We start from the raw sequence: 56,972 nt of genomic DNA, 5'->3' as shown, positions 1-56,972 counted from the left end.
TTCGCCTCGGTGCCCGAGGTCGCGATCATCGTCGGACCCGAAGGCGGGCTCGACGACAGGGAGGTCACCGCTCTGACCGAGGCGGGTGCAACCCCGGTGGTTCTCGGTCCGACGGTGCTGCGGACCTCTACGGCGGGAGCCGTGGCCCTCGGCGCGCTGGGCGTCCTGACCTCGCGGTGGACGCAACTTCCGCCGGACTTCGAGAACGCATGAGCGCGCGAATCAAGATCGCCTACGGCGAGCACCCGGAGCAGTTCGGGCACCTCTACCTGCCGGCCGAGCCGATGGAGGACACGACGCCGGTGGTCGTGGTGGTGCACGGTGGGTTCTGGAGCGGTCAGTACGGATCCAATCTGGGCACCCAGTTCGCCCGGGCCGTCGCCGGAGCCGGCGCGGTGGCGTGGAACATCGAGTATCGACGCGTCGGCGCAGGCGGGCACTGGCCGGAAATGCAGTCCGATGTGACCGCGGCACTCGACGTGGTCGCCGGGGAACTGCAGCAGCACGCCCCGGTCGGTGTCGACGACGTGCGCGTCATCGGGCACTCCGCTGGAGGCCACCTGGCAGTGTGGCTCGGCGGTGAGACCGGCACGAAGGTCCGCCCGTCGCGCATCGTCTCGCAGGCCGGCGTTCTCGATCTCGAACCGCGCGGTGCGTCGGGACGCACCAACCCGGCGGTCGAGGCGCTGTTGCAGGCCCGGTACGAGGACGATCCCGACCTGTACCGATCGGCCTCGCCGGCCGCGCGTGTACCCATCGGCATCCGGACGATCGCCCTGCACGGATCCGAGGACATCCAGGTTCCGGCGGCGCAGAGCGAACGGTACGTCGCGCTGGCGCGCGCCGCCGGGGACGACGCGGAGCTGGCGATCGTTCCGGGCGAGGACCACTTCGCCTTCCTCGATCCCGATTCCCGGTGTTGGGCGCTCTCGCTCGATGCCGTGATCGGTGCCACCAGCAAGTAATGGGAATGCGCATCGTCCCTGCGGCGTTAAACTCGATCCGTAGCGAGTGCACGTCCGAGAAGCCGACACCAGAGAGCAGGCCATAGCCACCACGTGAGTGAACACAGCGAACTTCCCGCCGAGCGTGACGTTCGGTCCACTTTGGAACTCGCCCCCGAAGCAGTGATGCCACTGCTGGGACAGTCCGACGAGAACCTGCGGGCGCTCGAGCAGATGCTGACGGCAGATATCCACGTACGAGGAAACGCCGTGACGCTCACCGGAAAAGTGGCGGATGTGGCGCTGGCCGAACGGGTGATCTCCGAGTTGGCCGCGCTGGCCAAGCGCGCTCAGCCACTGACTCCCGATGCGGTGCGCCGATCGATAGCCATGCTCACCGAGGGCGTGGCCGATTCTCCGGCCGAGGTGCTGAGCCTGGACATCCTCTCGCGCCGCGGTAAGACGATTCGGCCGAAGACTCTGAATCAGAAGCGATACGTGGATGCGATCGACGCCAACACCATCGTGTTCGGTATCGGGCCCGCGGGTACCGGAAAGACGTACCTCGCGATGGCGAAGGCCGTCCAGGCATTGCAGACCAAACAGGTCAGTCGCATCATCCTGACGCGTCCGGCCGTGGAAGCGGGGGAGCGGCTCGGCTTCCTCCCCGGAACCCTGCACGAGAAGATCGACCCCTATCTGCGCCCACTGCACGATGCGCTGCACGACATGATGGACGACGAAGCGATCCCTAAGCTGATGCAGGCCGGGGTCATCGAGGTCGCGCCCCTTGCGTACATGCGTGGTCGCACACTCAACGACGCGTTCATCATCCTCGACGAAGCGCAGAACACCACCGCCGAGCAGATGAAGATGTTCCTGACTCGACTCGGATTCGGATCGAAGATCGTCGTCACGGGTGACGTGACCCAGGTCGACCTTCCGGGAGGTGCGCGATCCGGACTGCGTGCGGCGTCCGAGATCCTGACCGACGTCGACGACATCCACTTCGCGCAGCTCACCAGCAGCGACGTGGTGCGGCACCGCTTGGTCTCGGAGATCGTCGACGCGTACGAGCGGTTCGAGTCGACGTCGGAAGGCGTCATTCCCAACCGCGCGCAACGCCGCACCGGTGGACCGCGTTCGGCGAGAAGATGATTCAGGCAGACGGACCGACAGATGCAGGCAACGAGAGCGTGGGTAGTGGCTAGATGAGTATCGAAGTGTCCAACGAGTCGGGGATGGACATCTCCGAACCCGAGCTGGTCTCGGTCGCACGGTTCGCGATCGCCGGCATGGACGTGCATCCCGCCGCGGAGCTGTCGATGGTGCTGGTGGATTCCGCCACGATGGCCGATCTGCACATGCGGTGGATGGATCTGCCCGGCCCCACCGACGTGATGTCGTTCCCGATGGACGAGCTGGAGCCGGGCGGTCGTCCCGACGCCCCCGAGCCCGGACCGGCGATGCTCGGCGACATCGTGCTGTGCCCGTCGTTCGCCGCGGATCAGGCTGCTGCGGCAGGCCATTCGCTCGAGCACGAGCTGGCGTTGTTGACCGTGCACGGTGTACTGCACCTGCTGGGTTACGACCATGCCGAGCCGGACGAAGAGAAGGAGATGTTCGAGCTGCAGAACCGTCTGCTCGCCGAATGGTACGAGGATGCCAGGCGAGCGGAGCAGGCCGCCGAACAGGCCGCCCGCGATGCCCGGCTCCTCGGCAAGGCCGGTTTCGTCGACGGACACGATCGATGATCTGCGTCGTCGAACAGCTGGAAGTACGGGGTCGTAGCGCGTGAGCAGTGCTGTTGCGCTCATCGTCTTCGCCGTCCTTCTCGTCCCTCTCGGAGGCCTGTTCGCTGCGGTCGACTCTGCACTGAACACGGTCTCGCGGGCGCGCATCGACGACATGGTCAAAGACGAGCGGCCCGGTGCCACCGGCCTCGTCGTCGTGGTCGGCGACCGCCCGCGCTACGTCAATCTGATGGTGCTGCTGCGCATCCTGTGCGAGATCGGCGGCACCGTGTTGCTCGCGGGTGGTCTGACACAGCTGATCGACTCCACCACGGCCTTGCTGATCAGCGCGGTGGCCATGGTGCTGGTCAGTTACGTCGTGATCGGTGTCGGTCCGCGAACCCTCGGGCGGCAGAACGCGTACTCGATCGCGTTGGCGGCCGCGTTGCCGCTACGCGCGCTCGGGTGGCTCCTCGGCCCGATCAGCAGACTGCTCATCCTCATCGGTAACGCGATCACCCCAGGTAAGGGATTTCGCAACGGCCCCTTCGCCTCCGAGATAGAACTCCGAGAACTGGTGGACATGGCTCGCGAACGCGGCGTCGTGGCCGACGACGAACGGCGGATGATCCAGTCGGTGTTCGAGCTCGGTGACACCTCCGCCCGTGAGGTCATGGTCCCGCGCCCCGAGATGGTGTGGATCGAGTCGGACAAGTCGGCGGGCCAGGCCACGTCGTTGGCCGTGCGCAGCGGACACTCCCGCATCCCGGTGATCGGGGAGAACGTGGACGATGTCGTCGGCGTCGTGTACCTCAAAGACCTTGTGCAGCAGACGTACTACTCCACCGACGGTGGCCGCGGAGTGCAGGTGTCCGAGTTGATGCGTCCGGCCGTCTTCGTTCCCGATTCCAAGGCGCTGGACAGTCTGCTCGCCGAGATGCAGCGCGATCGCAACCACATGGCTCTGCTCGTCGACGAGTACGGAGGCATTGCGGGCCTGGTGACCATCGAGGACGTCATCGAGGAAATCGTCGGCGAGATCGCGGACGAATACGACTCCGACGAGGTTGCCCCCATCGAGGAACTCGACGACGGGCGCTATCGATTGTCCTCCCGGGTGCCACTCGAGGACCTCGGCGAGATCTTCGACATCGAGATCGAATCCGAGGAAGTCGACACCGTCGGCGGACTCCTCGGCTACGAACTCGGCCGAGTACCGTTGCCCGGATCGCAGGTGATCACCCACGGACTGCTGCTGCGCGGCGAAGGCGGAGCCGACCCCAAGGGGCGCGTCCGCATCACCACGGTGCTGGTCGAAAAGATCGAACCCGACGAAGAATCCACCGAGGACGACGACTCGTCCGACGCCACTCGCCAACACTGAAATCTGGAGGTGCTCTTGTCCGAGCAGAACAACGGTGAGTTCCGATCCGGATTCGTCTGTTTCGTAGGCCGACCCAACACCGGCAAGTCCACACTGACCAATGCACTGGTGGGATCGAAGATCGCCATCACGTCCTCGCGTCCCCAGACGACGCGGCACACCATTCGCGGCATCGTGCACCGCGAGCACGCCCAGCTGATCCTGGTCGACACCCCGGGCCTGCACCGACCGAGAACGCTGCTGGGGCAACGCCTCAACGATCTGGTGCAGGACACCTACTCCGAGGTCGACGTCATCGGACTCTGCATCCCCGCGGACGAGAAGATCGGGCCCGGTGACCGGTGGATCCTCGAACAGGTGCGGCACATCGCGCCCAAGACCACGCTCGTCGGGATCGTGACCAAGATCGACAAGGTCAAGAAGGAACGCGTCGTACAGCAGCTGATGTCGCTGTCGAAGCTGCTCGGCGAGAATTCGCACGTCATCCCGGTGTCGGCCGAATCGGGCGAGCAGATCGAGAAGCTCGTCGACCTGCTGGCCTCCGAACTCCCACCGGGACCGGCGTTTTACCCCGACGGCGAATTGACGGACGAGCCCGAAGAGATCCTCATGGCCGAGCTCATCCGTGAAGCCGCGCTCGAAGGCGTCCGGGACGAGCTGCCCCACTCGTTGGCCGTCGTCATCGAGGAGGTCGTGCCCCGCGAGGGCCACGACAACATGCTCGACGTGCACGCAATCCTCTACGTCGAGCGATCGAGCCAGAAGGCGATCATCATCGGCAAGGGCGGTTCACGACTCAAAGAGGTCGGCACGGCGTCGCGACTGCAGATCGAGAAGTTGCTCGGCACCAGGATCTACCTGGACCTGCACGTCAAGATCGCGAAGGACTGGCAGACCGACCCCAAGCAGATGGGCAAGCTCGGCTTCTGACCGGAGCGGCTTCGCCGCACGTGCACGACTGGCCCCACCGGTCGTTCCGCAGGCTCCACTCCTGCCTCGTAGTGCGCTACGAAGTTTCGCTCACATCGGCCCACCAGGGATCGGGGCGCTTGCGGTGCCACTGCAAGACGTTCTCGAGTTGGGCGGCGACCGAGACCAGCAGTGGCTCCGAGGATTCGTGGCCCATCAACTGCAGGCCGATGGGGAGGCCGCCGGCGGTGAATCCTGCGGGCACGTTGACGCTCGGCCACCCCAGCACGTTCCACGGCCAGGTGTACGGGCAGTGCTCGGTGATGACCCGATCGGTGTCTGCGTTGGAGATGCCGTCGATGGCCTCGATCCGCGGCGGTGGGGTAGCCGTCGTGGGCGCGAGCACGATGTCGTACTCGTCGAAGAACCGGCCGATTCGACGCCCGATGCGCGGTTCGGCGGCGCGTGCTGCGCGCAGCGGCGCTCCGGCGAGAGCCCGGCCGCTCCTGGCGTTGGCTCGGGTCCTCGGGTCGGCGAGAGATGGATCGGGGAGTCGATCGAGCCAGGTCGCCACGCCCGCCAGTGAGCGGGGTAGGAAATTGAGCCCCAACAGCATTCCGTAGGCGGGGTCGTCCACGACCACTCGGTGTCCCAGCAATCGCAGCACCGCGGCCATCTCGTACGCCGCCGCCGCGATCTCCGGATCCAGCGGTGCCGGCGTCGGGATGAAGGGCTTACGAAGGCTGAGCGCGATGCGCAGGGAGCCAGGGTTGCGTCCGACAGCATCGGAGACGGTCAGCGGTATCGGACGATGCAGATCTCCGTCGTGACTACCCGAGACCACATCGAGGAGCAGTGCCGCGTCGGCCACCGTGCGCGCGAGCGGGCCGATGACGGTGATGCCGTTGAACGCCTCGGGCTCCGGCCACGACGATATGCGCCCGCGTTGCGGCTTGATCCCCACGAGATTCGTCCACGATGCCGGGATGCGCACCGAACCGGCACCGTCGGAACCCAATGCAGCAGAGACCAATTCGGCAGCCACTGCTGCAGAACTACCACCGGAGGAGCCGCCCGGCGTCCGCTCGCGGTGCCACGGATTGCGGGTGTGCCCGAAGGTGCCGCCGGTGAACGGCCACTGACCGAGTTCGGGACTGTTCGTCTTTCCCACGATGACGGCTCCGGCAGCACGCAATCTGCGCACCACCTCCGAGTCCGCGGTGGCCGGCGGAAAGTCACCCGCGCAGCCGAAGGCGGTCGGCTCTCCGGTGATGTCGACGTCGTCCTTGACGGCGATCGGAACGCCGAGCAGGGGAGCGGTGTGGCCGGTGGAACGCAGCCGATCCGCCTCGGCTGCCTCGGCGAGGGCGGCGCTGCGGCGCACGATGCGGAACGCGTTGAGCGCGGGCTGGCTCTTCTCGATCCGATCGAGCGACGCGGTTACCGCCTGCACCGACGTGATGCGGCCCGACGCGAGAGCGGCGGCCTGAGCAACGAGGGTCGACCGATGGAAATCCACGCCTGCACAGTATCGAGTACTCGTCAGCGCGGGAACGGTCACCGCCGCTGCGCGCGTGGGACACTGGAGTACGTGAGGCCATACCGTGACAACGCAGTCGTCCTGCGCCAGCACAAGCTGGGTGAGGCCGATCGCATCGTCACGTTGTTGACCAGGGAAAACGGAATCGTGCGGGCCGTCGCCAAAGGGGTTCGTCGCACCAAATCCAAGTTCGGTGCGCGGCTGGAGCCGTTTGCGCACATCGACGTTCTGCTCTATCCGGGTCGCAACCTCGACATCGTCACCCAGGTGCACACAGTCGACGCGTTCGGCGGAGACATCGTCGCCGATTACGGTCGCTACACCACCGGTTGCGCGGTTCTCGAAACTGCCGAACGGCTGGCAGGCGAGGAACATGCACCCGCGCAGCGGCTGCATCAGTTGACCGTCGGTGCCCTGCGCGCCCTCGCACAGCACATCCGGCCTCCCGAACTGGTGCTCGACGCGTACCTGCTGCGCGCGATGGGTTTCGCCGGATGGGCTCCCGCACTGACCGACTGCGCGCGGTGCGCAGCGGTAGGGCCGCACCGTGCGTTTCACGTCGCGGCCGGTGGGGCCGTGTGTGTGCATTGCCGGCCGCCGGGATCGGCGACGCCGTCGACCGGGGTTCTCGATCTGATGGTTGCGCTCGAGCGGGGAGAGTGGGACTACACCGTCACCACCTCCGATGCCGTCCGCAAGCAGGCCAGTGGACTGGTGGCGGCGCATCTGCAATGGCATCTGGAACGACAGCTGCGCACGCTTCCGCTCATCGAACGGTCGCACCCGCATCAGGTGCCGCTGGCACAACCTGACTCCGTGTTCGCCGACACCGTCGGGCAGGATGGGGACCGTGATTCGACGACGAGAGCCGCAACCCCGGCCTGACGAACAGTCGGCAGTGCGCCCTCCCGATCCGCATCCGTCGGGCGCTCGGCCGCCGATCCTGCAGCCCGAATTGATTCCTCGCCACGTCGCGCTGGTGATGGACGGCAACGGTCGGTGGGCCCAGGATCGAGGATTGCCGCGGACCGCTGGGCACGAGCAGGGTGAAGCGGTGCTCATGGACACCGTGTGCGGATGCATCGAGATCGGGGTTCAGTGGTTGTCGGCATACGCCTTCTCGACGGAGAACTGGAAGCGCAGTCCCGACGAGGTCAAGTTTCTGATGGGCTTCAATCGCGACGTCATCCGTCGTCGACGCGACGAGATGAACGAGATGGGCGTCCGGGTTCGCTGGGCCGGCCGTCGACCGAGGTTGTGGGGCAGTGTCATCAAAGAACTGGAAGTGGCCGAGGAGCTGACGAAGCACAACACCGTGATGACGCTGACGATGTGCGTCAACTACGGTGGCCGTGCCGAGATTGCCGATGCTACAAGGGAAATCGCTCGCCAGGTGGCCGCGGGCAAGCTGAACCCCGAGAAGATCACCGAGGCGACCGTCGCCAAGTACCTCGACGAATCGGACATGCCCGACGTGGATCTGTTTCTGCGTCCGTCGGGGGAGCAGCGAACGTCGAACTTCCTGCTCTGGCAATCCGCCTACGCGGAGTTCGTGTTCCAGAAGAAGCTCTTCCCGGACTTCGACCGTCGGGATCTGTGGGAGGCGTGTATCGAATTCGCTTCGCGAGACCGACGGTTCGGCGGAGTCAAGTATGAGTGAGAACGCGAACGAGATGCCGGCCGAAGGACTCTCGCTGCAGACTCGTGCCCAGCTTGCGCTCTCACAGTTCGCGACCGTGACTCTCGGCGACGAGGGGTCGCTCGGTTTCGACTACGCCGGTGCACTCTGCTCGCTGCGTGCGGTTCGACTCTCACCCGAACTCGAGGTGCTCTCGCTCACTGCAGTTCTGGCCTGGGACCGGCCGCTCAAGGCAGCTCTGCACAAGAAGGTTGCCGACCGCAATGCCGATTCGCAGTTCGGCGCGATCTCGGTCAACACCCACGACAAGCTCGCGGATGTGTTGCTGCGCTACACCTTTCCAGCGAACGGTCTGGACGACGAGGCGATGTTGACGATGCTCATTCTGGTGCTGGCCGGAGTCGAGAAAGCGCGCGAAGGCCTACTGCCCTGATCGGTCAGATAAGGTTTGCCTGTACTTACTTCGAGTAGAGGCGGATGCGATGACTGTGCAGTGGACCCGGATGCTGACGGCAACAGTGGCGGTGATCGTCCTCGGTGTGTCTCTGACGGCCTGTTCGACAGAGAGCCCGGAGGACTCGGCGGCACCATCGTCCGACGGTGCATTCCCGGTCGTCATCGATCACATCTACGGCAGCACGACCATCGCGGAGAAGCCGACCCGAATCGTCACACTCGGGGTGTCCGACGCCGATGCCGTCATCGCGCTCGGCACCGTTCCCGTCGGCAACACCGGGTACACGTTCTACGAGACCGGACTGGGTCCGTGGACCGACGAGTTGGTCGGTGACGCGCCGTTGACGCTGCTGGGCTCGGAGTCCGAGCCGAACTTCGAGCTGATCGCCTCTCTGGCACCGGATCTCATCACCGGACTCAATGCGGGTTTCGACGAGGCGACGTACGCACAACTCAGTGACATCGCGCCGACGGTGGCCCGACCTGCAGGATCGGCCGCTTATGCCGTCGATCGTGAGGTGGCCACCGACACCATTGCTCGTGCCATGGGTGAACGCGACCGCGGCGAGGAGTTGAACACGCAGACCACCGCGGCGCTCGAGCAGGTTCGAAACGAACATCCCGAGTTCGCGGGTAAGACAGCAGCAGTGGTGCTTCCGTACGACGGCCAGTTCGGCGCTTATCTGCCCGGTGATGCGCGGGGGACGTTCGTCACCTCGCTGGGCTTCGAGGTCCCGGAATCGATCCGCGCCCAGGACGACGGCACCAACTTCTTCGTTCCGGTCTCGGCCGAGAACATTTCCATGCTCGACGCGGATCTGGTGCTCTATCTCGGTACCGGTGAGGACATCGACGTGGTGGCGGAGAACCCGATCTTCGGAACGCTCGATGCCGCACGGGGCGACGCGATCGTTCCGTTGTCCACCGATCAGCGTGGCGCGATCACGTACAACTCGGTGCTGTCGATTCCGTTCGCCATCGACGCGGTGGTACCTCGCGTGGCAGAGGCCGTCGCCTGAGCGGATTCACCGAACGGCAGCACTGCACTGACTGCAGGTGCCGAAGATCTCGATCGTGTGGCTCACGTCGCTGAAGCCGTTGGACTCTGCGACACTCTGCGACCACTTCTCGACGGTGGGGCCTTCGACCTCGACGGTGAAACCACACGAACGGCACACCAGGTGATGGTGATGACCGGAGGAGCAGCGTCGGTAGACGGACTCCCCGTTGTCGGTGCGGAGCACGTCGACAGTGCCGGCATCGGCGAGGGTCTGGAGAGTGCGATACACGGTGGTGAGGCCGATGCCCTCACCGCGCTTGCGCAATTCGTCGTGCAGATCCTGTGCGGACTTGAACTCCTCGATGGTGTCGAGCAGATCCGAGATGGCACTGCGCTGCTTGGTGGCCCGCACACCGACGACGACGGGTCGTCTGGGTGTGGCGGTATCGGTGGACTTGTCGGTCACGGGTGTCGGCCTTCCTCGGCGTGGGCCACGGCGTCGACGACGATGTGGGAGAGGTGATCGTCGACCAATCGGTACAGGACCTCGCGTCCGTTGCGTTCTCCGCGCACGACACCCGCTGCCTTGAGTACCCGCAGGTGCTGGCTGATCAACGGTTGCGTGACACCGAGGGCGACGACGAGTTCGTGAACGCACCGCTCGGACTCGCGCAACTGCAGCACGATGGCGATGCGTACCGGCGCCGCGAGTGCCCGCAGGATGTCTCCCGCCGCAGTCAGAGTCTCCTTCGGCGGGATGTGAGCCGGGGGTGCGACGGCGAACGGATCGCCCGAGTGCAACGGATGCTCGGGATCCTGCCTGTGGCTCGAACTTGCTTCCACTGTCGAGTCCGTGGACACGGTTGCGGCTCCTTCGGTAGCCGGTTCGTTGCCGGCGGACTCTCCCTGCACGATCGACGTCATGACTTCAGGTTAGTGCAGTTGTTGTTATTGCAAATCGTATTCATTGTGATATGCACAGGTGCGCATGTCAACTTCCGCACTCGACCGCTGTTCGGTTTCGCCCGCCGAGCCAGATAGTCTGATCAGGGCGAAAACCGCCCACGTCACCTCTTACACGATGTAACCGAAGATGGAGAGCTCCGCCAGTGGCACCCAAGTCCAAAGTCGAAACCGTCGCCAACCTCGCCAAGCGCAGAGGCCTCGTCTACCCGTGCGGCGAGATCTACGGCGGTACCAGGTCGGCCTGGGATTACGGTCCGTTGGGCGTCGAGCTCAAGGAGAACATCAAGAAGCAGTGGTGGCGCAACATGATCACCAGCCGCGACGACACCGTCGGGCTGGATTCCTCGGTGATTCTGCCTCGTGAGGTGTGGGAGGCGTCGGGCCACGTCGAGACGTTCTCCGACCCGCTGGTCGAGTCGCTGCACACGCACAAGCGCTACCGCGCCGATCACCTCATCGAAGCCTACGAGGAAAAGCACGGCCACCCGCCGGAGAACGGCCTGGCCGACATCCGCGATCCCGAGACCGGTGAGCCGGGTTCGTGGACCGAGCCGCGTGCGTTCTCGGGCCTGCTCAAGACCTTCCTCGGCCCGGTCGACAACGAAGAGGGCCTGCACTACCTGCGTCCCGAGACCGCGCAGGGCATCTTCGTCAACTTCGCCAACGTGCTGACCACCTCACGCAAAAAGCCGCCGTTCGGTATCGGCCAGATCGGCAAGAGCTTCCGCAACGAGATCACTCCCGGAAACTTCATCTTCCGTACCCGCGAGTTCGAGCAGATGGAGATGGAGTTCTTCGTCAAGCCGGGCGAGGACGACGAGTGGCATCAGTACTGGATCGATTACCGCATGAAGTGGTACACCGATCTCGGTATCGATCCGGAGAACCTTCGGCTCTACGAGCATGCCAAGGAGAAGCTGTCGCACTACTCCAAGCGCACCGTGGACATCGAGTACAAGTTCGGTTTCCAGGGCAGTGCGTGGGGTGAGCTCGAGGGCGTCGCGAACCGCACCGACTACGACCTCTCGGTGCACTCGAAGGCGTCGGGCCAGGACCTGAGCTACTACGAGCAGGCCACCGACACCCGGTACACCCCGTACGTCATCGAGCCGGCCGCAGGCCTGACGCGTTCGCTGATGGCGTTCCTCGTCGACGCGTACACCGAGGACGAAGCTCCCAACGCCAAGGGCGGCGTCGACAAGCGTGTCGTGCTCAAGCTGGACCGTCGTCTCGCCCCGGTGAAGGTTGCAGTGCTTCCGCTCTCGCGTAACGCCGACCTGACGCCCAAGGCGAAAGATCTTGCGCAGCAACTGCGTCAGTACTGGAACGTCGAATTCGACGACGCCGGAGCCATCGGTCGCCGCTACCGTCGTCAGGACGAGATCGGCACCCCGTTCTGCATCACCGTCGACTTCGACACCCTCGACGATCATGCCGTCACCATCCGTGAACGCGACACGATGGCACAGGAGCGCGTTGCTCTCGACCAGGTCGAGGGCTACATCGCCTCTCGACTGATCGGTGCGTAAGAGCCTCACATAACCGACAGGGCCCGATCTCTTCGTGAGATCGGGCCCTGTCGTGCGTATGTCGAGAAACTAGAAGCGGCCGCCGCCACCGCCGAATCCGCCGCCCCCACCACCTCCACCGAAGCCCCCGCCACCACCGAAGCCACCACCGAATCCACCGCCGCCACCGCCGCCGCGAAGGACGCTGTTGATCAGGATGCCGCCGAGCACTGCGCCGGCGATGTTGCCGCCGCTGCTGCCACCGCGCGGACCGTGACGGTTCTCCCAGTTCTGTACATCGGACTGGGCGATCTGCGATGCGCGCGAGGCCAATTGGCTGGCGGCATGCGCATGCTTGAGGGCTTCGTCGGGGTTCTCCGGTTCGAGCTGCCGGGCCGCGCCGAGGTGGCGTTCGGCCTCGGACAGGCGTGTTCTGGCGTCGGCCCCGACGCCGCCACGACGGGTCGAGATGTAGTCCGCGGCTGCGGTGATCTGTGCCTGAGCGGCCGCGATATCGCGCTCGAGGCGAGCCCGCAGCTGGTCTTCGGCAGCCTTCTCGGCCGATGCCTCGTCCACGATCTTCTCGAGTTCGGCATCGGCTTCGGCGAGGGCGGTATAGCTACCCAGAGGATCCGAGGATTGGGCCTTCTCCGCGTTCTGCAACGCCGTCTGCGCCGCAGTCACCGCCGAGTGCAACTCGGCACCACCGTGTTCGGTCAATGTGCCGGCCTGCTCGATGTCGCGGCGGACGTCCGCGATGGCGTCGGGCAGGGTGGCGATGGCGTGCCTGATGTCGTCACGTGCGTGGTCGACGCCGTCGAGCAGTGTCTTGGCCTGATCGACGGCTCGTTCGGCCGTCCGAATCGCAGTGACGGCCGGACCCTGCTTACCGGGCGGGAGCGCAGCCGCCTTGCGGCCGGCCTCGATGTTGTCCTCGGCCAGCGCGAGGCGGTCCTTGGCCATCGTGACGTTGTCCGCTATCGATTTCAGTGCGGTCTCGGAGAATTCCGAATGCAGTTGAGCGAGCAGGGTTTCGGATTGCGGAATCCGCACCGTCAACCCGATGATCGCCTGGGTGAGCTCGTCGAGATGCGACTCGGCATTCATCACCAGGTCGCGAAATCCGTCGAATTCCTCCACCCGCGAATCGAGTTCGCGATCGGCTTGCCCGCACGAGGAGATGATCTCGACGAGCATCGCGCGTCGTTGGTCGGGAGTTTCGGGAATGGCGTCGTCGAGGCGTTGACGTATTTCGAAGGCAGAGGCCAACGCTTTCTTGGCGTTGTCGTGGGCGGCGATGAACGGTGCCGCCGCGGAATCGCCGAATTCGCCTCGCGCGAGGTTCAATTCCTCTTCGCTGGCGCGCACGGCATTGTCGGTCTCGATCAGAATTTCCTTGGCGCGGGTATCGAGGACGTCGATCGGGAAGGCGGCCAGCGCGGCCGGGTCGCTCGGGTCGATGTTCGCCACGGCCTCGACCTCGGCGGCGACGCGGGCCTTCTTGCGACGCGAGGAGTAGACGACAGCTCCGCCGCCCGCCACCGCCAGCACGCCGACACCGATCAGCAACGGTGCCGACGATCCGCCGCTGCCGCTCGAGGCATACGCGTCGCCGAGTGCACCGGCTGCCGCAATAGCGGCACCGGACCAATCCTCCTCGCGCAGTGCGGGTTCCACGTCGTTGACACGGATGTCGTCCTGTTCTGACGAGGTGATCTGAGACAGTCCGGTATTCACGCCCAGGTAGTACGAACGGTCCACGGTCGCCACCGCGAGGAGGACGTCACGCTGCCCGAGATCGCTTCTCGACGCGGTCTGCTCGGCCCAGTCGGCGGCCGACAGGTTGTCGAAATCCGCAACGTAGGTGACCCACAACCGAAGCTGGCTGCTGCCGTAGAGGTCGTCGACCGAGGTCTGCACCTCGGCCAGCGAATCAGGGTCCAGAGCCTGGACGTTGTCGGTGATCTGGGTGGCCAGCCGCGAGGGAGCCTCGGCGGATGCAACCCCCGGCGCGAGCAGAACCGCCGCGAACAGGGTCAGAGCACCCGTAGCGGCGAGACGACGAAATCGATGGACCGACCTGGGGACTGTGGCGCTGCTGTGCCGCCGGTGCTGGACTGCCATGGCCTGAAATCTACCGGCTGGGCGGTGCAGAGATCGAGCAGGTCGATGTGGATGCATGACAGTTGTCACCTCGCAATCGTGACGCTCGAACGAGGTCGAAGCCGCCCGGCCGCAGCAGAGTGAGTCCCATGACCACAACAACGGCAGTCGAACTACGAGACGTCACCAAGACCTACGGCTCGGTCCGGGCGGTCGACGGGCTCAGCCTGTCCATCGAACCGGGCGAGGTCGTCGCATTTCTCGGACCCAACGGAGCGGGAAAGACGACCACCATCGACATGATGCTCGGGCTGGCAACACCCACCACCGGGTCGGTGTCGGTGTTCGGGGGCACGCCCGCCGACGCCATCGCCCAGGGCCGCATCTCGGCCGTCATGCAGACCGGCGGTCTGCTTCGCGACCTGACCGTCCGCGAAACCGTCGAGCTGACCTCGGTGCTGTTCGCCCGAACCCGGTCGGTGCAGGAGGTTCTCACCCGGGCCGGTATCGCCGAGATCGGCGATCGCCGAGTGGCCAAATGCTCCGGCGGGCAGCAGCAGCGATTGCGGTTCGCGCTCGCATTGCTGCCCGACCCGGATCTGCTGGTGCTGGACGAGCCGACCACCGGCATGGACGTGGAAGGGCGTCGCGACTTCTGGAACGCCATCCGCCAGGACGCCAGTACCGGCCGAACGGTGCTGTTCGCTACGCACTATCTCGACGAAGCCGACGCCTATGCGGACCGTATCGTGCTGGTGCGGCACGGCAAGATCGTCGCCGACGGCAGCGCCGCCGAGGTGAAGAACCTGGCTGCAGGACGCACCGTCACCGCCACGCTGCCCGGCGTCGACCAGTCGGTGTTGCTGGCTCTGCCGGGGGTGGACCGCGTCGAGACTCGCGGCGATCGGGTGATCGTGCACGGCCGCGACTCCGACGCGGTGGCTCGGTACCTACTCGACGAAGCGCACGCGACCGATCTGGAAATCGTCTCGCGCAACCTCGAAGACGCATTCCTCGCCCTGACCACCGACTCACAAAACGACCTCGCCGGGAGCATCCGATGACCACGACCACGCCGTCCACGACCACCCGTACCTCTGCCAGAGCTGTTGCCTGGGGCGGCTTCTCGCCGACCTTTCTCGGACTCGAGATTCGCAGGCTCTTCCGAAACAAGCGAACTCTGATCTTCACCTTGGTGATGCCGCCGGTGTTCTTCGTCATCTTCGGCACACAGTCCGACTACAGAACCGACTACCCTTTCGCGCACGGCAACGTCACCGGCTACATCGCCATCAGCATGGCCGTCTACGGAGCGATGCTCGCCACCACCAGTGGGGGAGCGATGGTCTCGGTCGAGCGGGCGCAAGGGTGGAGCCGACAGTTGCGGTTGACCCCGCTGAAGCCGGTCGCCTACATCGTCACCAAGGTCCTCGTGGCCATGACGATGGGTGCAGCCTCGATCGTCGTGGTGTTCGTCGTCGCGAAGTTCCTCGGGGCGGACATGCCGATCTGGGTGTGGATCGTCAGCGGTCTGATCGGCTGGATCGGCTCGGCGGTGTTCGCCGCGTTCGGACTGTTCATGGGCTACCTGCTGCCGTCGGAGAACGTGATGCAGATTCTCGGACCCGTGCTGGCGTTCCTGGCGTTGGCGGGCGGACTCTTCGTTCCCCTCGGTGACAGCGGCTGGTTCCCGATGCTGGCCCAGTTCACCCCGCTCTACGGGCTGGCCACCGTGTCCAGGGCCGCGTTCGCCGGGACCGAAACCGGAACGTTGCTGATCGCCGTGATCAATCTGGCGGTGTGGGCGACGGTGTTCGTCTCGGGAGCTGCGTTGCTGTTCCGAAGAGACACCACGCGTGCCTGAGACCGAAACCACTGATCATGTCGCCCACAGAGATACCGTGGGCGGCATGACCACGCTCACCGCCGACCTTCCCGAGGGACGGATCTGGCGGTTCGGCTGGATGTTCGGAGCCATCTGGCTGGTGTACCTGATCTACCCGTTGAACGACATCCTCGCTCTGGAACACACGCCGGCGAAGGTTGCCGGGGTCATGACGATCGTTGCCTTCGGAGTGGTGTTCACGTCCACCTTCTGGCGCTTCCGCACCGGACTCCGCCGAGGAAAGCCACTGCCTACTTCGCAGGCGTGGATCGCGCTCGGGGTCATGATCACCCTGACCGTGTTCATGAGCCTGTCGATCGACACCACTGCATTCGGTGCCACCGTCTATATCGCAGTGCTGGCCATGATGACCCTGCCGGTCAGGCAAGCGTGGGCGTTGGTGGTGGTGATGGTCGCACTCGTCGAGGCGGTGCCACGCTTCGTCTCGTCCTGGGAGCCCGACACCTTCTTCGCGTTTCAGCTGCTGATCAGCGCGGCCGCGGCCTGGGGCATCACCCAGGTGTTCCAACGCAATCACGAATTGGCCGTGGCCAGGCAGCAATTGGCAGACCTGGCCATCGTGGCCGAGCGCGAGCGCATGAGCCGAGACGTGCACGATATCCTCGGCCATTCCCTGACCGTCATCACCGTCAAGAGCGAACTGGCCGGCAGGCTCATCGAGATCGACCCCGCCCGAGCTGCCGTCGAGATCGCCGAACTGGAAACCCTTGCGCGGCAAGCGCTTGCGGACGTTCGCAGCACCGTCGGCGGAATGCGGCAGATCGATATAGGCACCGAACTGCCCAGTGCACGTACGGCTTTGAACGCTGCGGGAATCGAGGCCGACCTTCCCGGCGATGCCGACGTGGTGCCGCTGCGACACCGAGAACTGTTCGGTTGGGTACTTCGGGAAGCGGTGACCAACGTGGTTCGACACTCGAGCGCACGGCACTGCCGGGTGACGCTGACGGCGTCGAGCATCTCGATCGTCGACGACGGAGTCGGACCTGCCGAGGGCGGCAGCGACAACGGTGGCAACGGCCTTCGCGGTCTCGGTGAACGAGTGATGGCATCGGGTGGTTCACTGACGATCGCTCGGGTGTCGACCGGTGGTTTCGGAGTGGAGGTTTCGGCGGAATGAGCATCAGACTGCTGTTGGCCGACGATCAGGCGCTGGTGCGGGGCGCGCTCGCAGCACTGCTGGGTCTCGAGCACGATCTGGACGTTGTCGCCGAGGTGGGACGCGGGGACGAAGTGATCGCTGCCGTACTGGAACATCGACCCGACGTCGTGCTGCTCGACGTCGAGATGCCCGGCAAGAACGGTATCGACGTCGCCGCCGAACTGGCTTTGGTCGCTCCCGAGTCGAGGGTGCTGATTGTCACCACGTTCGGCAGACCGGGTTACCTGCGCCGCGCGATCGATGCGGGTGCGTCGGGTTTCGTGGTCAAGGACACTCCAGCCAAGCAGCTGGCCGACGCTGTTCGGCGGGTGCACATGGGGCTCCGGGTCGTCGATCCGACGCTGGCAACCGAGACTCTGACGGACGGCATTTCTCCGCTCACGGCTCGTGAGCAGGAAGTTCTCCGCGCCGCAGCGCAGGGAGGGACGGCCGGCTCCATCGCTGCCACGGTGCACCTGTCGGAGGGGACGGTGCGCAATCATCTGTCGTCGGCGATCGGAAAGACCGGTACCAGCACCCGGGCCGAGGCGGTCCGCGTGGCCGAGGATCGAGGGTGGCTGTAGCTCGTTCGAGGCGCGCCGTGACCGCCGAAGAAGCGCGGGCCTGGCAAACTCGAGGGGTGAACTCAACTCTCGACCGAGATTCGTACGGCGATCCGTACGACGATCGGTATGCCCCGGACCCCGGTCCCGAGCGCCTCGGCTTCTTCGGAACGCTCGGACGCTGGACCGGTCGGCTGGTCGCGGGAGTGGTGCTGATGGCGTTGGTACTGGTCGCAGGAACAGCGGTGCGGGTATGGCAGGTGGCGCGCATCGACGACTACTCCAAGGCGGACGCCATCGTGGTGCTCGGTGCGGCGCAGTACAGCGGCACACCCTCGACCGTGTTCGAGGCCCGTCTGTCCCAGGCCGCGTCACTGTACGAGCAGGGAATCGCCCCCGAGATCGTCACCGTCGGTGGCAAGCAGGAGGGCGACCTGTTCACCGAGGCGGCGTCGGGCCGAAACTATCTGATCGAGCAGGGAGTGCCCGCCGACGCCATCACCGCCGTCGAGACGGGCTCGGACACCCTCCGGAGTATCGAGGCCGTGAGCAACACACTGCAAGAACAGGGCAAGTCGTCGGTGGTGCTGGTCAGCGACCCGTGGCATTCATTGCGCACCAGAACCATGGCGCGTGACGCAGGCCTCGACGCCTGGACCTCGCCCACCCGCACCGGTCCGGCCGTCTACACCAGAGAATCGCAGGCACACGGAATCGCCAGGGAGACAGGCGCTCTGCTCTGGTATCAGTTGACCCACTTCACGGCAGACTTCTCCTACACGGCGGGCCAGTAGATGACCGGCACCTACTCGGCGCACGACGTCGAACGATTCGTCACCGAAGCCCCGAAGACCGCGGGCTTGCGGGCCGGGGCGGACAACGCCTCGCATCGAAGCGCCTTCGCTCGCGATCGTGCGCGCGTGTTGCACTGCGCGGCCTTGCGCAGGCTCGCGGACAAGACGCAGGTCACCGGACCTCGAGACGGAGACACCCCGCGTACGCGGCTGACGCACTCGCTCGAAGTGGCGCAGATCGGCCGCAGCATCGCCGAAGGCCTGGGTAGCGACCCCGATCTGGTCGACCTTGCCGGTCTGGCGCACGACATCGGCCACCCGCCGTACGGCCACAACGGTGAACGCGCCCTCGACGAAGTGGCCCAGGATTGCGGCGGCTTCGAGGGCAACGCGCAGAACCTGCGCATTCTGACCGGTCTGGAGCCGAAGATCCTCGACGCGGACGGCCGCAGTGTGGGGCTCAACCTGACCCGAGCCTCGCTGGATGCGGCGACCAAGTACCCATGGATCAGGCCCGCACCCGGAGCGAAATTCGGTGCCTACGACGACGACTCGGCCATTCTGGATTGGGTGCGCAACGGCGCGCCCGAGAAGCACAAGTGCCTCGAAGCGCAGAGCATGGACTGGTCCGACGACGTGGCGTACTCGGTGCACGACGTCGAGGACGGTGTGATCGACGCCCGAATCGACTTGCGTGCGCTGTCCGATCCGATCGAGCAACGCGCCCTGGCCGAACTCGGCGTCTCGGAATTTCGCGGACTCGACGTCGACGAACTGATCGAGGCCGCGAACCGACTGTCGAGGATGCCCGTCGTCATCGCCGTCGGACGCTACGACGGCACGCTCGCCGCATCCGTCGCGCTCAAGCACATGACCAGTGAGCTCGTCGGCCGCTTCGCCACCGCTGCCATCGAGGGCACCCACGAGAAATACGGCACCGCGCCACTGAGCCGATACGACGCCGATCTGGTGGTGCCGTCGATCGTCGGGTCGGAGGTGGCATTGCTCAAGACCATGGCACTGCGGTACGTGATGTCCGACGCCGGCCACAAGATTCGCCAGGAGCGTCAACGCGACCGTATCCACCGCGTCGCCGAGTGGCTGATGCGCTCGGCTCCGGGCGAACTGGACCCCATCCTGGTGCCGGCATGGCAACGGGCCGACAGCGACGCGGAACGGACCCGAGTGGTCGTCGACCAGATCGCGTCGTACACCGAGAGCAGGCTCGAACTGATCGACAAGCGGTCACTCGGAGCTCAGGCCAGCTGGGGTTGATCGATTCGAAACCCGTCTCGGATCGGGACTAGACTGCCCTTCGTGGCCGGCCGAATTCCTGAACGCGACATCGCCGCCATTCGCGAACGCACACGGATCGAAGACATCGTGGGCGACTACGTCTCGCTCAAGCGCGCGGGCGGCGACTCCATGAAGGGGTTGTGTCCCTTCCACGACGAGAAATCACCGTCGTTCCACGTTCGCCCCAACCACGGTCACTATCACTGCTTCGGCTGCGGCGAGGGCGGTGACGCCTACTCCTTCCTCCAGAAGATCGAGCACATCTCGTTCGTCGAGGCCGTCGAGCAACTCGCCGACCGGCTGAATTACTCGATCTCCTACGAGGGCGGCGGGCCATCGGTTCAACGTGATCGTGGCACCCGAGCGCGCTTGATCGCCGCCAACGCGGCAGCGCAGGAGTTCTACGCGGGCAGGCTCAGTGGTCCCGACGCCCAGGCTGCGCGGGACTACCTGACCGAACGCAATTTCGACGGCCATGCCGCGCTCGCCTACGGCTGCGGTTTCGCACCCGACGGCTGGGACACCCTCACCAAGCACCTGCTGGGCAAGGGCTTCGAGGCCAAAGAGATCGTCGACGCGGGGTTGGCGACGCCCGGAAAACGCGGTACGCCGATCGACCGTTTCCGGCGCCGATTGGTGTGGCCCATCCGCAGTCAGAGTGGAGACGTCATCGGCTTCGGCGCACGCAAGCTGTTCGACGACGACACGATGCCGGGCAAGTACATCAACACCCCGGAAACCATGCTGTACAAGAAGTCTCAGGTGTTGTTCGGGCTGGATCTCGCGCGCAAGGAGATCGCGAAGTCGCATCAGGCCGTCATCGTCGAGGGGTACACCGACGTGATGGCGATGCACCTGGCCGGCGTCAAGACAGCGGTCGCATCGTGCGGTACCGCATTCGGCGAGGACCACCTGGCGATGCTGCGCCGACTGATGATGGACGACAGCTACTTCCGCGGAGAGGTGATCTACACCTTCGACGGAGACGACGCAGGCCAGGCCGCAGCGATGAAGGCATTCGAGGGTGATCAGAAGATCGCCGGTCAGACGTTTGTGGCCGTCGCCCCCGACGGTATGGACCCGTGCGACCTGCGCCTGAAGTCCGGCGACAACGCCGTTCGCGATCTCGTCGCCAGACGTACTCCGATGTTTGCCTTCGTTGTCAAATCGCTTCTGCGAGAACATGATCTGGACACGCCCGAGGGGCGCGTCGAAGCGTTGAAGCGAACGGTCCCCGTCGTTGCTCGCATCAAGGATGCGTCGCTTCGGGACGAGTACGCCCGGCAGCTCGCCGGGTGGACCGGCTGGGACGACACGGCGATGGTGCTCGCCCGCGTGCGCGACGAGGCGAAGAAAGGTGCCCGGGGCGACACCAGCGGTAAGCGTGTCCCGTTCGAGAAGCGGCAGGCAGCTCCCGTGGAGGCTCCCACGGGACCCCCGCGTCCCAACCCCACCGATCCGTCGCTGTGGCCGCAGCGGGAGGCTCTCAAAGCTGTGCTGCAGATGCCTGCGATGGCCGGCACGGTATTCGATTCACTGCCGCCGGAGAGCTTCCACCACCCGGCGTACTCGGCTGTGCGCGACGCAGTGGCCGCTGCCGGCGGTACGGCTGCAGGCTTGGGCGGAGGGGAGTGGGTCGACGCCGTGGCCAAACAGGCCAAGGACGCCGTAGTCGTGTCGTTGGTGACGGAGTTGGCCGTCGACCCGATGCGTGTGGCCGACGACGCCCTCACCCGCTACATCTCGGGCGTACTCGCGCGGCTCCAGGAAGTGTGGGTCGGTCAGCAGGTGGCCGAACTCAAATCGAAACTGCAGCGCATGTCGCCGGTGGAGAAGCCCGACGACTACAACGCGTTGTTCGGCGACCTCATCGCCCTCGAGCAGTACCGCCGCAGCCTGCTCGAGCTCGCTGTCGGAAGTGTGGCCGAGGTCGGTTAACGCCGCAGCTGATCGCGCGGAACGAAGACCTGGGTCTCGTCGTCGATCGGCTGCATCGGTTCCAGTCGAGGCTGGGTGTTCAGGGAATCGGACAGCTTCTGACGGCCGACCTCGATCGCCTTCTTGGTGGCCGGGCTCGACGCGACGGCGTTCGCAGTCTTCCGAATCTGCTCGTACCGGCCACGTCCTGCCTTGGCACCGAGCACATACGCAGCTCCAGCCGCCAGTACCAAACGAATCATCAGTAGGTCCTTCCATAGAACGTGCGGCTGTTCTTCCATCTTGCCCGACGAACCTCGAGCAGGGCGATTTGGTACTCGGCAGAACCCGATTTGGTAGTAGCAAGGGGGTGTGCGCTATTGTTTCCAACGGCTCGCACGAGAGTGTGACGCCGCGAAGTAATCCCCCATAGCTCAATTGGCAGAGCATTCGACTGTTAATCGAAGGGTTCCTGGTTCGAGTCCAGGTGGGGGAGCGCAATCCCCGTCCGGTTCCATTGGGCGGGGATTTTTTGCGTCCGGCTGCACCGACCGGAGCCACCCTCCGATCCGACGAAGTACCGAATACGTGGTACTGCAAGTACGGATCGGTTATCAGATCGCGACCGCTATTGCCGTATATCGAATGAATGAATCCCTGCGACGGATGCCAGGGATGTCGGCGACCCGCGACATACTGAACGGGCGATCCGGACGGCTCGAGAGTGCTATAAAAAAACCGGGTCGGTCGGGTTAAGGGGCTTCATGAGTTTGAGTTACGCAGCAACCGTTCCACGTCACCTCGTGCATCGGCGGTCACCGGGCGACGTTCTGTTGACCGACTACGAGACCATCGACGGTACCCATCGGGCGGCGGTGCAGTTCCCTACGTCGCACCGCATGTTCGCGCCGGTACGTCGGACCCACGACTCCTTGATGGTGGCGGAGGCTCTGCGCCAGGCGATCAGCCTCTTCTGTCACGTCAATCATGGCGTGCCTCTCGATCACGTGGTGTTCATCGAGCACTCCCGCTTCGAGATCCTCGATCCGCTGTCGGTCGACGACATCGACGATTCGCTCGTCGCCGAGTCGATCGCGACCGACGTCAGGTTCGACGACGAGTCGATGGACAGCATGAAGCTGTCGGCGCGGCTCCTGAACGGCACCCACCTCGTGGCCTCGGGGACGGCGTCCGTCCGGACCATCGGGCCTGAGGTGTACTCACAGCATCGCAAGTCGACCATGGCCGACCCACATTTCCGTTACCTGCCGGCCGGAACCGAGGTGGTCTCGCCCTCCGCCGTGGGACGCCTCGACCCGTCCGACGTGGTGCTGGCACGCCACACATCCGACGGCAGCATCGTCGTCGCCCCTGATCCCCGCAACTTGGCCATGTTCGACCATTCGGTCGAGTACCTGCCGGGAGTCACGATGCTCGAAGCGGCCCGGCAGGCTCTGCGTATGGCAACCGGAATCCCGACGCTGGACTTCACCACGTGCGAGGTGAGGTTCATGGGATTTGCGGAGTGGAGCAACCCGTGTTCGGTGATCGTCGACACCGATCCCACGGACGGCGTCCATCGCATTCAGTTCGAGAACGACGGCGAGGTGCTCTCGGCGATATCGGTCACGGCTACATCCGAACCGTGGTTGGCCGCTATCGATCGCTCCAGTCGATAACGGGAGCCTCGGCCAGCGCAACCAGCCGAGGAAGGCGTCGACGCGGGACCATGCCGGGTAGCAGTATCTGCCACATTTCGGTCATCCGCTGCTGGAGATCGGCCCGTCCGGTGAGCATTTCCGAGACCGTGTGCACACCGGTGAACAACGAGACGATGTACCGTCCCGCGGCCATCGCGTCGACGCTGTCGACGACGTCGCCCTCCGTCTGGGCCCGCGCGACCAGATCACCGATCTTGGCAATCCACTCGCCGAACGCCCCCGCGTGGGGACCGTCGGCGATGGCCGACTCCAAGGTCAATCTCATGCCGCCTCGCGATATCGACTCGGTCTGCAGCTGACGGCCCAGCTCTTTGGTCACCAGAATCAACGCGTCGAGCGCTTTGGGCGTCCGATCGACGATGACGGCGGTGGCAGTCGCAGCCATCGTGAGCTGCGCGTCGATGACAGCCTGGGCCAGCTCCTCCTTGGAGGAGAAATGAAAGTACATCGCGCCTTTGCTGACCCCGGCATACGCGATGATGGTGCTCAAACTGGCTGTGCCGTAACCGAATTTCTCGAAACTGGTCGCGGCACCTTCGAGTACGGCCTGCCTGGTGGACGCTGCACGCTCTTGCATCGGTCGACAATAACTGCCAGCCGGGTTCGAGGCACGGCGGCGCGGAGGACGTTAGCGCTGCACATTGGTGGCACGCTGAGGCCATGGTCGAAACGAGCGCAGGAATTCTGTTGTATCGCGTCGGTGTCGTTGGCCCGGAGGTGTTGATCGCTCATCCCGGCGGACCTTTCTGGGCCCGCAAGGACGACGGAGCCTGGTCGATCGTCAAAGGGCTGATCACCGATGGTGAAGATTCCTGGACGGCAGCCCAACGGGAATTTCGGGAGGAAGTCGGGGTCGAGGTTCCGGCCGGCGAGCCCGTCGACCTCGGCACCGTCAGACAACGCGGCGGGAAGATCGTCACTGCATTCGGCGTCGAGGCCGATCTCGATGTCTCGAATGCGGTGAGCAACACATTCGAGATCGAATGGCCGCCGAAATCCGGCGTCATGAAGTCGTTTCCCGAGGTCGACCGCGTCGAATGGTTTCCGCTGGCGCAGGCGAGAGCAAAGCTGCTCGCCTCTCAACACCCCTTTCTCGACGCGCTGGAGGTGGTTGTTGCCGCGAACTAGTTTCGGCATGGGTTCCCGGGGTATCCACCGGCCGGAAATGACCAGGGTCGCGGATGCAGGGTGGGAAGTGGATCATGACGCCGACGAATACGGCAGGTGCGAAAGCGCCCTCGGAGACGGCTCTGGCGGAGACTTCTCTCGTGGAGACGCAGTGGGGTGGCCGAATCGTCGCCTCGGCGTTCGTGGTCCTGGCCTCAGGACTCTCGTGGGTGTTCGCCGCTACGGCAATGATCGGCTGACAACCCGACAGCGGCTGGTCGACACTGCTCAGCGACTACGACGAAGGGCAGCACAGTGACCGACGGCATTGCCTCTGCAACTCCACCAGCGACCGAGGTACCCACACGTGCCTGGAAAGCGCTCGTGGTTCTGCTGCTGGGCATGTTCATGGCCCTGCTGGACACCACCATCGTCAACGTGGCACTACCGACGATCAGCACCACGTTGGACGCGTCGGAATCGGTTCTGTCGTGGATCATCTCGGGGTACGCACTCGCCTTCGGATTGGCACTCATACCGGCGGGCAAGGTGGGCGATCGCATCGGCCACAAATGGGTGTTCTTCACCGGCCTCGCTCTCTTCACCGTCGCGAGCTTCGCCTGCGGGCTGGCGCAGGACGATCTGCAACTGGTCGTCGCGCGAGTCGTTCAGGGCCTGGCAGGCGGCATGTTCGTGCCCGCAGTCACCGCCTTCATCCAGCTGTTGTTCCCGGGGCCGGTGCGCGGTAAGGCATTTGCCATCATGGGGGCGGTCATCGGAGTGTCGACCGCACTCGGACCCATCGTCGGCGGCCTGATCATCCAGGCCTTCGGCGAGGAGAACGGCTGGCGGCTCGTCTTCTGGGTCAACCTGCCGATCGGAATCGTCGGTCTCGTTGCGGCTGCAGTGCTGCTCCCGAGCAAGACCGATGCCGAGCCGGCGGCCCGCCCCGGAATCGACTGGCTCGGACTGGTACTCATCTCAGCAGGTCTCATCGCACTGCTCGTTCCGCTGATCGAGGGCCAGGAATTGGGCTGGCCCATGTGGACCTACCTGACGATTGCCGCAGGACTCGGCCTCATCGCGCTGTTCGGCTGGTGGGAAGTGATTCGGACCGGCCGCGGACAGAATCCGTTGGTGCCACCTCGATTGTTCACCCGTCCGGCGTTCACCGGAGGTGTGATCCTCGCGCTGGTCTATTTCGCCGCCTTCACCAGCATTTTCTTCACCATCTCGCTGCTGTGGCAGACCGGGCTCGGTAACACGGCACTGGCGTCGGGACTGGTGTCGATACCGTTCGCGATCGGCAGCATCATCGCGGCCTCGCAGAGCAACAGGCTGACGATCCGACTCGGTCGCACTGTTCTGATACTCGGCGCGTCTCTCGTCTCGATCGGGCTGATCTGGCTGTGGATCATCCTCGCGACCAGCTCTGCCGACACGATCTCGCACTGGACGCTGTTGGTTCCACTGTTCATCGCGGGTCTGGGCAACGGTGCGTTCATAGCACCGAACGCCCAGTTCATCGTCGCGACCGTCGATCGCGACGACGCGGGAGCCGCCAGCGGAGTCATCTCCACCATGCAGCGCGTCGGCTCGGCGATCGGTATCGCCGTCATCGGCAGCGTGCTGTTCGGATCTCTGAACATCACCGGTCCCGACACTGTCGGTTCCGGCTTTCTGCACGGCGCGGCGATGGCCATGGCCGTCAGTGCTGCGTTCAGTGTGGTGGCGCTGGCACTGGTGTTCGCGCTACCGAAGAAGGTGTAGGCAGCGCACCGATCAGGTGGTCAAGCCCTTGCTGTGCCGATCGACGACAGTTGCTGCGAGGTCGGCGATCTTGACGTTCAGGTCCTGAGAGGACTTACGCAGCAGAGCGAAAGCCTCGTCGCCGGACACATCGTGCAGAGCCATGATCAGGCCGATCGCCTTGCCGATCTCCCGATTGCTCTCGAGTCCGTCACGCAGAGTCGACGCTTCCTGACCGTTCATGACCGCAGCAACGGTGACTGCGGTGAACGCCGTCAGAATGATCGCCTTGCTCGCGCTGTCGGTGTCGAACACACCCGGCTTGTCGGTGAACAGGTTGAGCGCGCCCACCTTCTGCTCGTCCACGTTGAGCCGGAATCCCATGGCTCCTCGCACCGGCGTGCGGTTCAACACACCGCGAGCCATGGCGGGCCACTGGGTGGGAGTTCGGAAGTCGGCCTCGAGCTGTGCTGCCTCGCTGGTGATCGCGTCCAGGCACGGGCCTTCGCCGGTGGCGCGCTCGATGTCGTCGACGACACGAGCGATGTCGTCCGACGCCGCGACCGTGACGGGCTTTCCGTGGCGCATCAGCATCAGGCTCGCGTGATCACAGTGCGGAACGATCAGCACAGCGGCATTGCAGATCGCGGTGTAGATCTCTTCGGCGCTGCTGCCTCGGTACACGATGTCGGCCAGAGCGGCGAACACTGTAGCCGGATCCGTCGACGGGCCGTCGTGCTGCGAGACGTCGTTCACTTGCTACTCCCGTCCAATAAGTATGTTCGAGCGACCAGCACTCGAAGTGAACCAACCGTACCGCCACGGTATGGGGTGTTCGAATCGGCGGGTACCGGCAGTAGCCTCAGGTCGTGAGCGATGCGCAGGAGTCCACCGGGTTCGAGTACGGCCACGACGGACCGAAATCGATCGTGGTCGGCGTCGACGGGTCCGATTCGTCCTGGCGGGCCGCCGCCTACGCCGCAGGACTTGCTCGCCGGCAGAGGTCACTGTTGGTACTGGTGTACGTGCAGCCCATTGCGACCGCTTCCTGGGGCCAGGCCGGCATCTCACTCGTCGAGACCGGTCAGCAGATCGCCGACGAACTCCTCGACTACGTCCGCACCTCTGCTGCTCGATTCGGGGACCGGGAGCACGTGCGGTGGGAGTTCCGCACCGCGCAGGGTGACCCGTACAACGGGCTGATCGCCGTGGCAGAACAACTGCGCACCGACGCCGTTGTGGTGGGCGCATCCGAGAATGCCGGCCATCGAATCGCCGGTTCGGTGGCGGTGCGGTTGGTCAAAGCCGGCCGCTGGCCGGTGACCGTGGTGCCCTGAACGATCCGAAATCGAGCCTGGCTGCCGTACACCCTGTAAAAATAGGCAGTCACCTCGTCGGATGCGAGGCGCACGTGGTGCCGTTCTCGATGATCCGGGGAGTTCCATGGCTGGGCTGTCGCGTCGACAATTCATCGCTCGAGTAGGGGCTCTCGCCGCGGCGTGGGGAATCGCGCCCCACGTGCTGGGTCAGGCTCTCGTTGCGCACGCCCAGCCTGTGGAAGCGGGCGGGACCGGAACGCTGGCGCAGACGATTCTGCGAACCGCGAACGGGCCGGGGCAGTACCGGGTGCTCGCTGCCGGGCCGGGGGAGCCGTACGTCGCGCGCCTCGACGTTCTCGGACGAGCGCCCGATGCGTCGCGGGTGCAGTCACGGCGCTCGTTGCTCTACCTCGGCCACCTGTCGGACATGCATGTCATCGACGCGCAATCGCCCGGCCGGATCGAGCCCATGATCGTCTCCGACCACGCCGCGTGGGGTTCGGCGTTCCATCCGCAGGATCCGCTCACGGTGCACGTCACCGCGGCGATGGTGAAGGCCTTCGCGGACGCGCGGATCAGCCCGGTCACCGGCGCTCCGATGGGGGCAGCCGTGGTCACCGGGGACAGTGCCGACATGCATTCGCACCTCGAATTACGCTGGTACATAGATGTTCTCGACGGTGTTCCGGTTCGGCCGACGAGCGGCTCCGCGGACGTCTTCGAGGGTGTTCAGGCCTGGCCGGAGGCGCAGTGGGCCTATCGGCCGGGCGATCCGTCGGGAGGGTCGTTCGGCGACTACGGATTCCCGACGCTTCCCGACCTCCTCGAGCAGGCGATGTCGGGCACCGTGGAATCGGTGGGGCTGCCGGTGCCGTGGTACTCGGTGTACGGCAATCACGACACCCTGTTGCTCGGCACGTTCGACCTGTCCTCGCAGCTGCATGCGCTGGCCGTCGGGGGTCGCAAGGCGTACACGCTCGAAGCGACAGCCACCTCGGCTCTGGCCGGCTATGCGTCGACGGCCAGTCCGCTACAGCGAATGGCCGACGCGTTGGGCGTAGGAGCCGGTGCGCGACCGGGGTTTCGGGCGGTGTCGGCCGATCCGTCGCGCTACCTGTTCGAACAACGCGAGTTCATGCAGGAGCACTTCGAGACCACTCCGACGCCGGGACCGATCGGTCACGGCTTCACCCAGCACAATCTCGACTCCGGCGAGACGTGGTGGGTGGCAGACCCCACCCCGAACATCCGCACGTTCGGTCTCGACACCTGCAACGCTGTCGCCGGGCCCGACGGTGCGGTGCCGGGAAATCAATTCGATTGGCTCACCGGGCAATTGGAGCGAGCGCAGGCCGAGAACAAGTTGGTGCTCATCTACACGCACCACAACAGCCTGACATTGGAGAACCGAGCACAGAGGCCAGGGCAGTCGGTGAAGCTCTACGGCGCGGACGAGTTCGTCGATCTTCTGTTGAAGTATCCGGTGGTGATCGGCTGGCTCAACGGCCACACCCACCAGAACCAGATTTTGGCGCACTCGCGAGACGGACGCGGATTCTGGGAGATCACGACTGCGTCGTGCATCGACTTTCCTCAACAGCAGCAGGTGGTCGAGATCGTCGACAACCGGGACGGGACCCTGTCGCTGTTCACGACTGTGCTCGATCACGCGTCTCCGGTCACGCCCGGAAACAGCGGAGGGTACCTGGATCTGGCGTCGCGCAGCCGTGAATTGGCGGCCAACGACTGGGCCGAGAATCCACTGATGCGTCGAGGGTCGCGCCTGGACCGCAACACCGAATTGCTCCTTCCGGCACCGTTCGATCTGAGCAGCATCACCGACGCCGCCCTCGAACAACAACACCTGGACGAGCATGCGCGACTGATCGCCTACGAGACGAGGCAGGGCCGATGAACGGATTGCGCAGAAAGATTCTCGCCGTATTCGCGGTGATGGTCTGCGCGGGATGCTCGCAGACTGCAGCGCTCGCCCCGGTCGGCGGTGCCGAGCTCGGAAATCTGCGCTATGCCGTCAACGACGTGCTGTTGGAGAAGGGAATCGAGATACTGGTCGCGCCGGTGTGCTCGGGTGCCGGAGCCGACATCGAATGTGCCGGGGAGACAACCGACAACGAGGCGATCACCGGTTCGGCGACGTCGGACGACGCGAGCACCGTCGAGGTGAAGGTCGGCACGGACGTTCTCTATTCGGGATCCGTACAGGACGTGCTCGACCGCAATTCGACGGTCGGTGCGCCGTGAAAGGGAGTGCGGTTCTGGCTCTCGTGGTGGTCGTGTCCGCTCTGATTCAGGCGCTGACTGTGGTGGGGGATCCCGTACCCACGTTCTCCCTGGGATTCGCGGGATTGGTTGCGGCCTCCGCCGCGGCACTGGTACTCGCCCTGTGGATCACCGCATCGACGGCACTCGACGTGGTGGACGGCACTGCGATCGACGCGCTGAGCCGGGCACGGCGACGTCCGCGCGTCTTGGTGTGGTGCGTAGTGCTGACCGGGGTGGCCGTTGCGTTGGCAGTAGTTTTCCCGCTGCTCCCGGCCATCGTGATTCTGGTTGCGCTGCTGATACTTCCGGCCGCGGCCGACAACCAACGACATCCGTTCCGCGCAGCGTGGGCTACGGTCCGGCAGTTCCCGGGGCGGTGCGCAGTGGCGGCTGTCGTCACGATTGTGGCCTATGTTCTCGCCTGGGTCGTGGCATTGGTACTGGGCTTCTTCGTCACCGGTGTCCTGGCGGCATTCGTGACGTGGCTGTGGTTCGGGACGAATGCTGCTGTGCTGCTGGTGTATTGGTCGCGGCTGTACCGAAGAGCAGCGCTGATCTGACCGCTGTAGCCGCCCTCAGCCGCGGGCTCGTCGACCGGCGGCGGCCTCGGCGACGACGTGTGCGATTCGAGTTGCGCGAGTGTCGTCTCGCACGGCGCTGACGACCCACCACAGCATCTGCTTGCGGGCACTGGGCGGAAAGCCGTCCCAGGTGCTCCGAGCGTTCGGATCTCTGTCCAGCGCCGTTGTCAGCTCAAGTGGTTCCTGGAGGTCCTCGACCTGATCGGCAATCGTCCACCAGCCGTTGGATTTCGCGGCAGCGATGGCACGGCGACCTGCGTCGGTCATGAGGCCGCGGTCCTCCATATCGGCGGCGCGTTTCCGGTTCAGACGGGTCCACTGGCTCTTGGGCCTGCGCGGCGTGAAGAGTTGCAGGCTGCGCTCGTTGTCGAAGACGGTGTTCGTGGAGTCGATCCAACCGAAGCAGATGGCTTCCTCGACGGCTTCGGGGTAGGGGCAGCGTGGTCGATCGGTGGTATTGCGCCACGAACACAGCCACACGCCTCGGGTCGAGGTGTGATTGTCCGCCAGCCAGGTTCGCCACTGTGCCCGAGTTTCGGCGTGAACGACCGGGTAGTCGAACTTCCACGTCGGTGGGTGGTCGGACGCCGACGAGGAAGACTTCTCAGCAGTCACTTGTGCGCTCCATCCACTCGTCGTGGTGTCGCACTCGAATATCGCATGCGGTCAGCCTGCCCGCAATCGAGGACATCCCACGTCCGCAATGGCGCTGAGGTATCGATGAATCGGCACGGACATCAGGGTTCGGCTCTCGGCACCGTGGTGGGGCGGGCGGGGCTCGAACCCGCGACCAATGGATTATGAGTCCACGGCTCTAACCGACTGAGCTACCGCCCCATGCCCGTACCAGGTACGAGCCTGCAGAATCGTACAGAATCCCGTCGCCTCGACGGTGCATCGGGGCGCTATTTCGCTCGGACCTGCACCGGAACCCCGTTGAGGATCGCGTTGGCCGAGACGGCGTCGACGCGGTTGGGGTCGGTGATGTCGTTGACACTGGGACCCGTCACCGTCGTGGCAACCGACAACTCCACGCCGGGGCGCTGATGCCCGAAGCCGTGCGGCATGCTCACCACACCCGGCATCATCTTCTCCGATGCCGCCACCTCGATGTCGACGGTTCCCGCGGCAGAAGTCACCGATACCATCGCCCCGTCCTCGATGCCGCGATGCGCAAGATCGTCCGGGTGGGCCAGAAGGTGGTGCCGTGCTTTGCCTTTGGTGAGCCGGGCGGTGTTGTGCATCCACGAGTTGTTGCTACGCAGGTGTCGTCGGCCGATCATCAACAACTCGTCGCCGCTCGGTACTGCACTGGAGCGCATCAGATCCACCAGCGCGGGAAGTTCGGTGACGACGATGTCCTGTATCAGCTGTACGCGCTTGTCCCGCGTCTTCAGCTTCTGCGGGAAGCCGGGGCGCAACGGTCCGAGATCGACACCGTGTGGGTTGGCTCGAAGCTTTCTGAGCGACAACCCTTTTCGTTGACTGCGGAGCAGGATGTCCAGGGTGCGAGCGGGGGACAGTCGCAGGCGCGCTTCGCTGATCACGCTCTTCGGAGTCAATCGTGACTTCAGTCGACCGACCGTCGAGCCGGCCATCCGGCTCTTGTAGCGGAGCGACAGATCTCGGAAGATCTCCCAATCATGCTTTGCTCCAGCCTGCTTGGGCAGGATCGCCGGCATGTACTTGGCGGTGTTGTGTACCGCGAAGGAGTTGAAGATCAGATCGTAGTGGTCACGTTCGAGAGACATCGTCGGCGGCAGAATCACGTGTGCGTGACGCGAGGTCTCGTTGATGTAGAAGTCGAACGACACCATGAAGTCGAGACCGGCGAACGCGTCGTTCAGGGTGGTGCCGCCGGGCATCGACAACACCGGGTTACCGGACAGGACAGCCATCGCGCGGATCTGGTCCTTGCCCTCGGTGGTGATCTCGTCGACCAGCGTCGAACAGGGGTATTCGCCCGCGAACTCGGGCAGGTCGCGAACGCGACTGCGCCACTTGTCGAAATGGCCGCGGCCGACGATGCCCTGCTTGATCAGATCGATCGCGGGATCGGTCACCATGGCACCGCCGGGGCGGTCGAGATTGCCCGTGATGATGTTCAGTACCTGAATCGCCCACTGGCACACGGTGCCGAACTGCTGAGTCGAGACCCCCATTCGGCCGTATGCCACCGCGGACTTCGCCGAGGCGAAATCACGTGCCAGGGCGTAGATCTCTTCCGCAGCAATCCCGACGACCGGAGCGACGGATTCCGGTGTGAATTCGGCGACGAGATCGGCGAGCCGATCGGCACCGTCGATGTAGTCGGCCACGCGCACGTTGCCGTCGGCGACGATGATGTGGATCATCGCGAGCAGCAGCAGTGCGTCGGTGCCGGGGCGGACGAAGAAGTGTGTGTCCGCGATATCCGCGGTCTCGGTCTTTCGTGGATCGACCACGACCAGCCGTCCGCCCCGTTTGCGCAATGCCCGCGCTCTCTTGGCGAAATCGGGGACGGTCATCATGCTGCCGTTCGACGCCATCGGATTGCCGCCGAGGACCAGGAAGAAGTCGGTTCGGTCGATGTCCGGGATCGGCAGCAGCAATTGATGCCCGTACAGCAGGTGATCGACGAGCTGATGCGGGAGTTGATCCAGCGAGGTGGCGGAGTATCGATTGCGCGTCCGGAGCAGCGAAGTGAAGGGAATGCCATGGGTCATCGCACCCATCGAATGCACGTTGGGGTTGCCCTGATAGATGCCGACGGCATTGCGGCCGTACTTCTCACGCGTCGAGATCAGACCGTCGATCACGAGGTCGTATGCCTCGTCCCAGCCGATCTTCTCCCACTTCTCACCCACACGTTTGACCGGCGTGGTGAGTCGATCGGTATCGGCGTGCAGATCGATCAGCGACAGAGCCTTCGGGCAGATGTGGCCGCGCGAGAGAGGATCCTTCTCGTCACCGCGGATGGACGTCACCGCGTCGTTCTCCACCGTGAACTCGAGACCACAGATCGCTTCGCACAAATTGCACGATCCATACACAACCGACATCGCATTCCTCCCACTCATGTGCTGCGAGCGTAGCCCGACGGGGGACCGGGGCACCGTCATCGACCGACAATTAGGCTCGTGAATCGTGACCACCCTCGATCTCACGTCCTCCTGGCCCGTCGACCATGTCAGTGCCGCAGTCGTCACCGACTCCGGGGTTCGTGAGGAGGTCGGCGACACCGATCGCGTATACGAGCTCGCCTCGGTCACCAAACTGCTCAGTGCATACGCGGTCCTCGTCGCCGTCGAGGAAGGTGCGATCGAACTGGATCAACCCGCAGGGCCGGAAGGGTCGACGGTTCGGCATCTGCTGGCGCACGCGTCGGGGTTGGCGTTCGGGGAACGCACAGTTCAGGCACCGGCCGGCACCAAGCGGATCTATTCGAGCGCCGGGTTCGAGGTGCTGGCCGAACTGATCGAAACCGAGGCGGGCATCGCCTTCCCCGATTACCTCGACGAGGCCGTGTGCCGACCATTGCAGATGACGAACACCGCGCTGCCGGGATCGGCAGGCCACGGTGCCAGCTCCACCTTGGCGGACCTGAAGACATTTGCGGCGGAGCTGTTGCAGCCCACGCTCCTGGCGTCGCAGACACTGTTGTCCGCGACAGACGTGCAGTTTCCCGGTCTGAACGGGATCGTGCCCGGGTACGGATCGCACAGACCCTGCGACTGGGGGCTCGGGTTCGAGCTACGTGGAGAGAAGACCCCGCATTGGACCGGAAGCGCCAACTCGTCGGCCACGTTCGGTCACTTCGGTCAGGCCGGGACGTTCCTGTGGGTGGATCCGGCCGTGCGGACCGCGTGCGTGGTGTTGACCGACCGGGCCTTCGGAGATTGGGCAAAACCCCTGTGGCCCGAACTGTCCGACGCCGTCCTGGCAGGCTGAATATCGACCGTTCACAGATTGCACTGGCGCAACAGGGGTAACTCGGGGCACACTAGTACACATACGTGTTGATTCACTGCAGCCAGCCGAAGCATGTCGAGGTCGTTGGGGAAGACGTCCCTCGTCGAAGCTGGAGGTAGTGCAATGCGTGGATCGAATCAATTCGCAGAAGCGACGTCGGGTGTCGTGTACATCCACTCGTCGCCCGCTGCGTTGTGCCCGCATGTCGAATGGGCGTTGTCCGACGCCCTCGATTGCCGTGCGAATTTGAAGTGGTCTGCGCAGCCGGCCTCCGACGGGCAGCTGCGCGCTACCACCGATTGGATCGGCCCGGTCGGCACCGGGGCGACCCTCGCCGGCATCTTGCGCTCGTGGCAGATGCTGCGTTTCGAGGTGACCGAGGATCCCAGCGAAGGCGTCGACGGCGAACGGTTCTCGCACGTTCCAGGTCTGGGACTGTGGCGCGGATCGACGAGCGCGAACGGTGACGTGGTCCTCGGCGAAATGCGACTGCGCGCCCTGATGGAGAACAATCAGGGCAACCTCACCGCGGCCGTGGAGCACGCTCTCGGCTCGGACTGGGACGCCGCTCTCGAGCCGTTCCGCACCGGTGGTGCCGGAGCCGAAGTGACGTGGTTGAGCCGCAACGTCGGCTAGATACGAGAGTTGCTGGGGATCCGCTGTCGCGGTAGTTTCGCGAACGTGCCTGGGGTAGGCATGTGGGAACGACCGTGGAGTGGTGAGTTCGATGTTGTCGACCGGAAAAGTTATTCGATTCGACGAGTTCAAGGGGTACGGATTCGTAGCGCCGGACGAGGGCGGCGAGGACGTGTTCATTCACGTCAACGATCTGGACTTCGACAAGCGACTGCTGGCACCGGGGGTTCGCGTCGAATACGTTGCCGTCGACGGCGATCGTGGCCTTAAGGCCACTCAGGTGCAGATCATCGACGGTCCGGCATCGACCGCCCTGGTCACCCGACGCAAGCCAGATGTGCCGTTCCACGACGTTCCGGCCGGCGAACACCAGCCACTCGAGGACGTCATCTGCGACGTGCTGTCCGAGGCGGACTTCACTGCCGAAGTGACCGAGGCACTCCTGACGGCCAACGGAACCGTGACGGCAGCGCAGATTCTCGACATCCGATCAGCGATGCTGCGACTGGCTCACGATCACAAGTGGATCGAGAACTGACGCTGTAGTTCGGCCGCCCGCCGTGGATCAATGTGGCTTTGTTGCAGTCTGAGCGACTGAAACCCGCATTGAGCCACCGTGAATGGACCACTACATGCGTCTGGGCGCTGCAAGGGTCCATTCACGCGGCCGGGGGAGGACGGGGCTGGGTGCTGGGTCAGGGCCGCAAGCGAAGCCGGTCGATCAGAGCGGAATGTTCTTGTGGTTGCCGCGCGCAGCGGGGGCAGCCGCGAGTGCCTTGGCGACCGTGCTGCGAGTCTTGCTCGGCTCGATGACCTCGTCGACGACGCCGATGGCCACGGCACGCTCGACGCCACCGGCGATGCTCTCGTGCTCGACAGTCAGGCGATCGTGCAGTGCCTCACGCTCCTCCTCGGGAGCTGCGGCGAGGGCCTTCTTGTGCAGGATGCCGACGGCGGCTTTGGCACCCATCACGGCGACCTCGGAGCCGGGCCAGGCGTAGACCGCGGTGGCACCGAGTGCGCGTGCGTTCATCGCGATGTATGCGCCGCCGTAGATCTTGCGCGTCACCAGCGTGACGCGGGGGACCGTGGCTTCGGCGAAGGCGTGCAACAGCTTTGCTCCGCGGCGGACGACACCTTCCCATTCCATGCTGACGCCGGGCAGGTATCCGGGAACGTCGACGACCACGATGAGAGGGATGCCGAATGCGTCGCACAGGCGCACGAAACGGGCTGCCTTCTCGGCGCTTTCGGAGTTGAGGCAACCGCCGAGGCGAATGGGGTTGTTGGCGATGACGCCGACGGTACGGCCGCTGATGCGTCCGAGGCCGATCACGATGCTGCGGGCCCAGCCGCCTTGGAACTCCTCGAAGGTCGATTCGCCTTCGACGTTGTCCAGCAGTTCGTGAATGATCGGGTGGACGTCGTATGCGCGACGGTTGGATTCGGGCATCAGGGCCCGGAGGTCGGTGTCTCCGTGCTCGGCGGCGGCGATGTCGAATTCGCCCTGCTCGCAGAACATGGACACCAGACGGCGGGCGCGGGTGAAGGCGTCCATCTCGCTGTCGGCGACGATGTGGCATACGCCGGACTTCTTGTGGTGTGTGTCGGGCCCGCCGAGCGAGGCCATGTCGACCTGCTCACCGGTGACGCTGCGGACGACGTCGGGTCCGGTGACGAACACGCGTCCCTCGGGAGCCATGATGACGACGTCGGTCAACGCAGGACCGTAGGCGGCGCCGCCGGCTGCGAAGCCGAGGACGACGGAAACTTGGGGGACGAGGCCGGACGCTCGGACCATGGCCTCGAAGACGAGCCCGACGGCGTGGAGAGCTTCGACGCCCTCGGCGAGGCGAGCGCCTCCGGAGTGCCAGACGCCGACGATCGGAGCGCGCTGCTCGATGGCCGTGTCGATGGCGGCGACGATGTGCTTGCACCCGTCGACACCCATGGCACCGCCCATGACGGTGGCGTCGGAGCAATAAGCGATGGTGTGGACGCCGTCGATCTCACCGGACGCTGCGAGGATGCCGGATTTGTCTCGATTATGCAGCGGCACAGTGGTTCCGGCGTCGAACAGATTCTCGAGGCGGGCGAGTGGATCGCGGGGATCGGTGGAGGTACCGGATCGTGTGACAGGGGCCAGAATAGTCATCGCTTGTCCTTCTTCAGGGCCCCTGAGGGGGCGAGGCCCGAACCGGAACCGTTCCCTGGGAACGGCCCCGGTCCGGATCATGCACTGCGAGAGCGAGATTCGCTGAGTCGAGGAGACGACTCAGTGCATCACGCCTTTCCGAAGGCGAGCGCTACGTTGTGCCCACCGAATCCGAACGAGTTGTTGATCGCGTAGTCGATCTGTCCGACGCGGGGCTCGCCCTTGACGACGTCGAGATCGATTTCGGGATCCTGATTCTCCAAATTCAGTGTGGGAGGGATGATTCCCTCACGCACTGCCAGCACCGTCAGAACCGACTCGAGGGCGCCGACGGCACCGATCGAGTGGCCGAGAGCGGATTTCGGTGCGTACACCGCTGCGTGATTTCCGACGGCCTTGTTGATCGCCAGCGCTTCGGCGGTGTCTCCGATGGGAGTTGCCGTTGCGTGTGCGTTCACGTGGGTGATGTCGGACTTCTGCAGGCCTGCGGTCTCGATGGCGCGCTGCATCGCACGCGCGGCACCCTTGCCCTCCGGGTCGGGGGCCACGAGGTGGAACCCGTCGGAGGTGATTCCGGCACCGAGCAGGCGGGCGTGGATCGTTGCACCGCGTGCCTTGGCGTGCTCCTCGGTCTCGATGACCATGAGCGCACCCGCTTCACCGAAGACGAAGCCGTCACGATCCTTGTCGAACGGCCGTGACGCACCCTTCGGATTGTCGTTGTTGGTGCTCATCGCCCGCATCATGGAGAAGCTGGCGATCGGAACCGCGTCGATGTATCCCTCGACGCCGCCGGTGACGACCATGTCCGCGTCACCCATCACGATCATCCGCCACGCGTGAGCGATGGCTTCCGATCCCGAGGAGCAGGCGGAGACGGGGGTGATGACACCGGCCTGTGCTGTGAGCTCGAGGCCGACGACCGCTGCGGGGCCGTTGGGCATGACCATCTGAACTGCGAGCGGAGACACCTTGCGGTAGCCGCCGGCCTTCATCTTGTCGTTGGCGTCGATCAGAGAATCGCCGCCACCGAGGCCGGTGCCGATCGACACGCCGAGGCGAAGGGGATCGACGTCGGGGGAGCCGGCGTTCTTCCAGACCTCACGACCGAGCACCGTGGACAACTGCTCCACGTAGCTCAGGCGACGGATCTCGACCCGCGAGAGCAGACTCTGCGGGTTCACCGCGAGGTGTCCGCCGATCCGCACGGGCAGGTCGTACTCGGCGACGAAATCGTCTTCCAGAGTGCCGATTCCGCTGTCGCCGTTCAGCAGACCCTTCCACGTGGCATCGACGTCACCCGCGAGTGACGTGGTCGCAGCGAGGCTGGTGACGACGACACTGGGGAAGCGTCCGTTGGCGGTGGATGGGTTGGTCATGGGCCGTGTCACTCGCTCGCGGAGTCGTCGAGCTTGGCCTTGATAGCTTCTGCGGCTTCGGGGTTCTCCGCTTCGAGCTTCTGGATGTAGTTGACGGCGTCGCCGACGGTACGCAGACCTGCGAGGTCCTCGTCGGGGATCTTCACGCCGTACTTGTCCTCGGTCTGCACTGCGATCTCGACCATGGAGAGCGAGTCGATGTCGAGGTCGTCCACGAAGGACTTCTCGATGGTCACCTCGGACGGTTCGATGCCCGTGACCTCCTCGATGATCTCTGCAAGTCCGGCGATGAGGTCTTCCTGGCTGGCCACTGTTGTGGCTCCCTTCTCTTCTGTGTAGAACGCCGAAGTCATGTGCTTCGAGACGCGATTGTGCATTTCTGCCACTCGGGGAGTGGAAGTGCGATCCGCAGTGTCGTGACTGCGGAGTGTGTGGGCCGAGCTAACCGAGCTCGGCCATTGCGGAAATGTCCGCCGGTGTCTTCAGGCCGAGATTGGCAACGCCGCGCAGTTCGCGTTTGGCGATGCCGACCAGTGCGCCTGCCGGGGGCAGTTCCACAAGTCCGGTGACCTGCGCGGTACGCAGGTAGGCGTTGCACAGATCCCATCGCACGGGGCGAGTGACCTGGGCAGCGAGCTTGTTCAGGGCGTCGGCACCCGAGGCAACCGGCTGACCGTCGGAGTTGGACAGCAGCGTCCGCGTGGGCTCCGACGGGGTAATGGCGGCAGCGGCTGCGGCAACGGTGTCGCCCGCGGACGCCATGTACTTGGTGTGAAATGCGCCCGCGACCGGCAGTGCACGAACCCGAGCCTTCTCGGGCGCGCTCTCCGCCAACTCGGCCAGCTTGGTCAGCAGTCCGGCTGCGACGATCTGACCTGCAGCATTGACGTTGGCCGGAGCGAGGTCCAGCTCGTCCAGGCGAGCCAGTACGGCAGCTTCGTCGCCGCCGAGCACGGCAAACATGCCGGTCGGTTCGAGTGCGCATGCCTTGGCCATTGCTGCGCCGCGGACCGCGGCGAGCGAGACTGCGTCGTCGGAGGAGATGACGCCTGCAATGGCGGCCGCAGCGAGTTCGCCCACCGAGTGTCCGGCGACGATGGTGTCTTCGGGGAACAGGCCGCGCGATGCGATCTCTTCGAATGCGAGCAAGGCGGACGCCACGACCAGGGGCTGAGTCACCGCGGTATCGGTGATCTCCTCGGCGGTGGCAGTGGTACCGAGACGGACGAGATCGAGACCGGAGGCCTTCGACCACAACGCGAGTCGGTCTGCTGCACCCGGCAATTCGAGCCAAGGCAACAGCATGCCGGGAGTCTGGGAGCCCTGACCGGGCGCAAGCAACGCAATCACAGGGTTAAGAGAACACCGTCGGGTGCCGAATGGGTGATGTCGCGCTCGATGAACTCTCGACAAGCAATTTGTGGGAACCCTACAAATTGCCTCGTGGGGAACCGCTATCGCCGGAGGGTGGTTCGGCGTTACGTGACTACTTCACCGAATGTGACCTGTGTGACATATGGGGCAGGATGTGCCGGTTCGTGATGCGTTCGAGCCAACCTACCTACCGTTGCCGCAACCCTGAGGACGTACGCATCCCGCGGGTGGGTGGGGTCGCGACCGGTGACCTCGGCGATGCGCTTGAGCCGATACCGGACGGTATTTGGATGAACAAACAGCTGCCGTGCGCAGGTTTCGACGGCTCCACCACAGTCGAGATACGCATCGAGGGTGTCGGCCAATCCCGAACCTGCCGCCGCCAACGGGACGACCACGTGATCGTTCAGCGCCGATATCGCTGCGCCGTCGTTGAGCAGTGCGCGTTCGGGCAACAACTCGCCGGCGTGCACCGGACGCGGCGCGCCCCGCCAGCCCGCCACGGCCTGCATCCCGGCGAATGCCTCCACCGCGCTCGAGTGCGCCGCGCCGAGGGTGCGAGTGGTCGGGCCGATGACGACCGGTCCGTCCGAGAAGTTCTGCAGCATGTCGTCGATGAACGTGCGGTGCGTGGCAGTGTCGTCGAGTTGACCGCTGACCACCATCACCAGCCGGGTCCCCTGCACGACGGCCAGTGCGGCGCGGCCGTGTTTCTGCGCCACGGCATGCACGGTTCCGACCACCGAGACGCCCCGATCGTCCGGGGGAGTGCCGACCAACACCGTCGCGGGCGCGGTGGCGTCCCAGTTCAACGTGGCGGCACGCGAGAGCATGTCCGAGCCGGTGTCTCCGCGAACCACGGCGTCGACCACGAGGGCTTCGAGGCGGGTGTCCCACGCTCCGCGTGATTCGGCGGCGCTGGCGTAGACCGACGCCGCTGCGAAACCGAGCTCGCGCCCGTATCGCAGCACGGCCTCGGTCAGGGCCACCAACTGCTGATCGTTGCGGGCCAGCGCCGGGAGCCACTGCTCGAAGAACTCCATCGCCACCCGCACCATGTCGACGGTCTGGCGCAGCGTGAGGCGTCGGGCAAGGTCCTGCGGAATGACCTGGAAGGCATCGAGCGAGAAGCGAATATCGCTGTTGGGGTTCTTCAGCCACTCGAGGAAGTTGTCGACAGCTGTCTGAATCAACAACTGCACGCTCGCTCGTTGGGCTGCGTCGAGATCACCGAAGAACGGCAGTTGGCCCTGCATCGTCGTCACGGCCTCGGTCGAGAGTCGGCCGGAGAACTGCTTGACGCGACGCAGCAGGGCATCGGGCAGGGGATCGCGCTTCTGGCGCGAGGGTGCCAATGAGGCGACCGGAAGGTGCACTTCGTTGTCCGAGGTCAACGATTCACGCAACGCCTCACGGTAGGCGTCGCGTCGGGATACATCGCGTGCGGACGCACCGTCCGGTGAACCGGGCTTCGCATCGGACATAAGGAGAACCTACGCCCGACCCCCGCCCCTATCGCGATGGACGTACTTCGCGACGTGGGACGGGGGTCGGGCGATCAAGGCTGGAACCTACGCGGAACCGGTATCGGCGAACGAGGTCGGAGCCGCGGTGACGTCGTCGATCTTGTACTTCTCCGCGGCCTCGACGGCCTTGGACTTGTCGATCTCACCGGATGCGGCGAGGGCGGACAACGTGGCGACGACGATCGACTCGGCGTCGACGTTGAACACCCGACGCGCGGCCGGACGGGTATCGGAGAACCCGAAGCCGTCGGTGCCGAGGGTGACGTAATCACCCGGAACCCACTGACGGATCTGGTCCGGAACTGCACGCATCCAATCCGAGGATGCGATGACGGGACCGTTGGCGTCGGCCAGGGCCGAGGTGACGAACGGAACGCGCTTGTCCGCACCGGGATTGCGCAGCGACTCCTTCTCGGCGTCGACGCCGTCACGGCGCAGTTCGCCCCACGAGGTGACGGACCACACGGCCGAACGCACGCCCCACTCCTCGAACAGCAGCTCACGAGCCTTGCGGGCCGAGACCATGCCGACGCCCGACGCCAACAGCTGCGCCTCGGGTCCGTCGCCCTCCTGCGGCTCTGCGAACCGGTAGATGCCCTTGAGCAGACCCTCGACGTCGAGGTTTTCCGGCTCGGCCGGCTGCACGTACGGCTCGTTGTAGAGGGTGATGTAGTAGAAGATGTTCTCGCCGCCGAAGCCCTCGACACCTTCGGTGCCGCCGTACATCCGTCGCAGACCGTCCTTGACGATGTGCGCGATCTCGTACGAGAACGCCGGGTCGTAGGCCACGGCCGCCGGGTTGGTGGACGCCAAGAGCAGCGAATGACCGTCTGCGTGCTGCAGACCCTCACCGGTGAGGGTGGTACGACCTGCGGTCGCTCCGAGGACGAATCCGCGAGCCATCTGATCGGCCGCTGCCCAGAGACCGTCGCCGGTGCGCTGGAATCCGAACATCGAGTAGAAGATGTACAGCGGAATCATGACCTCGCCGTGTGTGGCGTACGAGGTGCCGACTGCGGTGAACGACGACGTCGAACCGGCCTCGTTGATGCCCTCGTGCAGGATCTGGCCGACCGAGCTCTCCTTGTAGGCGAGCATCAGCTCCGAGTCCACCGAGGTGTACAGCTGGCCGTTGCGGTTGTAGATCTTCAGCGACGGGAACCACGAGTCCATACCGAACGTACGGGCCTCGTCGGGAATGATCGGCACGATTCGGTGGCCGATCTCCTTGTCTCGCAACAGCTCCTTCATGACGCGCACGAGCGCCATCGTGGTGGCGACTTCCTGCTTGCCGGAGCCCTTGCGCAGCGTCTTGTACGTGTCGTCGCCGGGCTGCGGCAGTGGCTTGACGTCGACGCGGCGCTCGGGAACGAATCCGCCGAGCTTGCTGCGACGATCGAGCATGTACTGGATCTCGGGAGCATCCGGGCCGGGGTGGTAGTACGGCGGCATGTACGGATCCTTCTCGAGTTCCTCGTCCGAGATCGGGATGTGCTGGAGATCGCGGAACGTCTTGAGATCGTCGAGCGTCAGCTTCTTCATCTGGTGCGTGGCGTTACGGCCCTCGAAGTGCTTGCCGAGGGTGTAGCCCTTGATGGTGTGCGCCAGGATGACCGTCGGCTGGCCCTTGTGCGACATCGCGGCGGCGTAGGCAGCGTGCACCTTGCGGTAGTCGTGGCCGCCGCGCTTGAGGTTCCAGATCTCGTCGTCGGACAGATCCTTCACGAGCTCCTTGGTGCGCGGATCGCGGCCGAAGAAGTGATCGCGGACGTAGCTGCCGTCGTTGGCCTTGTAGGTCTGGAAGTCGCCGTCGGGCGTGGTGTTCATGAGGTTCACCAGTGCGCCGTCGCGGTCCTTGTGCAGCAGCGAGTCCCACTCGCGGCCCCAGACGACCTTGATGACGTTCCAGCCGGCACCGCGGAAGAACGACTCCAGTTCCTGGATGATCTTGCCGTTGCCGCGGACCGGGCCGTCGAGGCGCTGCAGGTTGCAGTTCACGACGAACGTGAGGTTGTCGAGGCCCTCGGTGGCGGCCACGTGGGCGAGTCCACGCGATTCCGGCTCGTCCATCTCGCCGTCGCCGAGGTAGGCCCACACGTGCTGATCGGTGGTGTCCTTGATGCCGCGGTCGTTGAGGTAGTGGTTGAAGCGGGCCTGGTAGATGGCGTTCATCGGGCCGAGACCCATCGACACCGTCGGGAACTCCCAGAAATCCTGCATGAGGCGGGGGTGCGGGTACGACGGCAGTCCGCCGCCCTCGTTCACGTGGCTGGCCTCCTGACGGAAGCCGTCCATGCGCTCGGCCGGAATGCGGCCTTCGAGGAAGGCGCGGGCGTAGATGCCGGGGGAGGCGTGACCCTGGATGAAGATGTGGTCGCCGCCGCCCGGGTGGTCCTTGCCGCGGAAGAAGTGGTTGAAGCCCACCTCGTAGAGCGCTGCGGAGGACGCGTAGGTCGAGATGTGGCCGCCGACGCCGACGCCGGGACGCTGCGCGCGGTGCACCATGATCGCGGCATTCCAGCGGATCCAGGCGCGGTAGCGGCGTTCCATCGACTCGTCGCCTGGGAACCACGGCTCGTTCTCGGTGGGAATGGTGTTGACGTAATCCGTCGACGTCAGCGACGGCAGCGCTACGCGGCGCTCACCGGCGCGCTCGAGCAACCTGAGCATCAGGTAGCGAGCGCGGTTGGGGCCGGACCTCTCCAACAAGCCGTCGAACGATTCGATCCATTCGTTCGTCTCGTCGTTGTCGATATCGGGCAGGTACGACGCGACACCCTCGCGGATGACGCGGACCCGGCCGTCCGAGCCCTTTTTTCCTGCAGACGATGTGTTCTGCCGTTCGCCGCTGTTCACTTCGGACAACGTGTGCACTCCTCAATGTGGCGGACGCTCGGTGTGGCGCCCGGTCCCGGTAGACCCGCCCCTGTGACGGCGGTCTACTTTCCTCGTTCTCGTGATTCCTCCCCAATCCTGCCGCATCTTGCCGGTTCTGGTAGTACAGAGGTCCGATACCCACCAGTAGAAATTTATGTACGCAATTTCGGCGCGGTCAGCTTGCGCGAACGGCTTCAACACTGTTCGCTTTGACTACTGCACCCACAATTCAAGGAGGTCACCACCGTGGTCGCCGCGGCGGACGCTCAGAACTACGCTCAGAAACTTGGCATCACTCGCGACATGGTCGTACAGGAGCTGGGCTGGGACGAGGACACCGACGATGATCTACGCGCCGACGTAGAAGATGCGATCGGTGGCGAGACCCTCGACGAGGATTCCGACGAGGTGATCGACGTTGTACTGCTGTGGTGGCGCGACGGAGACGGTGACCTGGTCGACGCACTCATGGATGCGATCGGTCCGCTCTCGGACGATGGCATCGTGTGGGTCCTCAGTCCCAAGACCGGCATGTCCGGTCATGTCGAACCCAGTGAGATTGCCGAGTCCGCCCCGACCGCAGGATTGACGCAGACCTCTGCGGCAAACCTCGGTGACTGGATCGGAAGTCGATTGGTTCAGCCCAAGACCCCTGCCACCAAGCGGTAGGCCGATGCTCGACACAGGAAGACGGTTCTAGATGCCGATCGAGGTTGGCGCGGTTGCGCCCGACTTCACCCTCAAAGACCAGAACAACCAACTGGTCACGTTGTCGTCGTACAGGGACGTGAAAAACGTTCTGCTCGTGTTCTATCCACTGGCCTTCACAGGCACGTGCCAGGGCGAGCTGTGCAAAGTACGCGACGAGCTACCGACCTTCGAGAACGACGACACTGCGGTGTTGGCAATCTCGGTGGGACCGCCTCCTACCCACAAGATCTGGGCTGCAGAACAGGGTTACACCTTTCCGCTGCTGTCGGACTTCTGGCCACACGGTGAGGTTGCTCAGGCCTACGGAGTCTTCAACGACGCAGCAGGATTCGCCAATCGTGGAACCTTCGTGGTCGACAAATCCGGAATCATCAGGTTCGCCGAAATGAACGGACCCGGCGAGGCTCGCGACAGTTCTTCGTGGGCGGAGGCACTCGCTCAGGTGAGTTGACCTGCGGAATTGTAGTTAGAGATCAGACACGATAAATTTCTCCAAGCGTTCCGGTGGCCCGGGGTTGTCCCCAGGCCACCGGTACTCGGGCGTATAGCTCAGCGGTAGAGCTCTGGTTTTACACACCAGCGGTCGGGGGTTCGAACCCCTCTGCGCCCACCATGATTTTCGCAGCTCAGCAGCTTGGCGACCTACTTGCTTTGGTTCGATTGACCCCCGCTATGTGCCGCGACTGTGCCGAATGCGGACTCTCCCACTTTCATCGCAGTTAGAGAAGCCACGTGCGCTACGGTCCACGCGTGGGAACTGAAGATGAACTCTTCGCGGGTATGACGAGCGCTGAACGGAAACGTGCGCATGAGCGCATCATCTTGGAGTTCGTATATCGGCCCGACGACTTCGACGAAATCGATGAGCAGGAGCGTCCCGACTTTGCGCTGCGGTCCAACGCGGACACGGAACCGTTCGGTGTCGAGATCACGCAGATGTTCCCGGACGGATCCCACGCTCGGGTGCACATGATGCCCGGTTACTTGGAGTCGCTGTGGGAGGGTGCGCGCCACCGTCACCGAGATGATGTTGACCGCCTGCAGGCCACCACCGCGAAGGTGACCGACAAGGACGGAAACGTCAAGCACGAGAACCTGCCGGTCGTGCTTGTCGAGCATCCCCCTACGCGGTCTGATTTCCACGCTGTCCTGGCTGAAACCATCGAGGGAAAATCGGGACTGAACTACGACTACACAGAGTTTCAGCACATCAACCTCATCGTCCTCGACTGGTTCCGACTCGATTTCAATGCGCAAAGATATTCGGCATCTTTGCTGTTGAACGAGCGCGTGCGCGATGCACTTCGCGCCACACCGTTCCGTGAGGTTCACCTGCTCACCTACGACACCGGCGCGGACATTTCGAGTAAGGCCCCAACCACGAACGACGATCGATTCGTGCGAACTCTTCGACGAGTGCCGCTAAAAGAGTTGATGCTCCTAGATCGCTTCTACAGCGCGTGCCACGGAATCAACGAGATCCTTGATGGCACTGACCGTGACGACGACGCGGTGTACTTGAACCGCTTGGCTTGTGAGTTCGTGACTCGTCGTCTCAAGATCGGCAAGATCGTTAACGAGCGCGGAGGCCCGCACGTCCAGTTCGGCAGTGCTGCTGTGGCGCTTACTGAGGACGACAAGTTCGAAATCCTTGAGTTCCTGGAAGTGCCAGATATTCACGATGAGGCAGTACAAATCGCAGAACGTCTCACAGCAGAACAGGAGGAGCGCCTTCTAGAGCACCTCAGTAAGGGTGCTTTGGAGCAGGGGCTCTCTTACGAGACGTACGATCCCCCTTCGCGACCTCGTAGGTCTCGCGCCGATCTTGATGGCGAAAACTAGAACAGCGCAACCCAAGACGCCAACCATCACGTCGAGGTGAAACCGGATTACCGAAACCGCGGCAGCATCGCAGTGCCTACGAAACATCTTCGAGTAGGTCTCGGGTCGGATGGGCGTGCCGTCCTCTGACACCGCTACGAATCCTGAATCGACGTAGCCCGACCCGAGAGCCAGTCGCTCCCGCGCCTGATTCGTTCGTGCAGTGCGGAGTGCGGTCATAATGTCGGCCGGTAGCGGAAGGGTACGACGCGAGCGAGCAGACTTGGGATCGCCTATGACGGTGGCTCGTCCTCTCACGACGACGCGACCGGCCGCTACCGTTACCGTCCCATCGTCGAAGTTAACCCGATCCCATGTCAGCCCCAGCACCTCAGATCGCCGCCATCCGGCGAGGGTCAGCAGCCAGCACGCATAGAGCCGGTCACCTGACACTTGTCGCCGGAACTGCTCGGACTCGGCGGGCTGCCAGAACTTCATTTCCGTGTGAGCGACCGAGGGGCGGTCGATCAGCTGGGCGACATTGCGAGCGATCAGACCGCGTTTGACGGCGGTCGTCAACGCCGACGACAGTACCGTCAGCATCGTGCACACGGTGCGTGGCGAGACACCTCCGGGCACTGCCGGGATTGCTGGTTCGCTCGAACATGCAGCGGCGTAACGGCCGCGTTCAGGACGGACGACATCACCAGCCGCCAGTAGGCGATCCACGTAGACGGCAGTGTGGGGCACGAGGCCGTGCTCGCCTCGCTCGGGATGGACGGCGACGAGCGCCACGATCGGATGATCCGCGCCGCGATTCGATGCGGTGATGCGCCGGAATCGTTTACCGTGCACCTGCCCTACGACTGACTAGCTCAGCCTCACCGCCGATACTTGCCCACAGGCGGTAGTGGCGTCCAGTCGGATTCACCCAGCGCGACCGTTCCACTGGGTTCGACTGAATTCGTTCTCCACCCATCGGTTCCGTTCGCGAATCGCGCTGCGTGTGCTCGCGCCCTGTTGCGACGGATCGAACCAGGCACTGGCATACCGTCATCGCCCCAATCCGGCGTTGCCATTTCCTCGGCTAACCAGAGGGCGAACTCGTTGCTCTTGGCGTGGTACTCATCAACCTCGGTGCGAACCGCGTCCTTCACCTGATCCCAGAACCACCCGTAGAAGGTTCTCGCTCGTGACTGATACTTCTCGATCAGGGGAAGGAACTCGACGTCACCCTTCTGGGTGTTCAGGAATCGTTTCGCGGCACCACTCCACTTGGAGTATTTGTTCAGCTCTGCACGCAGAAGGTCGACCCGATTGATTTGCCGCATCGGGGCTGGCGGGCGGTGGCTGAATGTAGTTCCGATCGACATCACGGGCACCGCATAGTGAACGGTGAAGTTGCGCAAGTCGAACAGGAATTTGATGTCGTCGTCCCCGAACAGCTTCGTGACTGTCGGTTCATAGGTTTCGGCTTCCCACACCGTCCTGGAGTCGGAGGAGCTGCTGCGCTGTTCGGCGGGAATCCGTGTCGGCCAGAGCTTGCGATGGGTCGCGCGCTGGACGTCCCGCAGTGTTGCTACAGATGCCAGGTAATTGTGAAAGAGGCGCACAGTCTCGTGCTCGAACTCGTCGGAAAGGTCGTTCACATGCTGGCGTCTACCCACGAATGTCGAGATGTGGTGCACGAGCTCTTCACCGTTCGTCCCGAACAGCCGCGATGTCCGGTTCAGACCCTCGAACCGTTCGTGGTGGTACTTGCCCGGAAGTAGTTCGAGCTGAGCCAGCCGCTGCTCACGCTCGATGCCCCATGCAGCCTTGTGGGACCGCTCAGCATTCACGCGCCACCTGCCCATCGTTCGACGGAGTTTCCGGAGTATCTACGCAGCTTGCATGGGTACGATGCCAGCAACACTTCTGGCTGCGCCATTTCGTTTCTCAAAGCGGTCGCCGAGCTTTCTACAAGTTCCCATCCTCACGAGGCCGCGCAATCCTGCCCCTTCAGCGAGCCGACTAGCCTCCCGGACACTGTCGTTGCCATCACGAAACAACGGGATTACGGGTTGGCCCAATCTCGCATGTCAGCGGAGTAATCGAATGTCAGACCCATCCGACTCCACCACTCAACCGCTAGCGCAGATGCCGTGTCGCAAGCCCACGACGCACACCCGGCACCGAGGCACTTGTTTGGAAACCACGGATCACCCGGCAATCGACTGTCCGCGAACCTGTTCTTCAATTGCCTTTCGAAGCGGTGTTCGTCCGCGTGGTCGTGCCACTCCGGCTTGAAGTGCACTAGTTCGTTACGAAGCCGGACGAGGAGGGCCGCACTCTGGACGGGATCGCGACCCGTTTCGAGCCGGGGCTTTCCGACGCAAAGAAGAGCCAGCTGATATTTGTCGATGACCGTGAGTTTGGTGTCCAGCCTGGCGTCCGTCCACAGCGTCCGCATTAGGGATTGTGCTGCCTCGGTGATGCCCTCGGTGCGGGAGTTTGGCTGGCCCTGCTCGGTGTCTGCCACGTCCTGAAAGACCTGGTTCACGAGGCATTCGAGATATGCCACCGATGACAACACCGCTGTGACGGCGTGTGAACGGTGCTCGACGACGTTTCCGACTTGCGTCTTCCGCAACGCCGTCTCGACCTCGCCGCATAGACGAGCCGCGTGCTGGGCAGTCCACAAGTGCTGTGTCGCGAGATAGTGACGGGAAGCAACGCCCACTGAGACCTCGATTCCGAACACATCGACTCCCCACTTCGAGGGGGCTAATCTTGCACGTCAACTGGACGGTACGCCACGCACGATCAGCGACGTCTGATCTTCGAATCCGAGTGGTGACTGTCCCAGCGCCATGAGGCTTAAGAGGTATAGGAGGCCGAACGGGATCGCGGCAGACCGCGCCTGGTTCCTCGCTACCATCTGGGTCTAACTTCGTGCATTATCTCGGGTATGCCCTCGATCGCGGCTCCCGTCGAAGTCTCCGTGCTTCGGTGGGCTCGGGAATCGTGCGGTCTGTCCCAGCTGGCTGCATCCAGGAAGCTGGGTCTCGCGGACGATCGCGTATCCGCATGGGAGGACGGCACGGCGACGCCATCGATTGCGCAGCTTCGCAAGGCAGCGGAGGTCTACCGCCGTTCGCTCGCAGTCTTTTTCCTGTCGGAACCCCCCGTGGAGTTCGACACACTGCGTGACTTCCGAAGGATCGCTGGTTCAGTCGAGGGGGAGTGGTCACCAGCGCTGCACGACGAATTCCGTCGCGGACACACACAGCGAGACTTTGCTATCGAATTGGCGGAAACTGAAGACAGAGAACTCCCATTCACCTGGCGTATACCCATCTCGGGGCCGGACAGCGATAACGATATTGCCGCTCGCAGTCGTCGAACGCTTCTCGACCTAGGTCCTCTATCGCTTCCCGGAGCCTCCGGCACGCCGTACGACTTCCTCAACACGTGGGTCGCCGCTGTCGAGGCGGCGGGGGTTCTCGTCCTGAACACCAAAGGCGGCAAGGTCTCGCGCGAGGAGATGCGCGCCTTCTCGCTGTACTTCGACGTGCTGCCGGTGATCGTACTTAACGGAGCCGACGCCCCGCGGGGTCGGTTGTTCTCGCTGCTGCACGAGTTCGCGCACCTGGCGCTGCACACAGAGGGCCTGTGCGATACGACATCCGATGCGAAGGCGGTGACGCCGAACCGGAGCCTGGAGGCGCGGTGCAACGCCATCGCCGCCATGGTTCTCATGCCGGGGGACCAGGTGCGCGGTAGACCGGAAGTGATCGCACGGGTCTCTACGCCCGAGGCGTGGGACTACGTGGCGCTCAGGCAGGCGGCTGCACCGTTCGGTGTGAGCGCCGAAGCGTTCTTGCGACGGCTCAGTACGTTGGAGATCGTTCCTGTGTCGTACTACGAACGTCGGCGCGACGAGTACGTGGCCGCGTACGAGAAGGACGATGCGGCGCGGCCACTAGGCGGAAACTGGTACCGGAACACTGTTCGTGACCTGGGTAAGGGGTACGTCCGCGCGGTCACGGATGCGCACAGGAGACGTGTGATCGACAGCAATACCGCTGCTATTTACTTGAACGCGAAGGTCGGCCAGATCGCGAAGCTGGCCGAGAACGCCGCGTTACGTGAGGCCGGTTAGTGGCACCCTATTCTTTCGACACCAGCTCGATACTGAACGGCCGTCGCGACCTGTTTCGTCCCACGGTGTTCGTTCGGCTGTGGGAGCAGATCGAGGCGAGCATCGCGAGCGGTGACATCCGAGCAATAGACGAAGTGAACAACGAGCTGTCTAAGCGAGACGACGACGCCAAGAAATGGGCGGACAAACAGAGCGGCCTTTTCGTGCCGATCGAGGACGACGTTCAGAGCGCCACCACGGCCATCCTGAAGGCTCACCCCGATCTCGTGAGGGCAGGAGGCAAGCGCAGCGGTGGTGACCCATTCGTCATTGCGCTCGCGATGGCTCGCAACGGGGTGGTCGTCTCCGAGGAAACGCGATCCGGCAACCTCTCCAAGCCGAGGATCCCCGATGTGTGTGACTCGCTGGGTGTCCCGGTTCTGAACCTCATGGGCTTCATCGAGTCGCAGCGCTGGACGTTCTGACCGAACCCCCGCCAGTGTGCCGCCAGTGTGCCAAGACGCAACAATTCGGCACGGCACGCACTGGACCTACTGGACACTCGACGGTCTTGACCTGGAGTTATTGGACGGGGCTCGACACACTAGACGGCTCGAATGCCATTTACACACCAGCGGTCGGGGGTCGAACCCCTCTGCGCCCACCATTTTCACGACTCTCGGCTTACCCTCTGATGACGGTGCCTCGCCCGACAGTCCGTCTCGGCCTTGGTGTTACCTTCGATCCGCACCCGACAGCACAGACACGAGGCGGACGACGTGACCCGGTACGAAGCACTGACCGAACTCCTCGACGAGAGGTACTCGTGCCGACAGTTTCTGTCGAAGCAGGTCTCGCGTGAGGTACTCGAACAGCTACTGTCTGCCGCCCGGCGCACACCTTCGTGGTCCAACACCCAGTCGTGGCAGATCATCGTGACCGAGGGCGACGCCACCCGCAAGTTCTCCGAGGCATTGGTGGAGCACGTGACATCCGGGGTGCCGCAGCCGGACTTCCCGTTTCCGGCCAACTACAACGCCCTGCACCGAGCGCGCAGACGCGAATGCGGTGGCGCTCTGTACGAGAGCATCGGTGTGGTGAAGTCCGACACCGAGGCGACGACTCGTCAGTTCATTCGCAATTTCGAGCTGTTCGACGCCCCGCACGCAGCCATCATCACCACCGATGCCGATCTCGGTGTGTATGGCGCCGTCGATTGTGGGTTGTATCTGCAGACTTTCCTGCTGGCCGCCCAGAGCCTCGGTCTTGCAGCCATCGCGCAAGCAGCCTTGGCCGCGTACTCACCGTTTCTGCACGAGTGGTTCGACATCCCCGAGACTCGAAAAGTGGTGGCCGGCATCTCCTTCGGTTATCCCGACGAGACTCACCCGATCAACGGATTCCGCACCAACCGAGCGCCTCTGGACGAGACGGTGAGATTCGTCAGCAATTAGGGAGCGAGCTGCGGCCCGAACTTGGCCTCGATCTCGGCGAAGTACGCGTCGGCCAATGCGACGAACTGCTTCTCGTCGAGTGCGATGGTGTCGCCGACGGCGTACCCGAGAATGCTCTTCTTCGGGTCGAGGTTGATCGTCGGATCGCTGGTCATCACGTCGTCTGCTGCTGTCATCGACGCGGCCAGTACCCGGACCTCGTTGAGCGGATTGCCGTTCTTCTTCTCCTGCCCACGCATCCGGTGCAAGAAGTACACCTCCAGCGTCAGCACGAGATTGTTGAAGAAAGCGACGTCGAATGCCTCGTCCACGTCGGTGGTCGTCGTTCGATTCGACGCGACCGCACGGTAGGTGGCCAGCTGAGAATCGAGGCGCGCACGGCAGGCGTCGATGTATTCGCGTGGGTACGACTTCACGGACAGCACGGGGGAGATGCTAATCGGCGTCGTAGGTGGACGCAGGGCAAACGTCAGCCCCGAAGACGACCAACCAACTCGGTACCGACATCCGTGCCCGAACGCCATGCGCTTTCCACTCTGGGCGCTCCGGATGCACACCATTGATCGCCGGCGAACCCGACGAGTCGTCCGTCGCGCTGCTCGAGCGCACACGTGGAATCGTGCTGCGACGCAGGCTTTGCGAACGTCCATCGATGGGCGTGCGTCCAACTGGGTGCTGCAGAGACGACCGATAGTTCGCGCAATGCGTCGAGAACCGGGGCGATCGCACCGTCGGGATTCTCGAGATGCTGCTGCGCTCGCTCCGACGTGGTGTGCACCACCAGAACCGGAGCGCCGTCGCCGCGGCGAGCACCGTCGTCGACGACAAAATCGATATCGGGATGATCGTTGACGAACGCTGCGCCACGGAAGGGGATGTCGAGCCCGTCGAACCCGCACGCCACCGCGATCACCGGTTCGTAGTCGACGGCATCTGGAACTGCGGTCAGTCGCGTTGCCTGCGGATCTGGCATGGCGACCACTACGTGGCCGTCGGGCAATTCGGTCAACTCGGTGGAATGTTGGATGTCGAAGCCGTCGAGCATGTTTCGTACCAACGATCGCAGCCCGCCCGGGGTGGCCCAGCGAACCGGTCCGGTCGTGGTGCACGGTGCCGTCTCGGGCTTGAGGATGCCGAACGTGTTGGCCCACTGCCGCGCCAATCCGCCTGACTCCCAGTCCGCGACCACCGTCGAAAATTCCTGATCACGAACGGTGAAGTATCCCGCCCCCAGATCGACGCGACGGCCGTGCAACTCCGGCGACGACATCCGCCCACCCGGAGCTCGGCCTCGGTCGATGATGCGGAACGGCACGTTTGCGTCGCGAAGAACCCGCGCACAGGCCGCGCCGGCTATGCCCGCACCGACGATGGTGACCGGATCGGTGATGGTGCCCGCTTCGGAGTTCATCGGTCCAGTATGCCGGGATCAGTCGGTCGCGTCGGTGAGCCTGAGGAATGCGGTGCCGTGGGACGAGATCGGGCCGCCGGTCCGGCCTGTTCGCAAGGTCCGCGACGGTGAACATCACGAGCCCGCTTTGACGAATCGAGAGGTATCGATTGTGCTGCGATGTGCGTGGAAATGGCTGCCCCACAGACATTCTGGACATATCGGTCACTCTCTGCGTCGGCGTTCATTTTATGTTCAACTTCAGGGATGTCCATCACGGAGAAGCCGGACACCGGCGAGCAAGGACTCGGTACCAGCCTGAAACCACGGCACGTGACGATGATTTCGATTGCCGGGGTCATCGGCGCGGGATTGTTCGTGGGTTCGGCCAACGCCATCGCGACGGCAGGCCCGGCGGTGCTGCTGGCGTACCTGTTCGCGGGAACACTCGTGATCCTGGTGATGCGCATGCTGGGGGAGATGGCGACGGCCAATCCCGACACCGGCTCGTTCTCCACGTATGCCACTCGCGCGCTCGGTCACTGGGCCGGCTTCTCGGTCGGTTGGCTCTACTGGTGGTTCTGGGTGTTGGTGATCCCGGTCGAAGCCACCGCGGCTGCATCCATTCTCACCAACTGGCTCGGCGGAGCCCAATGGATGTGGGCACTGCTCATCGTCATTGCCCTCACCGCGACAAACCTGATCAGCGTCGGCAACTACGGCGAATTCGAGTTCTGGTTCGCGCTGGTCAAGGTCGTGGCGATCATCGCGTTCATCGGCCTCGGGATCGCGGCCATTCTGGGATGGCTACCCGATTCGGAAGTCAGTGGTGTGGACCAACTCTGGGCCTCCGGTGGATTCATGCCTCTCGGGTTCGGCGCGGTGATCGCGGCCATGCTGACGACGATGTTCTCGTTCATGGGCTCGGAAATCGTCACCATCGCCGCTGCCGAATCCAAGGACCCGGCAAAGGGCATCACCCGCGCCACCAACTCGGTCATCTGGCGAATTTCGATCTTCTACTTCGGTTCCATCTTCGTCATCGTCGCGCTGGTGCCCTGGAACGAACTGGACCCGAACACGGGCTCGTACCAGTACGTGCTGTCCAAGATGGGAATCCCGCATGCCGACACCATCATGGACATCGTCATTCTGACCGCTGTTGCGTCGTGCCTGAATTCGGCGCTCTACACCGCGTCGCGCATGCTGTATTCGCTCGGCGATCGAGGCGACGCACCGAGGGCGGTCAAGAAGATCACCACGAACGGGGTGCCGTGGATTGCGGTGATCGCCTCGATGGTGCTCGGGTTCCTCGCCGTGGTCGGAAACTACATCCTGCCCGAGAAACTCTTCACCTACCTGCTGGCGACCACGGGTGCTGTCGCGCTCTTCGTCTACCTCGCCATCGCCAGCAGCCAGCTGGTGCTACGGCGTCACCTCGACCGCGACGGCGAACGTCCTGCCGTTCGGATGTGGCTGTATCCGTGGCTGACCTACCTGGCCATCGGATTCATCGTGTTCGTCCTGGTGATGATGGTGGTGCGGCCGGAGCAGCGGTCGTCGATCCTGCTCTCGGCCGTCCTCGCCGCAGTGACCGTGATCGGCGGAATTGTGGTGCAACGCCGAAATGCGCGGCGCGACAGTGTCGCCGCCCGCGCATCGGAGTGAGTGCGATTAGATTCCCGCGTACACCTGGCGGTACAGATCGACGATCTGCTCCGCCGTCGGAACGACCGGATTGTTGCCCGGACTACCCGAGGCGAGAGCCTGCTCGGCCATGAGCGGCAATAGCTCGTCCCACTTCGCCCTGTCGATACCGAAGGTCTGCGGCGTCGGAACCTCCACCTCACGGCACAATGTGACGATCGCATCCTGCAACTTGCCACCGGCGACCTGATCGGAGTCGCCTTCCGATGCCGCACCGAGCGCACGAGCGCAGTCGGCGTAACGCGCCTGCGCCCCGTCGATGGAGAATGCGGTGACAGCAGGCAACAGCATCGCGTTGGACAGCCCGTGTGCCACATGGAAATGCGCGCCGATCGGTCGACTCATCCCGTGCACTAAACAGACACTCGCATTGGAGAACGCCATGCCCGCCTGCGTCGAGGCATGCATCATCGCCTCGCGCGCCTGCCGATCTTCGCCGTCCCGATACGCCCGCAGCAACGACGTCCCGATCGTGCGAATCGCGCTGAGCGCCAAACCGTCGGAGATGGGGTTGGCCTTCTTGCTGACGTACGCCTCGATGGCGTGGGTCAGGGCATCGACCCCGGTGTCTGCGGTGAGGCGAGCCGGCATCGACATGGTCAACTCGAAGTCGATGATCGAGGCGATCGGGAGGAACGACAGGCCGGGGCACAGCATCTTCTCGTCCGAGGCCACGTCGGTGATGATGGTGAACTGAGTTGCCTCCGAACCACTTCCGGCCGTGGTGGGAATGGCGATGATCGGCAGGGCCGGTCCGGTCGACAGCACCGGAGCCTTGAAGTCCCGCATCCTGCCGCCCTGCACCGCGAGAATGGCCAGCGCCTTGGCAGTGTCCATCGGACTGCCACCGCCGAACCCGATGATCGAATCGGCCGAATGCTGCTGCACCGCTTCGAGTCCCGCGACCAACGAATCGGTCGTCGGATCCGGAACGGTGCCCGAGAACAGTGCCGGCGTCTTCCCGGCCTCGGTCATGATCGTCATCAGACGATCCGCCGAGCCGTTGCCGGCCATGAACGCATCGGTGACGAGCAACGGCCGTGACACGCCGAGGTCGGTGAGAACCGTCCCCAGCTCGTCGACGGCACCGCCACCCAGCTTGAGGAACCGAGGAAACGAAATATTGGCAACCATGGTGTGCTCCTTCGAGGTGTGACTATGTGCGCGGAACTTCGTAGTGGACTACGGGCGGATTCGAGCGGTGGTTGCAACGTGCCTGATCATTAGGGATGTTTGCGATGGTTCACCCGGGTTTCTCTCATCAGGTTCGGATGGCGTTCTGGTCACTGCGTAGCAGTGGCGTGACGGT

58 protein-coding genes and 3 tRNA genes (1 of these 61 running past the window's edge) are annotated in these 56,972 nt (G+C 64.2%); 39 read left to right on the top strand and 22 right to left on the bottom strand.

The genetic code is table 11. The features are described 5' to 3' along the window. The 6 genes from MTX34_RS12845 to era form a co-directional block, all read left to right on the top strand. A protein-coding gene (locus MTX34_RS12845; RefSeq protein ID WP_243594018.1) for a 16S rRNA (uracil(1498)-N(3))-methyltransferase crosses the window boundary here: on the top strand, positions 1-213 show its final stretch. Its footprint begins 561 nt before the window's first position; only the last 213 of its 774 coding nucleotides appear in the window; its start codon lies beyond the left edge, outside the window; it ends in the stop codon at positions 211-213. Continuing rightward, complete coding sequence (locus MTX34_RS12840) at positions 210-965, top strand: S9 family peptidase (RefSeq protein WP_243594017.1); 756 nt, start codon at positions 210-212, stop codon at positions 963-965. The genes MTX34_RS12845 and MTX34_RS12840 overlap by 4 nt, the downstream gene beginning before the upstream one ends. 93 nt (positions 966-1,058) lie before the next feature. Then, the gene (locus MTX34_RS12835) at positions 1,059-2,102 is read left to right on the top strand and encodes a PhoH family protein (protein WP_243609679.1); all 1,044 of its coding nucleotides are present in this window, start codon (positions 1,059-1,061) and stop codon (positions 2,100-2,102) included. Positions 2,103-2,155: 53 nt separating this feature from the next. Then, positions 2,156-2,698 carry an rRNA maturation RNase YbeY gene (ybeY, locus tag MTX34_RS12830; protein ID WP_243594016.1) on the top strand — a complete coding sequence of 181 codons (543 nt, stop codon included), beginning with the start codon at positions 2,156-2,158 and terminating at the stop codon, positions 2,696-2,698. A 40-nt stretch (positions 2,699-2,738) separates the two neighbouring features. Then, complete coding sequence (locus tag MTX34_RS12825; protein ID WP_243594015.1) at positions 2,739-4,061, top strand: hemolysin family protein; 1,323 nt, start codon at positions 2,739-2,741, stop codon at positions 4,059-4,061. Between the two features lie 15 nt (positions 4,062-4,076). Next, positions 4,077-4,991 (top strand): GTPase Era, encoded by a 915-nt coding sequence (era, locus tag MTX34_RS12820; RefSeq protein WP_243594014.1) that lies wholly within the window; start codon positions 4,077-4,079, stop codon positions 4,989-4,991. A gap of 76 nt (positions 4,992-5,067) precedes the next feature. Here the strand turns inward: era and MTX34_RS12815 are convergent, their stop codons facing one another. Continuing rightward, on the bottom strand, positions 5,068-6,489 hold the full coding sequence (locus MTX34_RS12815; protein ID WP_243594013.1) for an amidase: 1,422 nt from the start codon (positions 6,487-6,489) through the stop codon (positions 5,068-5,070). Positions 6,490-6,561: 72 nt separating this feature from the next. Here MTX34_RS12815 and recO point away from each other — a divergent pair, with 72 nt between their 5' ends. Genes recO through MTX34_RS12795 form a run of 4 tightly spaced genes read left to right on the top strand, consistent with a single transcriptional unit; the run spans position 6,562 to position 9,624 of the window. Next, positions 6,562-7,395: a DNA repair protein RecO gene (gene recO / locus MTX34_RS12810; protein ID WP_243594012.1), complete on the top strand. Its 834-nt coding sequence runs from the start codon at positions 6,562-6,564 to the stop codon at positions 7,393-7,395. Then, positions 7,352-8,170 (top strand): isoprenyl transferase, encoded by an 819-nt coding sequence (locus tag MTX34_RS12805; RefSeq protein WP_243594011.1) that lies wholly within the window; start codon positions 7,352-7,354, stop codon positions 8,168-8,170. The genes recO and MTX34_RS12805 overlap by 44 nt, the downstream gene beginning before the upstream one ends. After that, complete coding sequence (locus MTX34_RS12800) at positions 8,163-8,582, top strand: hypothetical protein (protein WP_374230241.1); 420 nt, start codon at positions 8,163-8,165, stop codon at positions 8,580-8,582. The genes MTX34_RS12805 and MTX34_RS12800 overlap by 8 nt, the downstream gene beginning before the upstream one ends. A gap of 49 nt (positions 8,583-8,631) precedes the next feature. Then, entirely contained in the window at positions 8,632-9,624 is a 993-nt protein-coding gene (locus MTX34_RS12795) for an iron-siderophore ABC transporter substrate-binding protein (protein WP_243594010.1), read from the top strand. A 6-nt stretch (positions 9,625-9,630) separates the two neighbouring features. On the opposite strand, the gene MTX34_RS12790 is transcribed toward MTX34_RS12795, so the two are convergent. Both MTX34_RS12790 and MTX34_RS12785 read right to left on the bottom strand, forming a co-directional pair. After that, a complete protein-coding gene (locus MTX34_RS12790) occupies positions 9,631-10,071 on the bottom strand; it encodes a Fur family transcriptional regulator (RefSeq protein ID WP_243594009.1) in 441 nt (146 codons plus the stop codon). Further along, positions 10,068-10,529: a metalloregulator ArsR/SmtB family transcription factor gene (locus tag MTX34_RS12785; protein ID WP_243594008.1), complete on the bottom strand. Its 462-nt coding sequence runs from the start codon at positions 10,527-10,529 to the stop codon at positions 10,068-10,070. The genes MTX34_RS12790 and MTX34_RS12785 overlap by 4 nt, the downstream gene beginning before the upstream one ends. A 185-nt stretch (positions 10,530-10,714) precedes the next feature. On the opposite strand from MTX34_RS12785, the gene MTX34_RS12780 reads away from it, so the two are divergent. Beyond that, positions 10,715-12,100 (top strand): glycine--tRNA ligase, encoded by a 1,386-nt coding sequence (locus MTX34_RS12780; RefSeq protein ID WP_121869514.1) that lies wholly within the window; start codon positions 10,715-10,717, stop codon positions 12,098-12,100. Positions 12,101-12,169: 69 nt separating this feature from the next. Here the strand turns inward: MTX34_RS12780 and MTX34_RS25750 are convergent, their stop codons facing one another. Beyond that, a complete protein-coding gene (locus tag MTX34_RS25750; protein ID WP_279393217.1) occupies positions 12,170-14,203 on the bottom strand; it encodes a TPM domain-containing protein in 2,034 nt (677 codons plus the stop codon). Between the two features lie 128 nt (positions 14,204-14,331). On the opposite strand from MTX34_RS25750, the gene MTX34_RS12770 reads away from it, so the two are divergent. From MTX34_RS12770 to dnaG, 7 genes are read left to right on the top strand one after another with little or no spacing between them, the layout of a single operon-like run. Continuing rightward, on the top strand, positions 14,332-15,246 hold the full coding sequence (locus tag MTX34_RS12770) for an ABC transporter ATP-binding protein (RefSeq protein ID WP_243594007.1): 915 nt from the start codon (positions 14,332-14,334) through the stop codon (positions 15,244-15,246). Next, positions 15,243-16,046: an ABC transporter permease gene (locus MTX34_RS12765; protein WP_243594006.1), complete on the top strand. Its 804-nt coding sequence runs from the start codon at positions 15,243-15,245 to the stop codon at positions 16,044-16,046. Before MTX34_RS12770 ends, MTX34_RS12765 begins: the two co-directional genes overlap by 4 nt. 46 nt (positions 16,047-16,092) lie before the next feature. Beyond that, the gene (locus MTX34_RS12760; protein WP_243594005.1) at positions 16,093-17,208 is read left to right on the top strand and encodes a sensor histidine kinase; all 1,116 of its coding nucleotides are present in this window, start codon (positions 16,093-16,095) and stop codon (positions 17,206-17,208) included. Continuing rightward, positions 17,205-17,813, top strand: coding sequence for a response regulator transcription factor (locus MTX34_RS12755; protein ID WP_243594004.1), 609 nt, complete (start codon positions 17,205-17,207; stop codon positions 17,811-17,813). Before MTX34_RS12760 ends, MTX34_RS12755 begins: the two co-directional genes overlap by 4 nt. A 56-nt stretch (positions 17,814-17,869) precedes the next feature. Then, on the top strand, positions 17,870-18,586 hold the full coding sequence (locus tag MTX34_RS12750) for a YdcF family protein (RefSeq protein WP_243594003.1): 717 nt from the start codon (positions 17,870-17,872) through the stop codon (positions 18,584-18,586). After that, positions 18,587-19,861, top strand: a complete 1,275-nt coding sequence (locus MTX34_RS12745) for a deoxyguanosinetriphosphate triphosphohydrolase (protein WP_243594002.1) — start codon at positions 18,587-18,589, stop codon at positions 19,859-19,861. A gap of 42 nt (positions 19,862-19,903) precedes the next feature. After that, complete coding sequence (gene dnaG, locus MTX34_RS12740; RefSeq protein ID WP_243594001.1) at positions 19,904-21,820, top strand: DNA primase; 1,917 nt, start codon at positions 19,904-19,906, stop codon at positions 21,818-21,820. Here dnaG and MTX34_RS12735 read toward each other — a convergent pair. Then, on the bottom strand, positions 21,817-22,062 hold the full coding sequence (locus tag MTX34_RS12735) for a hypothetical protein (RefSeq protein ID WP_068052299.1): 246 nt from the start codon (positions 22,060-22,062) through the stop codon (positions 21,817-21,819). The genes dnaG and MTX34_RS12735 overlap by 4 nt on opposite strands. A gap of 160 nt (positions 22,063-22,222) precedes the next feature. On the opposite strand from MTX34_RS12735, the gene MTX34_RS12730 reads away from it, so the two are divergent. After that, positions 22,223-22,295: transfer RNA gene (locus tag MTX34_RS12730), tRNA-Asn, on the top strand. A gap of 268 nt (positions 22,296-22,563) precedes the next feature. Continuing rightward, complete coding sequence (locus MTX34_RS12725) at positions 22,564-23,478, top strand: AfsA-related hotdog domain-containing protein (protein ID WP_243594000.1); 915 nt, start codon at positions 22,564-22,566, stop codon at positions 23,476-23,478. Here the strand turns inward: MTX34_RS12725 and MTX34_RS12720 are convergent. Continuing rightward, positions 23,456-24,097, bottom strand: coding sequence for a ScbR family autoregulator-binding transcription factor (locus MTX34_RS12720; RefSeq protein WP_243593999.1), 642 nt, complete (start codon positions 24,095-24,097; stop codon positions 23,456-23,458). The two genes, MTX34_RS12725 and MTX34_RS12720, sit on opposite strands and share 23 nt — an antisense overlap. An 83-nt stretch (positions 24,098-24,180) precedes the next feature. On the opposite strand from MTX34_RS12720, the gene MTX34_RS12715 reads away from it, so the two are divergent. The 3 genes from MTX34_RS12715 to MTX34_RS12705 all read left to right on the top strand — a co-directional run bounded on the left by MTX34_RS12715 (position 24,181) and on the right by MTX34_RS12705 (position 26,397). Beyond that, positions 24,181-24,648: an NUDIX domain-containing protein gene (locus MTX34_RS12715; RefSeq protein ID WP_243609678.1), complete on the top strand. Its 468-nt coding sequence runs from the start codon at positions 24,181-24,183 to the stop codon at positions 24,646-24,648. A 74-nt stretch (positions 24,649-24,722) separates the two neighbouring features. Next, a complete protein-coding gene (locus tag MTX34_RS12710) occupies positions 24,723-24,887 on the top strand; it encodes a hypothetical protein (protein WP_243609677.1) in 165 nt (54 codons plus the stop codon). A gap of 55 nt (positions 24,888-24,942) precedes the next feature. Further along, a complete protein-coding gene (locus MTX34_RS12705) occupies positions 24,943-26,397 on the top strand; it encodes a DHA2 family efflux MFS transporter permease subunit (RefSeq protein ID WP_243609676.1) in 1,455 nt (484 codons plus the stop codon). Between the two features lie 12 nt (positions 26,398-26,409). Here the strand turns inward: MTX34_RS12705 and MTX34_RS12700 are convergent, their stop codons facing one another. After that, entirely contained in the window at positions 26,410-27,132 is a 723-nt protein-coding gene (locus MTX34_RS12700; RefSeq protein ID WP_243593995.1) for a GAF and ANTAR domain-containing protein, read from the bottom strand. A gap of 113 nt (positions 27,133-27,245) precedes the next feature. On the opposite strand from MTX34_RS12700, the gene MTX34_RS12695 reads away from it, so the two are divergent. From MTX34_RS12695 to MTX34_RS12680, 4 genes are all read left to right on the top strand, one after another. After that, complete coding sequence (locus MTX34_RS12695) at positions 27,246-27,713, top strand: universal stress protein (RefSeq protein ID WP_243593994.1); 468 nt, start codon at positions 27,246-27,248, stop codon at positions 27,711-27,713. Between the two features lie 106 nt (positions 27,714-27,819). Further along, positions 27,820-29,610: a TIGR03767 family metallophosphoesterase gene (locus MTX34_RS12690; RefSeq protein WP_243593993.1), complete on the top strand. Its 1,791-nt coding sequence runs from the start codon at positions 27,820-27,822 to the stop codon at positions 29,608-29,610. Further along, complete coding sequence (locus MTX34_RS12685; RefSeq protein ID WP_243593992.1) at positions 29,607-29,957, top strand: hypothetical protein; 351 nt, start codon at positions 29,607-29,609, stop codon at positions 29,955-29,957. Before MTX34_RS12690 ends, MTX34_RS12685 begins: the two co-directional genes overlap by 4 nt. After that, a complete protein-coding gene (locus tag MTX34_RS12680) occupies positions 29,954-30,538 on the top strand; it encodes a hypothetical protein (RefSeq protein ID WP_243593991.1) in 585 nt (194 codons plus the stop codon). The genes MTX34_RS12685 and MTX34_RS12680 overlap by 4 nt, the downstream gene beginning before the upstream one ends. A gap of 15 nt (positions 30,539-30,553) precedes the next feature. Here MTX34_RS12680 and MTX34_RS26005 read toward each other — a convergent pair whose 3' ends face one another. The 3 genes from MTX34_RS26005 to MTX34_RS12665 all read right to left on the bottom strand — a co-directional run bounded on the left by MTX34_RS26005 (position 30,554) and on the right by MTX34_RS12665 (position 33,600). Beyond that, on the bottom strand, positions 30,554-31,174 hold the full coding sequence (locus MTX34_RS26005) for a YdeI family protein (RefSeq protein WP_243593990.1): 621 nt from the start codon (positions 31,172-31,174) through the stop codon (positions 30,554-30,556). 145 nt (positions 31,175-31,319) lie between these two features. Then, positions 31,320-31,396, bottom strand: a tRNA-Ile gene (locus tag MTX34_RS12670). A 68-nt stretch (positions 31,397-31,464) separates the two neighbouring features. Further along, complete coding sequence (locus MTX34_RS12665; RefSeq protein ID WP_243593989.1) at positions 31,465-33,600, bottom strand: molybdopterin-dependent oxidoreductase; 2,136 nt, start codon at positions 33,598-33,600, stop codon at positions 31,465-31,467. Positions 33,601-33,685: 85 nt separating this feature from the next. On the opposite strand from MTX34_RS12665, the gene MTX34_RS12660 reads away from it, so the two are divergent. From MTX34_RS12660 to MTX34_RS12650, 3 genes are all read left to right on the top strand, one after another. Beyond that, positions 33,686-34,489, top strand: a complete 804-nt coding sequence (locus tag MTX34_RS12660) for a serine hydrolase (RefSeq protein WP_243593988.1) — start codon at positions 33,686-33,688, stop codon at positions 34,487-34,489. Positions 34,490-34,633: 144 nt separating this feature from the next. Next, the gene (locus MTX34_RS12655; RefSeq protein ID WP_121869542.1) at positions 34,634-35,146 is read left to right on the top strand and encodes a DUF3145 domain-containing protein; all 513 of its coding nucleotides are present in this window, start codon (positions 34,634-34,636) and stop codon (positions 35,144-35,146) included. Between the two features lie 91 nt (positions 35,147-35,237). Next, a complete protein-coding gene (locus MTX34_RS12650) occupies positions 35,238-35,684 on the top strand; it encodes a cold-shock protein (protein WP_243594197.1) in 447 nt (148 codons plus the stop codon). A 183-nt stretch (positions 35,685-35,867) separates the two neighbouring features. Here MTX34_RS12650 and MTX34_RS12645 read toward each other — a convergent pair whose 3' ends face one another. The 6 genes from MTX34_RS12645 to aceE form a co-directional block, all read right to left on the bottom strand. Beyond that, positions 35,868-37,301 carry an acyl-CoA carboxylase subunit beta gene (locus MTX34_RS12645; protein WP_243593987.1) on the bottom strand — a complete coding sequence of 478 codons (1,434 nt, stop codon included), beginning with the start codon at positions 37,299-37,301 and terminating at the stop codon, positions 35,868-35,870. Positions 37,302-37,429: 128 nt separating this feature from the next. Continuing rightward, entirely contained in the window at positions 37,430-38,680 is a 1,251-nt protein-coding gene (locus MTX34_RS12640) for a KasA/KasB family beta-ketoacyl-ACP synthase (RefSeq protein ID WP_243609675.1), read from the bottom strand. Between the two features lie 8 nt (positions 38,681-38,688). After that, the gene (gene acpM, locus MTX34_RS12635; protein ID WP_045199610.1) at positions 38,689-39,033 is read right to left on the bottom strand and encodes a meromycolate extension acyl carrier protein AcpM; all 345 of its coding nucleotides are present in this window, start codon (positions 39,031-39,033) and stop codon (positions 38,689-38,691) included. Between the two features lie 88 nt (positions 39,034-39,121). After that, on the bottom strand, positions 39,122-40,030 hold the full coding sequence (locus tag MTX34_RS12630) for an ACP S-malonyltransferase (protein ID WP_243609674.1): 909 nt from the start codon (positions 40,028-40,030) through the stop codon (positions 39,122-39,124). A 128-nt stretch (positions 40,031-40,158) separates the two neighbouring features. Further along, the gene (locus MTX34_RS12625; RefSeq protein WP_243593984.1) at positions 40,159-41,538 is read right to left on the bottom strand and encodes a CdaR family transcriptional regulator; all 1,380 of its coding nucleotides are present in this window, start codon (positions 41,536-41,538) and stop codon (positions 40,159-40,161) included. 87 nt (positions 41,539-41,625) lie between these two features. Next, positions 41,626-44,445, bottom strand: coding sequence for a pyruvate dehydrogenase (acetyl-transferring), homodimeric type (gene aceE / locus MTX34_RS12620; protein WP_243593983.1), 2,820 nt, complete (start codon positions 44,443-44,445; stop codon positions 41,626-41,628). Positions 44,446-44,703: 258 nt separating this feature from the next. Here aceE and MTX34_RS12615 point away from each other — a divergent pair, with 258 nt between their 5' ends. The 4 genes from MTX34_RS12615 to MTX34_RS12600 all read left to right on the top strand — a co-directional run bounded on the left by MTX34_RS12615 (position 44,704) and on the right by MTX34_RS12600 (position 47,010). Next, positions 44,704-45,126, top strand: a complete 423-nt coding sequence (locus tag MTX34_RS12615) for a DUF3052 domain-containing protein (protein WP_032379129.1) — start codon at positions 44,704-44,706, stop codon at positions 45,124-45,126. A 31-nt stretch (positions 45,127-45,157) separates the two neighbouring features. Further along, the gene (locus MTX34_RS12610) at positions 45,158-45,619 is read left to right on the top strand and encodes a peroxiredoxin (RefSeq protein WP_243593982.1); all 462 of its coding nucleotides are present in this window, start codon (positions 45,158-45,160) and stop codon (positions 45,617-45,619) included. A gap of 87 nt (positions 45,620-45,706) precedes the next feature. Continuing rightward, positions 45,707-45,781: transfer RNA gene (locus MTX34_RS12605), tRNA-Val, on the top strand. A 137-nt stretch (positions 45,782-45,918) separates the two neighbouring features. Beyond that, positions 45,919-47,010 (top strand): hypothetical protein, encoded by a 1,092-nt coding sequence (locus MTX34_RS12600; RefSeq protein ID WP_243609673.1) that lies wholly within the window; start codon positions 45,919-45,921, stop codon positions 47,008-47,010. On the opposite strand, the gene MTX34_RS12595 is transcribed toward MTX34_RS12600, so the two are convergent. Then, the gene (locus MTX34_RS12595) at positions 46,903-47,487 is read right to left on the bottom strand and encodes a tyrosine-type recombinase/integrase (protein WP_243609755.1); all 585 of its coding nucleotides are present in this window, start codon (positions 47,485-47,487) and stop codon (positions 46,903-46,905) included. The genes MTX34_RS12600 and MTX34_RS12595 overlap by 108 nt on opposite strands. Positions 47,488-47,730: 243 nt before the next feature. Here MTX34_RS12595 and MTX34_RS25740 point away from each other — a divergent pair, with 243 nt between their 5' ends. After that, positions 47,731-47,859 carry a hypothetical protein gene (locus MTX34_RS25740; RefSeq protein WP_279393282.1) on the top strand — a complete coding sequence of 43 codons (129 nt, stop codon included), beginning with the start codon at positions 47,731-47,733 and terminating at the stop codon, positions 47,857-47,859. Positions 47,860-47,870: 11 nt separating this feature from the next. Here the strand turns inward: MTX34_RS25740 and MTX34_RS12590 are convergent, their stop codons facing one another. Beyond that, complete coding sequence (locus MTX34_RS12590) at positions 47,871-48,830, bottom strand: hypothetical protein (protein WP_243609672.1); 960 nt, start codon at positions 48,828-48,830, stop codon at positions 47,871-47,873. 215 nt (positions 48,831-49,045) lie between these two features. Further along, positions 49,046-49,732 carry a hypothetical protein gene (locus MTX34_RS12585; RefSeq protein ID WP_243595081.1) on the bottom strand — a complete coding sequence of 229 codons (687 nt, stop codon included), beginning with the start codon at positions 49,730-49,732 and terminating at the stop codon, positions 49,046-49,048. Positions 49,733-49,939: 207 nt separating this feature from the next. On the opposite strand from MTX34_RS12585, the gene MTX34_RS12580 reads away from it, so the two are divergent. The 3 genes from MTX34_RS12580 (at position 49,940) to MTX34_RS12570 (ending at position 52,566) form a co-directional block, all read left to right on the top strand. Next, positions 49,940-51,133 (top strand): XRE family transcriptional regulator, encoded by a 1,194-nt coding sequence (locus MTX34_RS12580; RefSeq protein ID WP_243595080.1) that lies wholly within the window; start codon positions 49,940-49,942, stop codon positions 51,131-51,133. Next, complete coding sequence (locus tag MTX34_RS12575; protein WP_243609671.1) at positions 51,133-51,597, top strand: DUF4411 family protein; 465 nt, start codon at positions 51,133-51,135, stop codon at positions 51,595-51,597. The genes MTX34_RS12580 and MTX34_RS12575 overlap by 1 nt, the downstream gene beginning before the upstream one ends. A gap of 294 nt (positions 51,598-51,891) precedes the next feature. After that, positions 51,892-52,566, top strand: a complete 675-nt coding sequence (locus MTX34_RS12570; RefSeq protein ID WP_243609670.1) for a nitroreductase — start codon at positions 51,892-51,894, stop codon at positions 52,564-52,566. Here the strand turns inward: MTX34_RS12570 and MTX34_RS12565 are convergent. Then, on the bottom strand, positions 52,563-52,991 hold the full coding sequence (locus MTX34_RS12565) for a hypothetical protein (protein WP_243609669.1): 429 nt from the start codon (positions 52,989-52,991) through the stop codon (positions 52,563-52,565). The genes MTX34_RS12570 and MTX34_RS12565 overlap by 4 nt on opposite strands. Before the next feature lie 44 nt (positions 52,992-53,035). Beyond that, entirely contained in the window at positions 53,036-53,977 is a 942-nt protein-coding gene (locus MTX34_RS12560; RefSeq protein WP_243609668.1) for an NAD(P)/FAD-dependent oxidoreductase, read from the bottom strand. A 246-nt stretch (positions 53,978-54,223) separates the two neighbouring features. Here MTX34_RS12560 and MTX34_RS12555 point away from each other — a divergent pair, with 246 nt between their 5' ends. Continuing rightward, positions 54,224-55,624 carry an amino acid permease gene (locus MTX34_RS12555; protein WP_243609667.1) on the top strand — a complete coding sequence of 467 codons (1,401 nt, stop codon included), beginning with the start codon at positions 54,224-54,226 and terminating at the stop codon, positions 55,622-55,624. Between the two features lie 6 nt (positions 55,625-55,630). Here the strand turns inward: MTX34_RS12555 and MTX34_RS12550 are convergent, their stop codons facing one another. Further along, a complete protein-coding gene (locus MTX34_RS12550; RefSeq protein ID WP_243609666.1) occupies positions 55,631-56,797 on the bottom strand; it encodes an iron-containing alcohol dehydrogenase in 1,167 nt (388 codons plus the stop codon). Positions 56,798-56,972: the final 175 nt, after the last annotated feature.

It is taken from the genome of Rhodococcus sp. ARC_M5, assembly GCF_022810405.1.
Lineage (GTDB): Bacteria > Actinomycetota > Actinomycetes > Mycobacteriales > Mycobacteriaceae > Rhodococcoides > Rhodococcoides navarretei.
Note: the sequence above shows the minus strand (reverse complement) of the source record. Positions and strands in the feature narration are given on the sequence as shown.

Excerpts from the sequence above, each read along its gene's own strand:
- MTX34_RS25750 (WP_279393217.1), bottom strand. The coding sequence starts at position 14,203 with ATGGCAGTCCAGCACCGGCGGCACAGCAGCGCCACAGTCCCCAGGTCG.
- MTX34_RS12645 (WP_243593987.1), bottom strand. The coding sequence starts at position 37,301 with ATGACTATTCTGGCCCCTGTCACACGATCCGGTACCTCCACCGATCCC.
- MTX34_RS12550 (WP_243609666.1), bottom strand. The coding sequence starts at position 56,797 with ATGGTTGCCAATATTTCGTTTCCTCGGTTCCTCAAGCTGGGTGGCGGT.
- MTX34_RS12755 (WP_243594004.1), top strand. The coding sequence starts at position 17,205 with ATGAGCATCAGACTGCTGTTGGCCGACGATCAGGCGCTGGTGCGGGGC.
- MTX34_RS12715 (WP_243609678.1), top strand. The coding sequence starts at position 24,181 with ATGGTCGAAACGAGCGCAGGAATTCTGTTGTATCGCGTCGGTGTCGTT.
- MTX34_RS12840 (WP_243594017.1), top strand. The coding sequence starts at position 210 with ATGAGCGCGCGAATCAAGATCGCCTACGGCGAGCACCCGGAGCAGTTC.
- MTX34_RS12665 (WP_243593989.1), bottom strand. The coding sequence starts at position 33,600 with ATGTCGGTTGTGTATGGATCGTGCAATTTGTGCGAAGCGATCTGTGGT.
- ybeY (WP_243594016.1), top strand. The coding sequence starts at position 2,156 with ATGAGTATCGAAGTGTCCAACGAGTCGGGGATGGACATCTCCGAACCC.
- MTX34_RS12560 (WP_243609668.1), bottom strand. The coding sequence starts at position 53,977 with ATGAACTCCGAAGCGGGCACCATCACCGATCCGGTCACCATCGTCGGT.
- MTX34_RS12770 (WP_243594007.1), top strand. The coding sequence starts at position 14,332 with ATGACCACAACAACGGCAGTCGAACTACGAGACGTCACCAAGACCTAC.
- MTX34_RS12690 (WP_243593993.1), top strand. The coding sequence starts at position 27,820 with ATGGCTGGGCTGTCGCGTCGACAATTCATCGCTCGAGTAGGGGCTCTC.
- MTX34_RS12625 (WP_243593984.1), bottom strand. The coding sequence starts at position 41,538 with ATGTCCGATGCGAAGCCCGGTTCACCGGACGGTGCGTCCGCACGCGAT.
- MTX34_RS12785 (WP_243594008.1), bottom strand. The coding sequence starts at position 10,529 with ATGACGTCGATCGTGCAGGGAGAGTCCGCCGGCAACGAACCGGCTACC.
- MTX34_RS12720 (WP_243593999.1), bottom strand. The coding sequence starts at position 24,097 with ATGCAAGAGCGTGCAGCGTCCACCAGGCAGGCCGTACTCGAAGGTGCC.
- MTX34_RS12685 (WP_243593992.1), top strand. The coding sequence starts at position 29,607 with ATGAACGGATTGCGCAGAAAGATTCTCGCCGTATTCGCGGTGATGGTC.
- MTX34_RS12765 (WP_243594006.1), top strand. The coding sequence starts at position 15,243 with ATGACCACGACCACGCCGTCCACGACCACCCGTACCTCTGCCAGAGCT.
- MTX34_RS12735 (WP_068052299.1), bottom strand. The coding sequence starts at position 22,062 with ATGATTCGTTTGGTACTGGCGGCTGGAGCTGCGTATGTGCTCGGTGCC.
- MTX34_RS12800 (WP_374230241.1), top strand. The coding sequence starts at position 8,163 with ATGAGTGAGAACGCGAACGAGATGCCGGCCGAAGGACTCTCGCTGCAG.
- MTX34_RS12725 (WP_243594000.1), top strand. The coding sequence starts at position 22,564 with ATGAGTTTGAGTTACGCAGCAACCGTTCCACGTCACCTCGTGCATCGG.
- MTX34_RS12760 (WP_243594005.1), top strand. The coding sequence starts at position 16,093 with ATGACCACGCTCACCGCCGACCTTCCCGAGGGACGGATCTGGCGGTTC.
- acpM (WP_045199610.1), bottom strand. The coding sequence starts at position 39,033 with ATGACTTCGGCGTTCTACACAGAAGAGAAGGGAGCCACAACAGTGGCC.
- MTX34_RS12805 (WP_243594011.1), top strand. The coding sequence starts at position 7,352 with ATGGGGACCGTGATTCGACGACGAGAGCCGCAACCCCGGCCTGACGAA.
- MTX34_RS12795 (WP_243594010.1), top strand. The coding sequence starts at position 8,632 with ATGACTGTGCAGTGGACCCGGATGCTGACGGCAACAGTGGCGGTGATC.
- MTX34_RS12650 (WP_243594197.1), top strand. The coding sequence starts at position 35,238 with ATGTTGTCGACCGGAAAAGTTATTCGATTCGACGAGTTCAAGGGGTAC.
- MTX34_RS12610 (WP_243593982.1), top strand. The coding sequence starts at position 45,158 with ATGCCGATCGAGGTTGGCGCGGTTGCGCCCGACTTCACCCTCAAAGAC.
- MTX34_RS12640 (WP_243609675.1), bottom strand. The coding sequence starts at position 38,680 with ATGACCAACCCATCCACCGCCAACGGACGCTTCCCCAGTGTCGTCGTC.
- MTX34_RS12745 (WP_243594002.1), top strand. The coding sequence starts at position 18,587 with ATGACCGGCACCTACTCGGCGCACGACGTCGAACGATTCGTCACCGAA.
- MTX34_RS12655 (WP_121869542.1), top strand. The coding sequence starts at position 34,634 with ATGCGTGGATCGAATCAATTCGCAGAAGCGACGTCGGGTGTCGTGTAC.
- MTX34_RS12595 (WP_243609755.1), bottom strand. The coding sequence starts at position 47,487 with ATGAAGTTCTGGCAGCCCGCCGAGTCCGAGCAGTTCCGGCGACAAGTG.
- MTX34_RS12555 (WP_243609667.1), top strand. The coding sequence starts at position 54,224 with ATGTCCATCACGGAGAAGCCGGACACCGGCGAGCAAGGACTCGGTACC.
- MTX34_RS12580 (WP_243595080.1), top strand. The coding sequence starts at position 49,940 with ATGCCCTCGATCGCGGCTCCCGTCGAAGTCTCCGTGCTTCGGTGGGCT.
- MTX34_RS12710 (WP_243609677.1), top strand. The coding sequence starts at position 24,723 with ATGACGCCGACGAATACGGCAGGTGCGAAAGCGCCCTCGGAGACGGCT.